This is a genomic window from Parafannyhessea umbonata, from assembly GCF_012844235.1.
Taxonomy (GTDB): domain Bacteria; phylum Actinomycetota; class Coriobacteriia; order Coriobacteriales; family Atopobiaceae; genus Parafannyhessea.
Genome location: NZ_JABAGR010000006.1, coordinates 55,324 through 112,994 on the forward strand (window position 1 = coordinate 55,324; position 57,671 = coordinate 112,994).

Annotated in this window: 48 protein-coding genes and 1 tRNA gene (1 of these 49 running past the window's edge); 31 read left to right on the forward strand and 18 right to left on the reverse strand. The window is 67.0% G+C overall.

Annotated features, from left to right (window positions below):
* Nucleotides 1-290, forward strand: partial view of a dihydroxyacetone kinase family protein gene (locus HF885_RS06980; RefSeq protein ID WP_170104227.1) — the end only. The gene continues 1,414 nt to the left of window position 1, outside the view; the window shows 290 of its 1,704 coding nt (coding positions 1,415-1,704); its start codon lies beyond the left edge, outside the window; it ends in the stop codon at nucleotides 288-290.
* A gap of 112 nt (nucleotides 291-402) precedes the next feature.
* Here the strand turns inward: HF885_RS06980 and HF885_RS06985 are convergent, their stop codons facing one another.
* Nucleotides 403-1,023: a histidine phosphatase family protein gene (locus tag HF885_RS06985; RefSeq protein WP_170104228.1), complete on the reverse strand. Its 621-nt coding sequence runs from the start codon at nucleotides 1,021-1,023 to the stop codon at nucleotides 403-405.
* Between the two features lie 276 nt (nucleotides 1,024-1,299).
* On the opposite strand from HF885_RS06985, the gene HF885_RS06990 reads away from it, so the two are divergent.
* The 3 genes from HF885_RS06990 (at nucleotide 1,300) to HF885_RS07000 (ending at nucleotide 4,619) form a co-directional block, all read left to right on the forward strand.
* The gene (locus HF885_RS06990) at nucleotides 1,300-2,280 is read left to right on the forward strand and encodes a magnesium transporter CorA family protein (RefSeq protein WP_170104229.1); all 981 of its coding nucleotides are present in this window, start codon (nucleotides 1,300-1,302) and stop codon (nucleotides 2,278-2,280) included.
* Nucleotides 2,281-2,432: 152 nt separating this feature from the next.
* Nucleotides 2,433-3,674, forward strand: coding sequence for a glycoside hydrolase family 3 protein (locus HF885_RS06995; protein ID WP_170104230.1), 1,242 nt, complete (start codon nucleotides 2,433-2,435; stop codon nucleotides 3,672-3,674).
* A 48-nt stretch (nucleotides 3,675-3,722) separates the two neighbouring features.
* A complete protein-coding gene (locus tag HF885_RS07000; protein WP_170104231.1) occupies nucleotides 3,723-4,619 on the forward strand; it encodes a lectin-like protein in 897 nt (298 codons plus the stop codon).
* A gap of 43 nt (nucleotides 4,620-4,662) precedes the next feature.
* On the opposite strand, the gene HF885_RS07005 is transcribed toward HF885_RS07000, so the two are convergent.
* The 4 genes from HF885_RS07005 to pth2 form a co-directional block, all read right to left on the reverse strand.
* The gene (locus HF885_RS07005; RefSeq protein WP_170104232.1) at nucleotides 4,663-7,239 is read right to left on the reverse strand and encodes a homocysteine S-methyltransferase family protein; all 2,577 of its coding nucleotides are present in this window, start codon (nucleotides 7,237-7,239) and stop codon (nucleotides 4,663-4,665) included.
* Nucleotides 7,232-7,957 carry a vitamin B12 dependent-methionine synthase activation domain-containing protein gene (locus HF885_RS07010; protein WP_170104233.1) on the reverse strand — a complete coding sequence of 242 codons (726 nt, stop codon included), beginning with the start codon at nucleotides 7,955-7,957 and terminating at the stop codon, nucleotides 7,232-7,234. The genes HF885_RS07005 and HF885_RS07010 overlap by 8 nt, the downstream gene beginning before the upstream one ends.
* 3 nt (nucleotides 7,958-7,960) lie before the next feature.
* Nucleotides 7,961-8,824, reverse strand: coding sequence for a methylenetetrahydrofolate reductase (locus HF885_RS07015; protein WP_170104234.1), 864 nt, complete (start codon nucleotides 8,822-8,824; stop codon nucleotides 7,961-7,963).
* A 225-nt stretch (nucleotides 8,825-9,049) separates the two neighbouring features.
* Nucleotides 9,050-9,502 (reverse strand): aminoacyl-tRNA hydrolase, encoded by a 453-nt coding sequence (pth2, locus tag HF885_RS07020; RefSeq protein ID WP_170104235.1) that lies wholly within the window; start codon nucleotides 9,500-9,502, stop codon nucleotides 9,050-9,052.
* Nucleotides 9,503-9,649: 147 nt separating this feature from the next.
* Between pth2 and HF885_RS07025 the strand changes: the two genes are divergently transcribed.
* Nucleotides 9,650-9,919, forward strand: coding sequence for a hypothetical protein (locus HF885_RS07025; RefSeq protein WP_170104236.1), 270 nt, complete (start codon nucleotides 9,650-9,652; stop codon nucleotides 9,917-9,919).
* A gap of 382 nt (nucleotides 9,920-10,301) precedes the next feature.
* Here HF885_RS07025 and HF885_RS07030 read toward each other — a convergent pair whose 3' ends face one another.
* Nucleotides 10,302-10,730, reverse strand: a complete 429-nt coding sequence (locus HF885_RS07030) for an FKBP-type peptidyl-prolyl cis-trans isomerase (RefSeq protein WP_090844851.1) — start codon at nucleotides 10,728-10,730, stop codon at nucleotides 10,302-10,304.
* A 255-nt stretch (nucleotides 10,731-10,985) separates the two neighbouring features.
* Between HF885_RS07030 and murI the strand changes: the two genes are divergently transcribed.
* Complete coding sequence (murI, locus tag HF885_RS07035; RefSeq protein ID WP_206109839.1) at nucleotides 10,986-11,756, forward strand: glutamate racemase; 771 nt, start codon at nucleotides 10,986-10,988, stop codon at nucleotides 11,754-11,756.
* A 26-nt stretch (nucleotides 11,757-11,782) separates the two neighbouring features.
* Here the strand turns inward: murI and HF885_RS07040 are convergent, their stop codons facing one another.
* Nucleotides 11,783-12,685, reverse strand: coding sequence for a DegV family protein (locus HF885_RS07040; RefSeq protein ID WP_170104237.1), 903 nt, complete (start codon nucleotides 12,683-12,685; stop codon nucleotides 11,783-11,785).
* A 318-nt stretch (nucleotides 12,686-13,003) separates the two neighbouring features.
* Here HF885_RS07040 and larD point away from each other — a divergent pair, with 318 nt between their 5' ends.
* The gene (gene larD, locus HF885_RS07045) at nucleotides 13,004-13,735 is read left to right on the forward strand and encodes a D/L-lactic acid transporter LarD (RefSeq protein WP_170104238.1); all 732 of its coding nucleotides are present in this window, start codon (nucleotides 13,004-13,006) and stop codon (nucleotides 13,733-13,735) included.
* 221 nt (nucleotides 13,736-13,956) lie between these two features.
* Entirely contained in the window at nucleotides 13,957-14,796 is an 840-nt protein-coding gene (locus tag HF885_RS07050; protein ID WP_170104239.1) for an alpha/beta hydrolase, read from the forward strand.
* Between the two features lie 159 nt (nucleotides 14,797-14,955).
* Here HF885_RS07050 and HF885_RS07055 read toward each other — a convergent pair whose 3' ends face one another.
* Together HF885_RS07055 and HF885_RS07060 are read right to left on the reverse strand one after the other, a co-directional pair.
* Nucleotides 14,956-15,960 (reverse strand): GGGtGRT protein, encoded by a 1,005-nt coding sequence (locus HF885_RS07055; RefSeq protein WP_170104240.1) that lies wholly within the window; start codon nucleotides 15,958-15,960, stop codon nucleotides 14,956-14,958.
* An 18-nt stretch (nucleotides 15,961-15,978) separates the two neighbouring features.
* Nucleotides 15,979-16,671 (reverse strand): iron-sulfur cluster assembly scaffold protein, encoded by a 693-nt coding sequence (locus HF885_RS07060; RefSeq protein ID WP_170104241.1) that lies wholly within the window; start codon nucleotides 16,669-16,671, stop codon nucleotides 15,979-15,981.
* A 322-nt stretch (nucleotides 16,672-16,993) separates the two neighbouring features.
* Here HF885_RS07060 and HF885_RS07065 point away from each other — a divergent pair, with 322 nt between their 5' ends.
* From HF885_RS07065 to HF885_RS07090, 6 genes are all read left to right on the forward strand, one after another.
* Entirely contained in the window at nucleotides 16,994-17,422 is a 429-nt protein-coding gene (locus tag HF885_RS07065) for a hypothetical protein (protein ID WP_206109840.1), read from the forward strand.
* 136 nt (nucleotides 17,423-17,558) lie between these two features.
* Nucleotides 17,559-18,488 (forward strand): DMT family transporter, encoded by a 930-nt coding sequence (locus HF885_RS07070; protein WP_170104243.1) that lies wholly within the window; start codon nucleotides 17,559-17,561, stop codon nucleotides 18,486-18,488.
* Entirely contained in the window at nucleotides 18,488-19,444 is a 957-nt protein-coding gene (locus tag HF885_RS07075) for a DMT family transporter (RefSeq protein ID WP_170104244.1), read from the forward strand. The genes HF885_RS07070 and HF885_RS07075 overlap by 1 nt, the downstream gene beginning before the upstream one ends.
* Nucleotides 19,445-19,646: 202 nt before the next feature.
* Complete coding sequence (locus HF885_RS07080) at nucleotides 19,647-22,898, forward strand: DEAD/DEAH box helicase (protein ID WP_170104245.1); 3,252 nt, start codon at nucleotides 19,647-19,649, stop codon at nucleotides 22,896-22,898.
* Between the two features lie 98 nt (nucleotides 22,899-22,996).
* A complete protein-coding gene (locus HF885_RS07085; RefSeq protein WP_170104246.1) occupies nucleotides 22,997-23,719 on the forward strand; it encodes a DUF554 domain-containing protein in 723 nt (240 codons plus the stop codon).
* 366 nt (nucleotides 23,720-24,085) lie between these two features.
* On the forward strand, nucleotides 24,086-24,472 hold the full coding sequence (locus tag HF885_RS07090) for a VOC family protein (protein ID WP_170104247.1): 387 nt from the start codon (nucleotides 24,086-24,088) through the stop codon (nucleotides 24,470-24,472).
* Nucleotides 24,473-24,781: 309 nt separating this feature from the next.
* Here HF885_RS07090 and HF885_RS07095 read toward each other — a convergent pair whose 3' ends face one another.
* A complete protein-coding gene (locus tag HF885_RS07095; RefSeq protein ID WP_235927354.1) occupies nucleotides 24,782-25,630 on the reverse strand; it encodes an ABC transporter substrate-binding protein in 849 nt (282 codons plus the stop codon).
* A gap of 86 nt (nucleotides 25,631-25,716) precedes the next feature.
* Complete coding sequence (locus HF885_RS07100; protein WP_235927355.1) at nucleotides 25,717-26,616, reverse strand: ABC transporter substrate-binding protein; 900 nt, start codon at nucleotides 26,614-26,616, stop codon at nucleotides 25,717-25,719.
* 391 nt (nucleotides 26,617-27,007) lie between these two features.
* Between HF885_RS07100 and HF885_RS07105 the strand changes: the two genes are divergently transcribed.
* Nucleotides 27,008-27,733, forward strand: a complete 726-nt coding sequence (locus HF885_RS07105) for a TetR/AcrR family transcriptional regulator (RefSeq protein WP_235927356.1) — start codon at nucleotides 27,008-27,010, stop codon at nucleotides 27,731-27,733.
* Complete coding sequence (locus tag HF885_RS07110) at nucleotides 27,726-32,519, forward strand: 2-hydroxyacyl-CoA dehydratase (protein WP_170104249.1); 4,794 nt, start codon at nucleotides 27,726-27,728, stop codon at nucleotides 32,517-32,519. The genes HF885_RS07105 and HF885_RS07110 overlap by 8 nt, the downstream gene beginning before the upstream one ends.
* Before the next feature lie 242 nt (nucleotides 32,520-32,761).
* Here HF885_RS07110 and HF885_RS07115 read toward each other — a convergent pair whose 3' ends face one another.
* Nucleotides 32,762-33,709, reverse strand: coding sequence for a hypothetical protein (locus HF885_RS07115; RefSeq protein ID WP_170104250.1), 948 nt, complete (start codon nucleotides 33,707-33,709; stop codon nucleotides 32,762-32,764).
* 256 nt (nucleotides 33,710-33,965) lie between these two features.
* Between HF885_RS07115 and pepT the strand changes: the two genes are divergently transcribed.
* Both pepT and HF885_RS07125 read left to right on the forward strand, forming a co-directional pair.
* Complete coding sequence (pepT, locus tag HF885_RS07120) at nucleotides 33,966-35,225, forward strand: peptidase T (protein WP_170104251.1); 1,260 nt, start codon at nucleotides 33,966-33,968, stop codon at nucleotides 35,223-35,225.
* A 213-nt stretch (nucleotides 35,226-35,438) separates the two neighbouring features.
* Nucleotides 35,439-36,002 carry a hypothetical protein gene (locus HF885_RS07125; protein ID WP_170104252.1) on the forward strand — a complete coding sequence of 188 codons (564 nt, stop codon included), beginning with the start codon at nucleotides 35,439-35,441 and terminating at the stop codon, nucleotides 36,000-36,002.
* On the opposite strand, the gene HF885_RS07130 is transcribed toward HF885_RS07125, so the two are convergent.
* The 3 genes from HF885_RS07130 to HF885_RS07140 form a co-directional block, all read right to left on the reverse strand.
* Nucleotides 35,999-36,631 carry a glycerol-3-phosphate acyltransferase gene (locus HF885_RS07130; protein ID WP_170104253.1) on the reverse strand — a complete coding sequence of 211 codons (633 nt, stop codon included), beginning with the start codon at nucleotides 36,629-36,631 and terminating at the stop codon, nucleotides 35,999-36,001. The two genes, HF885_RS07125 and HF885_RS07130, sit on opposite strands and share 4 nt — an antisense overlap.
* Nucleotides 36,632-36,731: 100 nt before the next feature.
* Nucleotides 36,732-38,879 carry a HelD family protein gene (locus HF885_RS07135; RefSeq protein ID WP_170104254.1) on the reverse strand — a complete coding sequence of 716 codons (2,148 nt, stop codon included), beginning with the start codon at nucleotides 38,877-38,879 and terminating at the stop codon, nucleotides 36,732-36,734.
* Between the two features lie 52 nt (nucleotides 38,880-38,931).
* Nucleotides 38,932-40,032, reverse strand: coding sequence for an ABC transporter substrate-binding protein (locus HF885_RS07140; RefSeq protein WP_235927357.1), 1,101 nt, complete (start codon nucleotides 40,030-40,032; stop codon nucleotides 38,932-38,934).
* A gap of 307 nt (nucleotides 40,033-40,339) precedes the next feature.
* Here HF885_RS07140 and HF885_RS07145 point away from each other — a divergent pair.
* The 12 genes from HF885_RS07145 (at nucleotide 40,340) to HF885_RS07200 (ending at nucleotide 53,414) form a co-directional block, all read left to right on the forward strand.
* Nucleotides 40,340-40,416 (forward strand) — tRNA-Met (locus HF885_RS07145).
* Nucleotides 40,417-40,845: 429 nt separating this feature from the next.
* Entirely contained in the window at nucleotides 40,846-41,685 is an 840-nt protein-coding gene (locus HF885_RS10650; protein WP_170104255.1) for a CPBP family intramembrane glutamic endopeptidase, read from the forward strand.
* A 125-nt stretch (nucleotides 41,686-41,810) separates the two neighbouring features.
* Nucleotides 41,811-42,269 (forward strand): YhcH/YjgK/YiaL family protein, encoded by a 459-nt coding sequence (locus HF885_RS07155; RefSeq protein ID WP_170104256.1) that lies wholly within the window; start codon nucleotides 41,811-41,813, stop codon nucleotides 42,267-42,269.
* Nucleotides 42,270-42,887: 618 nt separating this feature from the next.
* Entirely contained in the window at nucleotides 42,888-44,483 is a 1,596-nt protein-coding gene (locus HF885_RS07160) for an ABC transporter substrate-binding protein (protein ID WP_170104257.1), read from the forward strand.
* Between the two features lie 126 nt (nucleotides 44,484-44,609).
* Nucleotides 44,610-45,566 carry an ABC transporter permease gene (locus HF885_RS07165; protein WP_090861299.1) on the forward strand — a complete coding sequence of 319 codons (957 nt, stop codon included), beginning with the start codon at nucleotides 44,610-44,612 and terminating at the stop codon, nucleotides 45,564-45,566.
* 2 nt (nucleotides 45,567-45,568) lie between these two features.
* A complete protein-coding gene (locus HF885_RS07170) occupies nucleotides 45,569-47,623 on the forward strand; it encodes a dipeptide/oligopeptide/nickel ABC transporter permease/ATP-binding protein (RefSeq protein WP_170104258.1) in 2,055 nt (684 codons plus the stop codon).
* Entirely contained in the window at nucleotides 47,624-48,445 is an 822-nt protein-coding gene (locus HF885_RS07175) for an ABC transporter ATP-binding protein (protein ID WP_090861301.1), read from the forward strand. It abuts the gene before it with no gap.
* A 136-nt stretch (nucleotides 48,446-48,581) separates the two neighbouring features.
* Nucleotides 48,582-49,556: an acetylxylan esterase gene (locus tag HF885_RS07180; protein ID WP_170104259.1), complete on the forward strand. Its 975-nt coding sequence runs from the start codon at nucleotides 48,582-48,584 to the stop codon at nucleotides 49,554-49,556.
* A 1-nt stretch (nucleotide 49,557) separates the two neighbouring features.
* Nucleotides 49,558-50,601, forward strand: coding sequence for an acetylxylan esterase (locus HF885_RS07185; RefSeq protein ID WP_170104260.1), 1,044 nt, complete (start codon nucleotides 49,558-49,560; stop codon nucleotides 50,599-50,601).
* Between the two features lie 78 nt (nucleotides 50,602-50,679).
* Entirely contained in the window at nucleotides 50,680-51,606 is a 927-nt protein-coding gene (locus HF885_RS07190) for a dihydrodipicolinate synthase family protein (RefSeq protein WP_170104261.1), read from the forward strand.
* A gap of 100 nt (nucleotides 51,607-51,706) precedes the next feature.
* Nucleotides 51,707-52,675: an ROK family protein gene (locus HF885_RS07195; protein WP_170104262.1), complete on the forward strand. Its 969-nt coding sequence runs from the start codon at nucleotides 51,707-51,709 to the stop codon at nucleotides 52,673-52,675.
* 49 nt (nucleotides 52,676-52,724) lie between these two features.
* Entirely contained in the window at nucleotides 52,725-53,414 is a 690-nt protein-coding gene (locus HF885_RS07200; RefSeq protein ID WP_170104263.1) for an N-acetylmannosamine-6-phosphate 2-epimerase, read from the forward strand.
* A gap of 61 nt (nucleotides 53,415-53,475) precedes the next feature.
* Here HF885_RS07200 and HF885_RS07205 read toward each other — a convergent pair whose 3' ends face one another.
* Together HF885_RS07205 and nagB are read right to left on the reverse strand one after the other, a co-directional pair.
* Nucleotides 53,476-55,080 carry an FAD-binding protein gene (locus HF885_RS07205; RefSeq protein ID WP_170104264.1) on the reverse strand — a complete coding sequence of 535 codons (1,605 nt, stop codon included), beginning with the start codon at nucleotides 55,078-55,080 and terminating at the stop codon, nucleotides 53,476-53,478.
* Between the two features lie 12 nt (nucleotides 55,081-55,092).
* Nucleotides 55,093-55,824 (reverse strand): glucosamine-6-phosphate deaminase, encoded by a 732-nt coding sequence (nagB, locus tag HF885_RS07210; protein WP_170104265.1) that lies wholly within the window; start codon nucleotides 55,822-55,824, stop codon nucleotides 55,093-55,095.
* Between the two features lie 335 nt (nucleotides 55,825-56,159).
* Between nagB and HF885_RS07215 the strand changes: the two genes are divergently transcribed.
* On the forward strand, nucleotides 56,160-56,894 hold the full coding sequence (locus HF885_RS07215) for a GntR family transcriptional regulator (protein ID WP_170104266.1): 735 nt from the start codon (nucleotides 56,160-56,162) through the stop codon (nucleotides 56,892-56,894).
* A gap of 102 nt (nucleotides 56,895-56,996) precedes the next feature.
* Here HF885_RS07215 and HF885_RS07220 read toward each other — a convergent pair whose 3' ends face one another.
* Nucleotides 56,997-57,563, reverse strand: a complete 567-nt coding sequence (locus tag HF885_RS07220) for a PTS sugar transporter subunit IIA (RefSeq protein ID WP_170104267.1) — start codon at nucleotides 57,561-57,563, stop codon at nucleotides 56,997-56,999.
* Between the last annotated feature and the right edge of the window lie 108 nt (nucleotides 57,564-57,671).

The window sequence follows — 57,671 nt, forward strand, 5'->3', positions numbered from 1 at the left end:
CCTACGAGAAGATGCTCTCCCTTGGCGGAGCGCATCGTGGCGACAAGACCATGCTCGATGCACTGATTCCCTTTGGTGAGGCGCTGGAGGAGCAGGCATCGGCAGGCAAGTCTCTTCGGGAGGCATGGGCCAATGCTGCAGAGGTTGCCAGGAAGGCGGCAGAGGACACTGCAAACATGGTCCCGAAGGTCGGACGTGCTCGCCCCGCTGCGGAAAGGAGCCTCGGTACGCCTGATGCGGGTGCGATTTCGATGGCGCTCTGCATCCGCACTGTACTGCCAAAGGAGTAGTGCGAAGCCAGAGTGGCTGACAGGGCGACTATTTTTGAGTTGCCGCAGAGGTAGATGAGAAGAGCGGGGATGCCGGTGGGGCGTCCCCGCTCTCATGTACGCCGTCTTCCGACTAGAACTTAGTCTCGACGGGAGTGGCATAGGCGATTTCGAACGACCCGTCTTTCTCGTCCAAGACGGTGTATCCGCAGTTTGCCTGCTTGACGCTCCAGAAATCCTCGAGGGGAATATTGAGCAGACGTCCCATGATTGCGCAGTTTATGCCGCCATGACCTGCGATGAGGATGCCTTCGCGCTGCCTTGCCTCGGGAACGAGGACGTTGTCGATAAAGTCCTGGGCGCGCGCGTACACGTCGTCGAACGTCTCGGCGCCGATGGGGGCGTGAAAGCGCTCTGGGTGGCTCTCGTAGTTGTAGGCCTCGTTTGTCCAGCGGTACCAAGGCCAGTGCCTGTAGCTGTGGCTCTCGAGGAGGCCGTAACCATGCTCGACCAGCCTAAGGTCCTTGTGTATGGGAACGTCGCGATTGCCGAGCGCGAGCTTGGCAGTCATGTAGGCACGGTCGAGTGGGCTTGAGTAGCAGACGTCGAAGTGGTAGTTTCTGAGACTATCTGCCAGCCTCTTAGCTTGTTGTATGCCCGTCTGGTTGAGGGGGATGTTGACCTGGCCCTGCATCTTCTTCTTTACGTTCCAGTAGGTAAGACCATGGCGTATCAGCACTACTCTACAGCCCATCAGGCCTCCAAATGCAGTCGAGGTTGTCGGTTGTCGTAACGGTGGCATGGCATATTGCCCCGTCAATATGATGCACCTCAATAGTCGCACGACGTGCGTGAACGGGGATAGTCCAACATCTTTCGAGAGTTGTGAAAGCAGCCGTCTTGGGCTTCGGGCGTGTGTCCCCCGCCAGCTGGGCCGACGTTGCGCGGCGCGCCCGCGGGCGGATATGGTGTAGCCTGTCTGTAGCTCAGGTTGCCGCAAGTTGCCGGACTGCTGCGATTGCGAGGCCCCATGATCGAGTACTACAAGACGTCGTACGAGGTTGCCGCGGACGGCACGAGGGTGCCATTTACGGGCAGGGTAGACGCCCCCGTGCCCGGGTGTTGGATCAGCGTGGTGGCACCCACGCAGGAAGAGCGCCGCTGTATGCTGGAAGAGCTGCACGTCACCCCAGAGTTCGTGACGTCCGCGCTCGACGACGAGGAGACGTCCCGCGTGGATTTGGACGCAGACACGGGGCAGGCGCTGGTAATCGTGGACTGCCCGTTTGTGGAGGACGAGCGCGAGGCCGTGGACCAGTCCATCGTGCAGTACGACACGCACCCGCTGGCCGTGCTGTTTCTGCCAGAGCAGGACGCCATCATGACCGTGAGCCTCAAGCCCAACGCGACGGTAGACGCGGCGGCCGGCGGGCGCATCGCCGGCGTCAACACAGCGCAGCGCACGCGCCTGCTGCTGCAGATGCTGCTGTTCATATCGCGACGCTACCAGGCGGACCTGCGCTCCATCAACCGGCAGTTCCGCGAGAACGAGCGCAAGCTCCGCCGCTCCATGCGCAACGCGGACCTCATCAAGATGCTTGGCTTCGAGAAGTCGCTCGTGTACTTCTCCACCTCTCTTAAGGCGCTGGACGCAACGGTCAGGCGCATTGGCTACGGGCGCACCGTGCGGCTGTACGAGGACGACCGTGACCTGTTGGACGACGTCTCGATCGAGATCAGGCAGGCGATCGAGATGTGCGGCATCTACACGGAGGTCTTCAACGAGACGATGGACACGTTTGGCTCGATAATCAACAACAATTTGAACCTCACGATGCGCACGCTCGCCATCATCACGCTGGTGCTTTCGATGCCGACGATGGTGTTCTCGTTCTACGGCATGAACACCGCGCTGCCGCTGGACGAGGCGTGGGTGTTCCCGCTGGCACTATCCATCGTGCTTTCCGTGGCGGCTGCCGTCTGGATCTTGCGCAGCCGCCTGATAAAGTAGCGCCGACGCCGCGGACGTCGCACAAGGATTGGAGCCTCATGGCAAGCAACAGCAAAGACTCGCGGCCAAAGCCGACGCGCGCCGCGCATGCCCGTCATACGGGGACACGCTCTGACGTGCCGCGGAAGCGGACCTCCGCGCCAGGTTCTGGCGTGTCCCGTCGCGCGGTCGTGGCGCTTGGGGGCGCGGTCGTGGTGGCCGGCGGCGTCGCCGTGGCGCGCGGCGTGCTGGGTGCCTCTGGCGGCAAGGGGCGGGCACGCTCCGCGGGCGAGAAGGACGGCGGCTCCGGCGGAAGCTCTGCCTCGGGGGACGGCGGCTCCAAGGCAGCGGCCTCGGCCACCGGCAAGAAGGCCGTCGCGAAGAAGGTGGCCTCCCTCACGCTGGAGCAGAAGGTGGCGCAGATGTTCTTTCCGCGGCCAGAGGCTCTTACGGGCATGGGCCAGGTGACGGCGGCCGGCGACACCACCCGCAAGGCGTTTGCAAAGATTCCCGTGGGCGGCATGTGCTACTTTGCGCAGAACCTGCAAAGCGAGTCCCAGGCACGGCAGATGCTTTCCGACTCCAACCAGATATCCCTGGACGAGGTGGGCCTGCCGCTCCTCATGTCCGTGGACGAGGAGGGCGGCACGGTCAGCCGCGTGGGCGGCAACAAGGGCTTCTCGGTCGCAAACGTCGGCAACATGCGCGACGTGGGGGACATGGGCGATGCGCGGCACGCGTACGACGTGTGCAAGAAGATCGCGGACTACCTGGTGCCGCTGGGCTTCAACCTGGACTTTGCGCCAGACGCGGACATCGTGAACGGCAGGAGCCAGACCATGGCGAAGCGCTCGTTCGGGACGACGGCGGACGTGGTGGCGCCCATGGTGGAGTCCGCGGTGAAGGGCTTTCTGGACGGTAGCATCATGTGCTGCGCAAAGCACTTCCCGGGCATAGGCGGCGCGCAGGGCGACAGCGAGACTGAGGCCATCACCACGGACAAGACGCTCGACCAGCTGCGCCAGGAGGAGCTGGTGCCGTTCGAGCGCGCGATCGCGGCCGGCGTACCCATGGTGATGGTCGGCCACATCAGCTGTCCCAAGGTCACGGGCGACAGCGCGCCGGCGTCGCTTTCCCGCGCGATCGTGACGGACGTCCTCAGGAACGAGCTTGGGTTTGACGGGATCATCATTACGGACTCGCTTGGCATGGGCGCCGTCGCGGGGCTGCACTCGGCCAAGGACCTAGGCGTGGCGGCAATCCAGGCTGGCGCGGACATGCTACTGATGACGCCGGAGCTTGAGGCCAGCTACCAGGGCGTGCTCGATGCGGTAAAGGCCGGCACCATCACGGAGGAGCGCATAGACCAGTCCGTCACCCGGATCGTGCGGGCAAAGCTCGCCCTGCAGGGGTAGCGTACGTGACGCCTGGTGCGGCGCCAGAAACAGGAGGGGAGACAACATATGTATTGCAGACAGTGCGGTGCGAAGATACCGGAGGGCAGCAGCTTCTGCAGCCAGTGTGGGGCGCCGGTGAAGCATGCGGCGGACGAGAAGGGCGCGGCGCCGGAGCCCGTGCCGGCACCTGAGCCCGCACCAGCGCCGACCGACGATACGGCGAGCGCGCCTGGGGCAGCCGCGTGCGCCCCCGCTCCGGAGGAGGCGCCTGCCGCCGGACACGCAAAGGGCAGGGTTCCCGTGGTTGTGGGGACGGTGGCCGCGGTCCTTCTCGCCTGCGCGGGCGTGGCGCTTGGCTTGCACTACTCTGGCGCGCTTGGCACGAACGACCCGCTGGCATCCTTGGGCGGGGCAAAGGTGCAGCCCGTAAAGACGGCGACGAAGGAATCCGGCACCAAGGCGACGGAGGCTCCCGCGAAGAGCGACGCGGGCGAGAAGGACGCAGGCGACTCGGCCGAGGCCGCGGGCGATTCCGACGACTCATCCTCGTCGGGCGCCGCCGCGGCGGCCCAGCCTGCGAGGGCGAAGACGCTCACCGTGGTGAGGCAGGCCATGACCTGGAGCGACGCGCGCGACTACTGCGTGTCGCACGGAGGCGAGCTTGCGTGCATCACGTCCGAGGCGGAGTGGAGCCAGGCCAAGAGCCTGATGGACCAGTCCGGCTGTAGCGTGTTCTGGATCGGAGGCACCCGCAGCGCGTCCGGCGGCTTCGCGTGGCTGGATGGCAGCCCGTGGGACTACCAGCAGTGGGCGTCCAGCGAGCCAAACGACGACGGGGGCGACGAGAACTTCGTCGCGGTGCTGAAGTCGCACGGCAGCTACGCGTGGTACGACGTGCCAGACGACGTATCGTCGTACTACATGCCAGAGAAGATGGCCTTCATCATGCAGACGGAGTCGTAGCGGGTGGTCGTAGCGGGTGGTCGTGGCGGGTGGTCGTGGCGGGCTACTGGTCCAGGATCTCTCCCACGATGCGGGCGGACTCCGCGGCGTCCTTCGCGTAGTAGTCCGCGCCCACCATCTTGGCGTACTCCGGGTTCAGTACCGCGCCGCCCACGATGACCTTGCACCACGGAGCCTGCTCGCGCAACAGGGCGATGGTGTCTGCCATGGCGGGCACGGTCGCGGTCATCAGGGCGGAAAGCCCCACCACCTGCAGATGCTCGCGGACCACGGTGTCCACCACCACCTGCGGTTCCACGTCGCGGCCCAGGTCGATCACGTTGTAGCCGTAGTTCTCTAGCAGCATCTTCACGATGTTCTTGCCAATGTCGTGGATGTCGCCCTTCACGGTGCACACCGCGACCGCACCCTTGGACGCGACCTCGACGCCCGAGGCGTCGTTCACCTCCTTGATGGTGTTGAAGCCGGCCTTGGCCGCCTCGGCCGAGGCCATGAGCTGCGGCAGGAAGAACGTGCCCTTCTCGAAGCGCACGCCTACCTCGTCCAGCGCGGGAATGAGCACGTCGTTTATGGCAAACAGCACGTCGTGCGTGGCGAGAATATCGTGCATCAGGGCAGGCATGGGGCCCTTGCGCCCGGCAAGCACCATGGCCCTGGCCTGGGCGACGGGGTCGTCCGCCGCGGGTGCGGGCTCGCCCTGCCCCTGCGCGGACGCGCCGGCGGCGGGGGTCGCGGCGGCTGCGGCGCCGGCGGCTGCCGCGTCCGTGGCCGGCGCGGCGTCGCTCCTGCCGGCGTAGCCCGCAACGTAGGCCTGGGCGCTCTGGTCCTCGCCGGAGAGCACGCGCCAGCTGTTGACCACGTCCATCATGCGCTGCTGGCACGGGTTGATGATGCACAGGTCAAGCCCCGCCGCAAACGCCGCAGCCAAGAACGTGGCGTTCACCAGCGGTCGGAACGGCAGGCCAAAGCTGATGTTGGACACGCCGAGCACCGTGCGCACGCCCGGAAGCTCGCGCTTTACAAGGGTGATGCCGTCGAGTATGGCGCGCGGGGCGCTCTGGTCCGTGGAGGCCGCCATGCACAGGCAGTCCACCACCACGTCCTGCCGCGGGATCCCGGCGGCGTCCGTCGCGGCCACGATTCTTCGCGCCACCTCGAGGCGGCCCTCCGCCGTCTGGGGTATGCCCTTCTCGTCTATGGTCAGGGCCACCAGCGCGCAGCCGTAGTGCGCTGCGATGGGGATGACGGCGTCCATGGTCTCTTGCTTGCCGTTGGTGGAGTTGATGATGGGCTTGCCCGGGTAGCTGCGGACGGCCGCCTCGATGGTGGCCGGCACGGCGGAGTCCACCTGCAGCGGCAAGTTCGTGACGCCCTGGAGGTCTGCCATCAGGCGACGCAGCGTCGCGGACTCGTCTATCTCGGGCAGGCCGGCGTTCACGTCCAGCACCTGTGCGCCGGCGTCAGTCTGGCTGATGGCCTCCTGCATCACGTAGTCGTAGTTGCCGGAGCGCAGGGCCTCCTTCATGCGGCGCTTGCCCGTGGGGTTGATGCGCTCGCCGATGACGCCCACGTGGCCGGCCGGCAGGCTCACCAGGCGCTGCGAGCTCGTGACCGCAAAGTCGCGGCACACGTCGCGCGCGACGGGGGTGCGGCCGGCAAGGAGGTCCCTCTCGCCCGCGATGTAGGCCGGCGTGGTGCCGCAGCAGCCGCCTATGACCGTGACGCCGGCATCCAGCATGTCGCGCACGGCCTCGCAGTACTCCGCGGGCTTGATGTCGTACAGCGTGACGCCGTCCTCCACGTGGGGGAGTCCGGCGTTTGCCTGCGCCATGACCGGCACGCTGGACCACGGCAGCATGCGGCGTACGAGCGGCGCCACGTCCTTGGGGCCAAGCGAGCAGTTGATGCCCACGACGTTGGCGCCGAGCGAGCTGAGGGTCTTCGCCGCGACCTCCGGCGTGGTGCCCAGGAAGGTGCGGCCGTCCTCGTCAAAGGTCATGGTGCAGAATATGGGCAGGTCAGAGCACTCCTTTGCCGCGAGCACCGCCGCTTTGGCCTCTGCGAGGTCCGCCATGGTCTCGATGATGAACAGGTCTGCGCCCGCGGCGTCCGCCGCGCGCACCTGCTGTGCAAACAGCTCGTACGCGTCGTCGAACGGCAGCGTGCCCATGGGCTCCAGAAGAGAGCCCGTGGGGCCAATGTCCGCCGCGACGTAGTGCGCGCCGGACGCCTTTGCGCAGGCGACTGCCGCCGAGAAGACCTCCTCCACCGTGGCCGCGTCCCCCAGCTTAGGTGCGCTCGCGCCAAAGGTGTTGGTGGTGACGACCTCGGAGCCCGCCTGCACGTACGCCTGGTGGATCTGGGTTATCTGCTGCGGGTTGGTGAGGCACAAAAGCTCTGGCACCTCGCCGGCCGCAAGGCCGCGCGCCTGCAGTTGCGTGCCCATGGCGCCGTCGAACAGCAGGAGGTCCTGCCCCGCGAGCACGCGGCGCAGGTGGTCGTCCTTTACGCGCAGGGTGCGGTGGTCGTACGTGCCAAAGTACTTGCGGGTGTCGATCGCACCCACGTTCTTGCCGGCGGTCCTGCCGGCGGCGGGCGTCTTGGTGGTTGCGTCAGTCATGGCAGGTCCTTCCTGTGGTGGCGCGGAGGTTGCAGAACGCGCGGCAGAAGCAGTCCGCGCAGCTTGCGTGCGTGGAGGGCTGCGGCGCGTCGAACATGCCCACGACGGCCGTCACGCTCTTGGTGGGGGTCATGAGCAGGGTGGGGCTGAGGGTGATGCCCAGGCGGCGGCGCGCGTCGAGCGCGTCGAGCAGCACGGGCTGGGTCTGCATGGGCATGTCGCCGTAGCCCGGCGAGAAGCGGAAGTTGGTGTACAGCCCCTCGCGCGCGGCCATGCCCACAAGCGTGGCCTCCGCGGCGTCCGCCGCGCGCTCCACCATGGTGGTGGCCGCGGCGTCAAACAGCACCTGGCCTAGGTGGTCCGTGAGCGAGAGGCGCTTGAGCTCGCGCTCCACGCCCATGCCGATGGTGACGGCGAACACGCCCACCTTCCGGGCGCCCGCCATGTGGCGCTGCATGGACTTTCCCACGAGCGTGAGCGCGGTGTCTGCCAGGGTGACCTGCGGGGTCCCGTCGGGAAGCTCTTCTCGCCCGGCGACGTCGTACACGGCGATGCTTGCGCGTGCGTGCCCGATGGCAAGGCAGCTTGCGATGGCCGCGTCCAGGCGGGCGTCGAGCTCCGGCGTCACCTCCTGGTCGCGGTAGCCCAGGTAGCGCAGGACCTCGCCGCGGTCGACGTCTTCTATCTGGTAGCTTGTAAGCGTTGGCGCGACGGGCATGGCCTAGGCCTCCACGTATCCTGCCTGCAGCAGGCAATCGTGCGTGGCGTCAGCGACGGACGGGCGATTCATGGTATAGACGTGCAGGCCGTCCACACCGTTGCGGGCAAGGTCCACCAGCTGCTCGCACGCGTAGGCCACGCCGGCGTCCTGCTGGGCCTGCTTGCTATCGCCGGCCGCGACCAGGCGCTTGATGACGGCGGCCGGGATGGAGGCGCCGCAGGTGAACGCCATGCGCTGGATCTGCTGCACGCTGGTGAACGGCATGATGCCGCACACGATGGGCACCTTGATGTGCGCGCGGCTGCAGCGGTCGCGGAAGCGGTAGAAGTCCTCGTTGTCGAAGAAGAGCTGCGTCACCAGGAAGTCCGCGCCGGCGTCGACCTTGGCCTTGAGGTGCTCGATGTCCGCCTGGAGCGAGGGGGACTCGAGGTGGCCCTCGGGGTAGCACGCGGCGCCCACGCACAGGCCGGTCCGCTTGAGGTATGCCACCAGGTCAGACGCGTGCTCGAAGTCGATCACGTCGCGGCCGGGCGCGCGGTCGCCGCGCAGCGCCAGCACGTTCTGGACGCCTGCCGCCTGGATCTTCTGCACGTAGGCGTCCACGTCCGCGCGCGACGAGCCCAGGCACGTGAGGTGCGCCAGCGCCTGCGTCGTGCCGGACGCCTGGATCGCCTTGGCCACGCTGACGGTGTTCTGCGAGTTGCCGGAGCCGCCCGCGCTGAACGTGACCGATATCCAGTCCGGCGAGTTCTGCATGAGGCGCTCCGCGATACCGGTGGCCTGCACAACCGACATGTCCCCCTTGGGCGGGAAGATCTCGTACGAGAAGGTCTGCTTGCTCTTGAGGATGTCGGCTATGCGCATGGTTGTCCCTTCGTGTTGCATGGTGACGCGCCGAGCGCAGGTGCGCCCAGCTTGGTCTACCCATGGTAGCGTTGGGACGCGGGCGGCGCGAAAACGGTACCGTTCGGTAATAGTTGCGTATTCGATAACGCGCCATCGCGCCGCGCGATGGCCGCCACTGGGCGAGAAGGACGCGGGCACGCGTGTGCGCGGGGCCGCGGGACGGCCGCCCTGCGGAGCCCGCGGCTAGTACAGCGGCAGCTCGCCGGTGACGGGGTCGACGTCCTGCGCGCGGAGCGGCTCGAACGCGAGGCAGGTGTACGTGGCCTCGCCGTGGAACTCCGTCAGGCCGGCATCGCGTATGAGCGCGACGGCAAAGCCGCGCTCGCGCCCCTGGTCAGCTATGCGCAGCAGCTCCTCCTCCGAGCCCACGTACACGCACACCTTCGCGACGCCGGCGTCGAACCAGTCGGAAAGCGCCGTGCGCGGCGTGCCGTTGGAATCCAGGTACACCCACGTGGGGCTCCCGTCCTCGGCGGTGGCAAGGCGCACCTGGTCAAGGCGGTGCTCGCGCGCAAGCGCCATGAGCACGGCCTCCACGCACGCATGCCCTGCCTGCGCGGCGATCTTGCCCTTGCGCATCTTGAGGTCGCGCCTCATCACGATCATCTGCTTGGCGAGGTAGGAAGAGCTTGGCATGGGGTCTCCGCTTCGATGGTGGGGGATGTGTTTCTCGCCTCACCACTATAGCGGCGACGCAGGCAAGGGGGCGGCTCTTCTCGTATGATGGACGAACTCTGTTGGCTGCGTATGCACGCCGTGGCGGCGTGAGAGGTTGGGAGTGGCATGGCGGACTTTGGTGGCGTCGACGCGCACAAGCTGGCGATGGCCGTGATGATGGGCAGGTCGGACGAGGCGCTGGCCATGCTGAAGCAGCTGGACCTGGGCACGATCGCGGAGCTCGTGGAGAGGGCTGGGGTCTCTGCGAGCCCCGAGGAGCTGCACCGGGCGATTGCGGAATCTGCCAGCATGGGCGAGCTTCTGGACAAGGTCGAGAAGAGCACGGGGCTTGGCCTGAGCGACATCGCAGGCCTCGCGACCGGCCTCATGTGCTAGGCGGGGGAGCGACCGGAGCCCAGACGCCCGAACTTCTGCTGCCGGGCGGGTGAGGGGCCCTAACGCTACGCGAGCTCGCCAAGCTGCCCGATCGCCCAGAGCGGGACGTTGACGAGCCAACCCTCTGACCAGCGACGTTACAAAACATTCACGTTTTACCCTAGGAAAAACGTGCGAGTCTCCCACGTTTTCCAAGGGAAGTTGTGCCGTTTGCCTGCCTTGAGCTAGCCATCGGTCTGCCTCGAACCTGCCCTCGGCGCCGCTTGGGTGGGCCCGTGCGGTGCCCTGGGCACGCTGCATCCGCGCGGCAACAAAAAGCCGCCCGCGTCCGTGGGCGCAGGCGGCTGCAAGGGGCATGCGTTCTGATGGCGTGAGGGCCGGGCTAGTCCTCTACCTCGAGCAGGGTGATCTCGAAGTTCAGGGCCTTGCCCGCCATCTCGTGGTTGAGGTCGAACGTGATCGTGGACTCGTCCTTCTCGACCACCTGGGCGGGGAACGGACGGCCGTCCATGCCGGAGAGCATGACCTTGGCGCCGGGCTCAAGCTCCTCCGCGCCGGGCAGCTGCGCCAGGGGGATGGTCTGGACCAGGTCGTCGCGGTGCTCGCCGTACGCGTCCTTGGGCTCCAGGCGCACGTTGACCGTCTGGCCGGGCTCCATGTCCTTCACCGCGTTGTCGAAGCCGGCGATCATCTGTCCCGCCATGCAGGTAAATGCCAGCGGCTCGTTGCGGTCGTACGAAGAGTCGAACTTGGTGCCGTCGTCGAGGGTGCCCGTGTAGTGGACCTTGACCTTCTTGCCTTCGTTGCTCAAGGAATGCTCCTGTCTTTCGCCTTTGTGCGGATGGCACAAGGTTACCCAAAAGGCACGCGCGCCATGCGGGCAAGGCCGACGGCGCGCCCCCGCCCACCGAGCCGCCACAAATGACGGCGCCGCCCGCCGCCCAAAGGGGCCGGCGCGCCCGGCGGCACATACAAGTTCGACATCGGTGCGGTAGACTATCTACCTGCGCCCGCGCGGGCGCACGGGCAAAGCGCCGCACCCGCGGCGCCGGGATGGAGGCACGTTTTGGGCAAAGAGGGTTGTGTCGGCGTCTTCGACTCCGGCGTCGGCGGCATCAGCGTCCTGCGCAGCATGGTCGCCGCGCTGCCGCACGAGGACTTCGTGTTCTTTGGCGACTCGGCAAACGCGCCGTATGGCGAGAAGAGCACGGACGAGGTGCTGAGGCTCTCGCGCGCAAACGTGGAGCGCCTGCTGGACGGCGGCGCAAAGGCCATCGTGATCGCGTGCAACACCGCGACGAGCGTCGCGGCCACCCGCCTGCGCGGCGACTACCCGGACCTTCCCATCGTGGGCGTGGAACCCGCGCTCAAGCCGGCGACGCTTGCTCCAAGGCACGACCGCATCCTGGTCATGGCGACGCCCATCACCCTCAAGCTCGACAAGTTCCACAAGCTCGCGCAGGAGTGGGGGTCTGACTCCACCGTCATCCCCGCGCCGTGCCCCGGCCTTGCCGCCCGCATCGAGCAGGGCAACCTGGACGCGCCGGACCTCACGGAGCTGCTGGAGCGTCTGGTGGGGCAGTACCGCGGCACGGTGGACAGCGTCGTTCTGGGCTGCACGCACTACCCGTTCGTGCGGCGGCAGATTCGCTCCGTGGTGGGCGACGTCCCGTTCTTCGACGGCGCCGAGGGCACGGCCCGCCGCCTGAGGAGCCTGCTCGCGAAGGCGGACCTCCTGAAGCCGGAGGACGAGCCCGGCTCCGTCACGTTCGAGACCAGCCTGAGCAAGCCGGGCGAGCTCGACCTGTACCAGTGGTTCTTCAACCAGGACTGCTAGGCGCACCGGAACTTCCGGCCGCGACGCTACCTTGCGGCCGACTTCCTGCCGGCGGTATCGCCCCAGAAGAACAGCGCCACGGTGCCCGGTCCCGTGTGGCAGCCGATGGTGGCACCGATGTCGAACATCTGCACGCGGCCGTCCATCTGCGGAAACGCCTGCTCAACCATCGTGGCGACGTCACGTGCGTCGTCCGCGCACTCGGAGTTGCACAGAAAGGCGCGGCCCGTGTAGCCCTCGCCCCCAAAGGCGGTCGCGCGCATGATGTCGACCACGCGCCTCTCGGCCTTCGCCTTCGTGCGGATCTTCTCGATTACGGCAAGGCTCCCGTCCGGCGCCACGTCCATCACGGGGCAGATGCGCAGCAGCCCGCCCGCGACGCCCGCGACCTTGCTGATGCGCCCGCCGCGCACGAAGAACGTCAGGTCTGACGAGAAGAACCAGTGCTGAACCTCCTGGCGGTGCTGCCTGGCCCAGGCCGCAAGCTCCTCCAGGCCCATGCCCTCGCGCCTGAGGTCGGCGAGCCTGTCCATGAGCATGCCGTAGCCGGAGGAGGCGCACAACGAGTCCACCACCACGATCTTCTGGTTGGGGTACTCGTCCTTCAGCAGGTCTCGCGCGGTGCATGCGGAGTTGTACGTGCCGGATATGCCGGAGGACAGCGTTACGTGCAGCACGTCTTTGCCGGCCTCGAGGAACGGCCGCCAGAACTCCTGGTACTCGCCCACGGACACCTGGGACGTCACCACGTCCGCGCCGGCGAGCATGCGCGCGTACAGCGTGGCGGGGGAGTTGGTGCGGCCAAAGTCGTCGTGGCAGGCCTCGCCGTCGATGTTGTAGTTGAAGTACACGTACTCGATGTCGCGGCTGCGCAGAAAGTCCTCGGTCACGTCGACCGTGGAGCAGCAGCTTAGGATGTAGTCGTTCAAACGGGCTCCTTACCGCGCCGCCGTCACGGGGCGCACGTGCAGGCTGCGGCCCTTGGCGGCCGTCCTTCTCGCCTGTGTTTTTAGACAGAGTACCCAATAAGTGTTGGAATTTTATGGCACGCGAGCCATTTGGCGGCAACTTGACGCGATTCCGAGGGCATTCCCAATCGCGCTGTGTTTATTCGCGGGATTGGCTATCTTCATAACTCTTAAAGAGGTTGCGTATTTGGTGAGCGGTAAAATATTGTCCGTAGACGTCGCCTGCTCGCGGGGTGCAGCCGATCGCAGGTGGCAAAGCCCATGGCGTAAGGAGAAGCAATGCCGTACAACGTTCTGGCGGAGTTTGGGGCCACTGCCCTCATGATCGTGTTCGGTGTCGGGGTTCACTGTGACACCGTGCTCAAGGGCACCAAGTACCACGGCTCCGGCCACATGTTCGCAATCACCACGTGGTCGTTCGGCATCTCTGTCGCGCTCTTCATCTTTGGCGGCGCCGTCTGCATGAACCCGGCCATGGTGCTTGCGCAGTGCATGATCGGCCTGGTGCCGTGGTCCAGCTTCGTGCCGTACGTCGTGGCGGACATGCTGGGCGCGTTCTTTGGCGCGGTCGTGGCGTGGCTCATGTACGCGGACGACTTCAGGGCGTCCGAGGGCGACCCCGAGGTCACCGCCGTCGCAAAGCGCAACATCTTCAGCACCAACCCCATCGTCCAGAACCTCCCGCGTGACTTCTTCTGCGAGGCCACCTGCACCTTCGTCTTCATCTCCGCCATCCTCGCCACCGCCAGCCGCGCCGGCGACAACGTCCTGCTGCTTGCCATCTCCGTCGGAATCATCGTGTGGGCCGTGGGCATGGGCATGGGCGGCATCACCGGATTCGCCATGAACCAGGCGCGCGACCTTGGTCCCCGCCTTGCCTACCAGCTGCTTCCCATCAAGGGCAAGTGCGACAACAACTGGAAGTACGGCCTGATCGTGCCGGGCATCGCCCCGTTTGTGGGCGCGGCGCTCGCCGCGCTCTTCGTCCACGGCTTCCTGGGCATGTTCTAGGGCCTGGCGCGACACCGCCTTCGGGCAACACGAGGTCAACACGGGCAACATAGGACTTCCGCAAGGGCGCTCCCACGGGGCGCCCTTTTTTATGACGGGAACGTTAGCGGCGCTTCCCGCGACGCCTGCCACGGGGCATAAAAGTTTTTCTCGCCCGCGCGCTGCCGCGACGCGGCCGTGCTAGCCTGAGACAATCCGAGTGCGTTTTGAAGGGAGCTTGCATGGGAAGACGCGGGGAGCAGAACGCCCCTCTTGGCGGAGGAGGACAGGGCCATGGGAAGCGCCATCGCGTGCGCAGGGTGCTGCTGGGGATGGTCGTGGCGCTTGTGGCGGTCTTGCTCGTCCTTTACCTGGGAATCCACATCTACGCCGGAAGCTACAGCCATGCGACGGCGACTGCGCGGGAGGCGCTTGAGACCTCTTCCGACGTGCGGGTAAAGCGGCTCGACAGCGGTGACGTGCTGTTTGTGCCGAGCGATGCGGGCCGCGTAAGCGCCGCGCTCGTGTTCTATCCCGGCGGCAAGGTGGAGGTGACCGCGTACGCGCCCCTGTTGCGGCGCCTTGCGGAGCGCGGCATTGCGTGCGCGCTCACCCGGATGCCCGAGAACCTTGCGGTGCTTGCACCGAACGCGGCGGACCGCAGCCGGGGCGAGCTTGAGGATGCACTGAGGGTGGCGGGGTGCGACCCCCTGAACGTGCCGTGGATGATGGGCGGCCACTCCCTGGGAGGTGCGATGGCCGCAAGCTATGCCGGGAGCCACGCGAGCGAGTACCGGGGGCTTGTGCTGCTTGCGGCATACTCTTCCGGCGACATTTCCAAAAGCGGGCTTAGCGTCCTGCTTGTTACTGGAACGCGCGATGGCGTTCTCAACCGCGACAGATACAACAGCTGCCTTGCAAACCTGCCGAGCGACTACCGCGAGGTGCGGATCAGGGGCGGAAACCACGCGGGGTTTGGCAGCTACGGCAGGCAGGACGGTGACCGTAAGGCCACGATATCTGGCGGGGAGCAGGTGGAGGCGACCGTCCAGGCAATCGTGAGCCTTGCGGGGTCGTTGTAGGTCAGGCGCCCCCAGCGTCGGAAGCCCGTGCCGGCGTCACGCCGAGCGTGCCGGGGCGACGGGCGCCGTCCTTCTCGCCCGCGGCGCGCGTGCGTGCGCGCAAAAACGGGACCCGCCACCGAGGTGACGGGTCCCGTGCTGCCTTTGCGGGGAAAGGTCCTACTTGGTGAGGGCTTCCTCGACGGCGACGGCGCACGCGACGGTGCAGCCGACCATGGGGTTGTTGCCCATGCCGATGAGGCCCATCATGTCAACGTGCGCAGGCACGGAGCTGGAGCCGGCGAACTGGGCGCTGGAGTGCATGCGGCCCATGGTGTCGGTCATGCCGTAGGAGGCAGGGCCGGCGGCCATGTTGTCCGGGTGCAGCGTGCGGCCGGTGCCGCCACCAGAGGCGACGGAGAAGTACTTCTTGCCGGCCAGGACGCGCTCCTTGAAGTAGGTGCCCGCGACGGGGTGCTGGAAGCGCGTGGGGTTGGTGGAGTTGCCGGTGATCGAGATGTCGACGTTCTCGTGCCACATGATGGCAACGCCCTCGCGGACGTCGTCGGCGCCGTAGCACTTGACGGCGGCACGCGGGCCCTCGGAGTAGGGGACCTCGCGCACGATCTCAAGCTCGCTGGTGTAGTAGTCGAACTTGGTCTGGACGTAGGTGAAGCCGTTGATGCGGGCGATGATCTGGGCGGCGTCCTTGCCAAGGCCGTTCAGGATGACGCGCAGCGGCTTCTTGCGGGCCTTGTTGGCGTTGTTGGCGATGCCGATGGCGCCCTCGGCGGCCGCGAAGGACTCGTGGCCGGCCAGGAACGCGAAGCACTCGGTGTCCTCGCCAAGCAGCATGGCGCCCAGGTTGCCGTGGCCCAGGCCGACCTTGCGCTCCTCGGCGACGGAGCCGGGGACGCAGAACGCCTGCAGGCCGATGCCGATGGCGGCGGCGGCCTCGGACGCGGTCTTTACACCCTTCTTGACGGCGATGGCGCAGCCAAGGACGTATGCCCACTTTGCGTTCTCGAACGCGATGGACTGAATGCCCTCGGTGATCTGGTAGGGATCGAAGCCGAGGTCGGTGCAGATCTTGCGAGCTTCCTCAAGGTCAGCAATGCCGTACTCTGCGCAGGTCTTGTTGATCTTGTCGATGCGGCGCTCGTAGCCTTCGAACGTGATTGCCATGTGTATTCAGCTCCCTTCCTACTCTTCGCGAGGATCGATGACCTTGGCGGGGTTGTCCCACTGGCCGTAGCGGCCCATGGCGCCCTCGACGGCCTCCTTGGGATCGGTGCCGGCCTTGATGGCGTCGGTGAACTTGCCGAGGTTAAGGAACTCGAAGCCGATGATCTCGTCGTCCTTGTTGAGGGCCATCTTGGTGATGTAGCCCTGGGTCAGCTCGAGGTAGCGGGCACCCTTGGCCTTGGTGCCGTAGGTGGTGCCCACCATGGAGCGGAGGCCCTTGCCAAGGTCGTCGAGGCCGGTGCCGACGGGCAGGCCGTCCTCGGAGAACGCGGTCTGGGTGCGGCCGTAGACGATCTGCAGGAAGAGCTCGCGCATGGCGACGTTGATGGCGTCGCAGACGAGGTCGGTGTTCAGCGCCTCGAGGATGGTCTTGCCGGGAAGAATCTCGGCTGCCATTGCCGCGGAGTGCGTCATGCCGGAGCAGCCGATCGTCTCGATCAGGCACTCCTCAATGACACCCTGCTTGACGTTGAGGCTGAGCTTGCAGGCGCCCTGCTGGGGTGCGCACCAGCCTACACCGTGCGTGTAGCCAGAGATGTCAGAGATCTCCTTGGCCTGGACCCACTTGCCCTCCTCGGGAATGGGCGCAGGACCGTGGTATGCGCCCTTGGCGACAGTGCACATACGCTCCACTTCTGCGGAATACTGCATGGTTCTCCTCTCCACCACATCAAGCGCGTCGGGCCTTGTCCCGCGCGCCACTGTCCGGTGTGTGACTGGCCCATGCGGCCGGTCAGACCCATTTTATGCCACGGCGTGTGTTTGTCGCCACAATACATTCAAGTTCGGTAGAAATATCGTTAGGGGCGGGACTTGACGCGGAAGCGTGGTCATTTGGTGTCGCGATTGATGGCTGTCGTACCGGGCGGGGGAGGGCGCAAGCACGCGCGGCACCTATAATCATTCGCACGCACGAGAAGTGCGGCGCCCTTGGTTTGGGTGCTCATCGTGGGCATGGAGGCTGCGGATGACGATGGGCTACGAAATCGGGCTGGGTCGGCTTGTCAGGCTAAACGCATCCCTCGCGTTGGCGTATCAGAAGCCGGTCTTCGCCGACGACTACGTGCTCTGCGGGCTGCTGGACCAGTTCTCGCGCGCGTTCGACTCCGCGTGCGCGACCATGCGGTGCGTCTTGGCGGACGGTTGGGGCGTCGACGACTTCCCGGAGGGGACCACGCGCGAGCTCCTTTCCAAGGCGCTCTACAACGGGCTGATTACGGACGAGAAGAGCTGGCTTTCCATGCTGCGGCTCAGGAGCGAGCTTCCACAGATACATGTTGCCACTCTGGACAATCCGAGCGTGTCCGCGGTCGCCGCGCGCGACATCCTGGAGCGCTACATTCCCGCGCTCGCGGCGTTCGAGCGGGACATGCGCGAGGTCGTGGCCGGGCTTCCGAAGTAGGCCCCACGCCAGGCGGCGTCGGGCTGTATGCGGGATTGTGCGTGTCCGAGGGCCGTCGCGCGCCCGTGTGCCGCGACCCCGCGTGGCACGTCCTTCTCGCCCGGGGCGCCGCCGCCCATGCCATATAATCGGTGGGATGAACACTCCCCGGAACATACCAAGCTGGGCGTACGCCGTGGCCGTGGTGCTGACCACCGTGGCGTACGGCGCGTCGTACGTGGTCATCAAGGACGCGATGGAGGCCGTGGCCACGTCGTGGCTGCTTGCCATGCGCTTTGGGCTGGCGGCCCTTGTGCTGGGCGTGGCGTTCTGGCGGCGCATCGCGCGGACCATCGATTTGAGCCACGTGCTGGCCGGCGTGGTGGTGGGCCTGCCGGAGGCGCTGGGGTTTCTGCTGCAGAACCTGGGACTCACGCAGACCTCGCCCGGGCGCAACGCGTTCCTCACGGCCACGTACTGCGTGATGGTGCCGTTTCTGGCGTGGGCGGTCGAGCGCCGTCGGCCGGGCGCAAACAACGTGGTAGCGGCGCTCATGTGCCTGACCGGGGTGGGGCTGCTGTCGCTCACGGGGCGGCAGAGCCTGAGCCTGGGCGCGGGCGACTGGCTCACGCTCCTCTCCGCGCTGATGTACGCGAGCAACATGGTGGCCGTAGGGCGCCTGGGCCGCGCGCACGACGCCGTGTGCCTGACGTTCGTCATGCTTGCGACGTGCTCGCTCGTGTGCCTGGGGTGGGCGGTCGCGCTTGAGCCGGCGCCCGCGGCATCCGCGTTCACGGCGGAGTTCGCCGCAGAGCTGGCGTACATAACCATTGCGACCACCGTCGTGGGGCTGCTCGTGCAGAACGTCGCGCAGCGGCACCTGCCGTCGTCCCAGGTGGCGCTCCTGCTCTCGTTCGAGAGCGTGTTCGCGGCGGTGTTCTCCGTCGCGTTCTACGGCGAGAAGATCACGCCCTCCCTGCTTGCGGGGTTCGCCCTCATCTTCTGGGCGGTCCTGGTGAGCCAGTTTGCGCCCGACCGCCGGCAGGCGGACGAGCTGAGGGCCGAGGCCAGAAGGGGGAGGCTGTAGTGTCGAGGGAAGCGTTGCGCGCGGGCGCGGGCGCGGGAACGGGTGCCGCGGGCGCGCGCCGCGAGCCGCCGGCGTGGGCGTTCGAGCTGGGGCTGCTGCTTGCGGCCGTCATCTGGGGAGGCGCGTTCGTGGTCCTGAAGGACACGCTGGACGCCATGACCCCCATCTGGATCATCGCGGTGCGCTTCTGCCTGGCGACGCTGGTGATGGTTGCCATCTTCCACCGCCGCCTCGCGCGCTACCTGGACGCGAGCCACGTGCTGGCGGGCGTGGCGATCGGCCTTCCGGAGGCCGTCGCGTTCATCATCCAGAACGTGGGCCTTTCGGGCACCACGCCCGGCAGGAACGCGTTTCTTACGGCGACGTACTGCGTGATGGTGCCGTTTCTTAACTGGGCGTTCCTGCGCAGGCGGCCCGGCGCAAACAGCGTGGTCGCGGCGCTCTTGTGCCTTACGGGCGTGGGGTTTCTGGCGCTTTCCGGCGAGCGCGGCTTTGGCCTGGGGTTTGGTGACGTGGTCACGCTCGTTTCGTCCCTGTTCTTCGCGCTCAACATCGTGGCCGTGGGCCGCTTTGGGCGCGCGCACGACGCCATGGTCATCACGACGGTGATGTTTGCGCTTTCGGCCGTGCTGTGCACCGCCGTGGCGCTGGTGGCAGAGCCCGTGCCCAACTTCGCCGCGCTGACGCCGCGGTTCTGGGGGTGCATGGCCTACGTGGTGCTGGGCTCCACGGTGACGGCGCTGCTGCTGCAGAACGTTGGACAGCGCCACGTGCCGCCGGCGCAGGCCGCGCTCTTGCTCTCGCTCGAGAGCGTGTTCGCGGTGCTGTTCTCCATCGTGTTCTACGGCGAGAAGGTCACGCCCCCTCTGATGGCGGGCTTCGTCCTCATCTTCGTGGCGATCACCGTGAGCCAGTTTGGGCTGGGACCGCTCGTCCGCGCGAAGGCGCGCGGCTGACGGGGCCGTTGGAGAAACACGCCTCCGCCGCGCCCGAAACGCGCTACGCTAAAAAGATACGCGAGGCGCCAGTTTTCGCAATTGCGGGAACGAATGGCCTACGATATGGCACCAACAACGGGAACACGTTCTTCTCGCCCGCGGGGTCGCCATGTGGCGCAGGCGTGGCGTCGCGCAGGAAAGAGGGGCAGGAGGTCGTCGCTTGATATCCGAGAAGTCGCTGTCCAAGGTCTGCAGGCCGGCGGTGCTGGGGCGCGGGCGCATCATAGCGCAGCGCAGCGACCGCATATGGAACCGCTCCTGCAGCTACAGCGGCTCGCGCATCAGCATCGAGGCGTGCGTCGACAGCTCGAGCGGCTACGAGGACCACTACCGCTGTGGCATCACCATTGACGAGGCCGCGGACGAGGTGGTGGACTACCACTGCACCTGTCCGGCGGCGCGGCGCTATCCGGGGCCGTGCAAGCACAGCATCGCGCTGGCGCTGGACTTCAACCGCAACGCGGGCGCGTACAAGGGCCACAGCCCGCAGGGCCAGACGGGCACCTCGCGCGTGCTGGGCGACTACCTGGACCGCGCGTGCGCGCCGGCCCCGGTGCGCGTGGCCTCCGCGGCGGACGCGGCGCCCGGGACCGTGGGCCTCAAGGTGACGCTCGAGCACGAGTACGACTGGTACCTGCGCCTGAGGATAGCGGGGCCGCGCGGCTCGTATGTGGTGCGCGACGTGGGCGAGCTTGCGCAGGACATCATGGCGGGCGCGTTTCACGAGTATGGCAAGAAGCTCGCGTTCGTGCACTCGCTCGACATGTTCGACGCACAGTCGCGCCCCGTGGCGGAGCTTCTGGTGCGCGCCGTGCAGAACAGGCGCTCGTTCGCGTCTTCGCGCGTGTCGCCGCGCGTGTATGGCATGCCGGGGCTGCAGACGCCCATCGGCCGTGAGCTGCGGCTCTCGCCTCCGGAGCTGGACGAGCTCATAGCGCTGCACGTTGGCCGTACGATCGAGGTCGAGGTGGCGACGGAGGGCGTGCAGCAGCCGGCGCGCGACGTGACCGTCGCGGACGGCGACCCCCAGGTGGGCCTGCGGCTTAAGGAGGCGCGCTATGGCGCGTTCGACCTGGAGCGCGAGGGCGAGGCGGAGTTCTTCACGACGCCTGGCCACCTGTACGCGCTGACGCGCGACGCGCTCTTCCGCTGCTCCAAGCGGCTGCTGGACGTGGCGCCGTTCCTTACGAGCGTGTATTCGAGCCACGCGCCCCGGGTGCTTCTGGGCGAGCGCGACGTGCCGCGCTTTGCGGCCGCGGTGCTGCCCCGCGTGGGCGAGGCCATGCGCGTGGACGCGCCGCAGGAGGTGCTGGACCAGATGCCGCAGCCCCTCACGCTGGACTTCTACCTGGACCACGCGCGCGCGGGCGTGACGTGCCGCGCGGAGGCCAGCTACGGCGCCCGCCGGCTCTCCGTGCTCACGCGCGACCCCGACGCCGTGCCGGATTACGCGCGCGACGCCGCGGGGGAGGCCCGGGCGCGCCAGCTGGTGCAGCAGTACTTCAGGCTGCCGGCCGCGGGCGGCACGGTGGCGACCATAGGCGAGAAGGACACCCCTGCCATCGCGAGGCTGCTTTTGGACGGCATGGCCCGCCTTCGCGAGGCGGGCACCGTCCACGTGACGGACGCGTTCGACCGGATGCTGCGCCGCGAGGCGCCAAGGGTGCAGGTGGGGCTCTCCGTGCGGTCGAACCTCATCAACCTGAGGGTCTCCGCGGACGACCTGCCGCTGGACGAGCTGTTTGGCCTGCTTGCCAGCTACCGCCGCCACCAGCGCTTCCACCGGCTGCGCGACGGATCGTTCGTGGACCTTGCCGGAGCGGACCTTTCGCAGGCGGCCGCCCTCGCGGAGGAGCTTGGCCTGACCGCGCGCGACCTTGCGGCCGGCGAGGTGAGCATTCCCAGCTACAAGGCGTTCCTGCTCGACAACATCATGACGGACGAGCAGAAGGACGAGTCGTTCCGCGCGTACGTGGACGGATTTCGCTCCGTGGACCCCAAGCGCTTCGAGCCGCCCGCCGCGATCGCGGGCCAGCTGCGCCCGTACCAGCGCGCCGGCTTCCAGTGGCTCAGCGCGCTTGCGGCCATGGGCTTTGGCGGCATCCTCGCGGACGAGATGGGCCTGGGCAAGTCCGTGCAGATGATATCCTTCCTGCTGGCAAACCGCGGCAGGGGCACGAGCCTCGTGGTGTGCCCGTCCTCCCTGGTCTACAACTGGGTGGCGGAGTTCCAGAAGTTCGCGCCCCAGATGGACGTGGCGCCCGTGGTGGGCACGGCGCCGGAGCGCGCCCGCATCCGCCGCGAGCGCGGCCACGAGGTGCTCATAACCAGCTACGACCTGCTGCGCCGCGACATAGAGGGCTACGCCCCCACGGAGTTCTGGTGCGAGGTCCTGGACGAGGCGCAGTACATAAAGAACCACGAAACGCTCTCTGCCCGCGCGGTGAAGGCCGTCACGGCGCGGCACCGCTTCGCGCTCACGGGCACGCCCATCGAGAACCGCCTGTCCGAGCTCTGGAGCATATTCGACTACCTCATGCCGGGGCTCCTGGGCGGCTACGACCGCTTTCGCGAGAGGTACGAGGACCCCATCCTTGCGGGCGACGCGGACTGCGCCAACAGGCTGCGCGCGGCCATAGGCCCGTTCGTGCTGCGCCGCCTGAAGCGCGACGTGCTGAGCGACCTGCCCGACAAGCTGGAGCAGGTGGTGTACGCGCAGCTCGAGGGCGAGCAGCGTCAGCTGTACAACGCGCACGAGCAGGCGCTGCGCCTCTCGCTCACGTCCCAGACCGACCAGGAATTCACCCGCGGCAAGCTGCAGGTGCTCGCGGAGCTCATGCGCCTGCGCCAGCTGTGCTGCGACCCCCGCCTGGTGTACGAGGACTACGACGGCCCCTCGGCCAAGCTCGACACGATCTTCTCGCTCGTGGAGCGCGTGGTGGACGCCCAGGCCAAGGTCCTGGTGTTCTCGCAGTTCACGAGCTACCTGGACCTCATTGCGCAGCGGCTGGACGCGCACGGCGTCGCCCACTACATGCTCACGGGCGCCACGCCCAAGAAGCGCCGCCTGCAGCTGGTGGATTCGTTCAACCAGGACGACACGCCCGTGTTCCTGATTTCGCTCAAGGCTGGCGGCACCGGCCTCAACCTCACGGGCGCCTCCGTGGTGGTGCACGCGGACCCGTGGTGGAACGCCGCCGCGCAGAACCAGGCCACGGACCGCGCCCACCGCATTGGCCAGACGCGCGAGGTCACGGTGTACAAGGTCATCGCCCGCGACACCGTGGAGGACAGGATCCTGGCGCTGCAGGAGGCCAAGAGCGAGCTCGCCAACCAGGTGGTGGGCGAGGGCGGCGGCACGTCGCTCTCGAGCCTGCGCAAGGAGGACCTGGTGGACCTGCTGGGGAGGTAGCGCCGCAAAAGGCGCCTTGCGGCCGCGCTTGGTGTACCATTCACAGCTACATGTCGTTTTCGCAGGAAATCCGCCCTGCGCAACTGGGGGAGAAGAACGTGGTACTTTTTGGTGCGCTCATGAACGGCCTCGAGGCTTTCGTGGGCGGTGTGCTCGGCCTGCTGTTCAAGCGTCACGTTTCGGACGACCTGGGCGACTTCCTCCTTAAGGGCCAGGGCCTGTGCGTGGTGCTCGTGGCCGTGCAGGGCATGGTCGCAAAGGGCGGCTCAATCGCGGTGGTCACCATGGCCGTGGCCCTGGGCTCGGTCGTGGGCTACGCCATCGACCTGGACGGGTGGGTGCGCCGCCTGGGCGACTGGGCCCAGGCCAGGCTGGACAGGCTGTTTGGCGGCAGCGAGCGTCTGGGCAGCTTCAGCGAGGGCTTCGTCGCGTCCACCCTGTTCTGCTGCACCGGCGCCATGGCGATACTGGGGTCCATATCCGCCGGCATCCAGCTGGACCCATCCACCCTCATCGCGAAGGGCGTGATCGACCTTGTGGTGTGTCTGCCGCTCGCGGCCACCATGGGCATAGGCGTGCCGTTCTGCGGCGTGAGCCTCGTGGTGTACGAGGGCGTCCTGAGCGTGCTCGCAAGCCTCGTGGGCCCGCTCCTGAGCCATGCCGTCATCCTGCAGATGGGCGTCACCGGCTCCGTGCTGCTGCTTGCCGTCGGCACAAACCTCATGGGAGTCACCAACATCAAGGTCGCAAACATCCTGCCGGCGGCGTTCCTGCCCATCGCCCTCGTGCCGCTCGCGGGCGTGGTGGCCTCTGTCCTGTAGCCCCGCCGCGCAAGTCTCCGGCGCAGAGCGAACGCCGCCGCGCAGGAAGGACGACGTCCCTCGGGAGCGAACGTCCCCCCATGCGGGAACGAGCGTCCCTATGCGCCGTCCCAATGACACGAACCCAATAGCAATTGTCAAGAAGGCATGTTCTTTTCTTCCATACCCCATGTTGCGGGGGGTGCGACGAGCCTGCTGGCTCGTCGCACCCCTTGGCATATATCTTGTAGGTAACAAGAGACGGAGCCCAGGGTAAGGCCGCACTGTTTGCATACAATGGGCGAAGAGCCCTTCCATGCTCTGCAGACGAGAGTCTGACTGGTTGTAAGGGTTGGGAATGCGAGCGACTGAAAAGGGGAGCTGAAGATGGCAGACCAGAGCAAGAGCGAGGACCCGCGCGAGCTGTTTGGCATGTATCTTGCACACGTGGGCATCAACGCAGAGACCGACGAGGACGTCGAAAAGATCGTGGGCGACTTCGAACGCCTGATGGGGCTCGCGCGCATGGAGATCGCGCCGGCATCCCTTTTTGCGAGCGACTACATCGAGGTCATGAGGCCTGGACGCGGCCGTGGGGCGAAGGGCCACATCGGATTCCACGTGGATGACATCGCCGCGGCGGAGAAGTGGTTTGAGGCACGCGGCTTCAAGATCAACGAGTCCTCGCGCGTGCTGAAGGACGGCAAGACGTTCCTGGTGTACTTCCAGGAGGAGATCGCGGGGTTCGCCATCCACCTGACCGTCCAGAAGTAGCACGAGACGTATGGGGACGGCGACCAAGACAGCTTGCGTTGGCATGGCCGTCCGCATAGGATGTCGAAATGGCAATGGCGCGCGTGCGCGGGCTGCGAGACGCAACGAGAGGGGCGCCGCATCCAGTGGATGCGGCGCCCCTTCTTGCACGGAGTGCGTTGGAGTGGGAGGGTGCGTTCTTCTCGGCTGCGTTATGGTGCGTTGGTGTCACGGATTCAATAGCCTAACACATGGAACGAATCGCGGTCGAGCGAGTGACAGTGTTGCATCCGCGCAGGTAGATGGCTTGACAGGATGGTCGGGCTGGCTCTAGATCGTAGTGCCGAACCACTTCTTCTGGAGCGAGTCCATGGTGCCGTCGCTCTTGAGCTCCTTCAGAGCCTTGTTGATGGCCTTGGTGAGGCCGGGGTTCTTCTTGCTGACGACGATGCCGTACTGCTCGCCGGTCGGGATCTCGCCGCCCTCGGGAATCTGGAGGTCGCTGTAGGCCTGCTTGATCTCGTAGCTGGTGACGGGGAGGTCGGCGACGCACGCGTTGTAAAGGCCCGTCTGGACGCCGGTCATGGCCTGGATGATATCGTCCAGGGGTACGACGGTGGCCTTAGGCAGGTTCTCTTGCGCCCAGGACTCGCCGGTGGTGCCGGACTGGACCGCGATCTGCATGCCCTTGGCGTTGAGCTGGTCCTGCGTGGTGGCCGCGGAGCCCTTCTTCACGACGATGGACTGGTTGGAATCCAGGTACGGGGTGGAGAAGTCGATCTCCTTCTTGCGGTCGTCCGTGATGGTGATGGCGCCGATGGAGACGTCGGCCTTGCCGCCCTGCTTGATGGTGGGGACGATGGTGTCGAACTGGACGGAGGGAAGAATCCGCGGCTTGAGCTTGAGCTTCTTGCAAACCGCCTTGTAGACGTCCACGTCGAAGCCCTCGAAGTCGCCGGTCTTCTCGTTCATGGAGACGAAGGGCGGGAAGTAGAAGTTGGAGATCATGGTGAGCTTGCCGGACTTGACGAGGGTGTAGCCGGAGCCGGACTTCGCGGACGAGGCCGAGCCGGCCGAGCCGGAGCCGCAGGCTGCAAGCGAGCCGGAGAGGGCGATGCCCGCGGCGCCGAGGCCGCAGAGCTGGACGAAGTCGCGACGAGACATGGTGTTGAACTTCATGCTCATTTCCTTTCTGCAGGTAAGACGGTCCTTGGCGCGGCGTGCGCGCCTGGGAGCGGCTAAGAGCTCGATGCGTTGGGGGGTGGCTACAGCGTGGTGCCGAACCACTTCTTCTGGAGCGTGGACATGGTGCCGTCGTCCTTGAGCGCCTTGATGGCGGCGTCGAGGTCCTTGCGCAGCTTGACGTTCTGCTTGCTGACAACGATGCCATACTGCTCGCCCGTGGCGATCTGGAGATCGACCTGGAGGTCGGTGTAGGACTTGGTGCACAGGTACGACGCGACGGGAAGGTCGAGCACCGCGGCGTTGTACAGGCCGGACTGGACGCCGGTCATGGCCTGGATGGCATCGTCCAGGGGTACGCAGGTGGCCTTGGGGAGGTTCTCCTTCACCCACGACTCGCCGGTGGTGCCGGACTGGACCGCGACCTGCTTGTCCTTGGAGTTGAGCGCGTCCTCGCTCACCTTGCCGTCCGCCTTGCGGTTGACGATGCCCTGGTTGGAGTTGAGGTACGGCTTGGTGAAGTCGATCTCCTTCTTGCGCTCGTCCGTGATGGTGAACGCGGAGACGCCGACGTCGGCCTTTCCGCCCTGCTTGATGAGGGGGATGATGGTGTCGAACTTGGTGGCGGGCAGCCACTCCATGGTGAGGCCGAGCTTCTTGGCGATGGCGTCCATCATGTCGATCTCGAAGCCCTCCGGCTTGGTGCCACCGTCGGGGATGGACTCGAGCGGGGGATAGGACATGTCCGACACGCCGATGAGGGTGCCCTTCTTGACGAGGATGTACTCCTTCGTGCCCTTTGAGGACGCGCTCGATGCGGATCCGGAGGAATCAGATCCGGACTTGGAACCTCCGCCACAGCCCGCGAGCAGGCCGACGGCGCCCATGCCGGCGATCCCGAGTCCACAGAGGTTGACGAACTGGCGCCTGGACATGCCGTGGCTTGTGGCGGTTTCTGTGACGTTCTGGACCTTGTTCTGCATGATTGCTCCGTCCCTATTTGCTTACGCGGCGATCGTCTTTGTTGCCACGCTGGTAGCGCCCGGGGGTTGCTCCGTGCGTTGCACGAGAGTATCGACTCTTACGAATCAAAAGGCTTCTGAAACGGCGCATTAGTAACAGGACGGTTATATACGATGCCTTAAATTTCACAAAACAAGGTAACTATTGCACGTGGATTTCAAATAAATGCATGCATAGAAAACGAATCCGTTATTCGCCGTTTACGCAGGGGCGACGGATGGGCGCAGCGTCGCGGCGCGCGAACTGTGCCAGTTGCGTGATTGACGCGGGGCGTGAGGTGGTTCTTCTCAGATTGTGCAATAATACACAAGCTGTGAAATATTGCGCACGTTGAGCAAGAATGTGAGGCACATGGGCAAGACGATCATGCACGGTGCCGCGACGGGCAGGAGGACGCCCTCCGCCACGGTGGACCGCAGGTCGGCGCGGACGCGACGGGCGCTGCGCGACGCGCTTGCGGCGGAGATCCAGGCGACGGGCGACCTGTCGCAGGTGACCGTGACCGCCGTGACCGAGCGGGCGGACGTGACGAGGAGGACGTTCTACTCTCACTTTCGCGACATCCAGGACCTGGTGAACCAGACCGAGGAGGAGACGATCGCCGACCTGCGCGAGCTGGTGGCAGACATATCGCGCGTGGACCTGGAGCGCCTGGAGCACGCCATCGCGGACATGGAGCCGTGCCCCGGCTCCGTCGAGCTGCTGCAGTACTTCAAGGACCGCGGCCTGTACCTGGGGGCACTCTTGGGCAAGGGCGGCGACCCCGCGTTTGCGCAGCGCATCAAGGACATGGTGCGCAGCGTCGTGACGGACCGCGCGCTGGACGGTCTGGACGCCCGCGCCATGGGGTCGTTCTTCGACTACTACCTGACCTTCGCGGTCAGCGCAGAGGTGGGCGTCCTTGTGGATTGGCTCACCGGCGGCATGCGCGAGAGCGTGGGTGTGATGGCGCGCCTGATGACGGCGCTTATGTTCGTGCGTCCCGGCGACCTGTACGGCCGCCCCATCGACTTTGACGTTCCGAAGTTCGCGATAGGCCTTGGCCTGTTGAACCTTAAGGAGAGTAACGATGACTAACACCGCAGATTCGAACGTCCGCCAGGCGGAGTCCAGGCAGGCCGTTGAGCTGAAGCAGGTAGACGCCGAGCTGAGCCCGAAGAACCCCATCGACCTTTCGCATGCGCACCTGCGCCTGGGCATCGACGTGGGCTCGACCACGGTGAAGCTCGCTGTGATCGACGACAACGACAACCTGATCTACGCGAACTACGAGCGCCACCACACCGACGTGAAGGCGACTGCGAAGCAGGTGTTCCAGAAGGCGGAGCGCGCTCTGGGCAACGTGCCCATGCGCGTCTCCATCACCGGATCCGGCGGCATGCTGCTGGCGCAGTGGCTGGGCGTGGAGTTTGTGCAGGAGGTCATCGCCTCGAAGCACGCCGTGGAGGCGCTGATTCCGCAGACGGACTGCGCCATCGAGCTTGGCGGCGAGGATGCGAAGATCATCTACTTCGACAACGGCATCGAGCAGCGTATGAACGGCACGTGCGCCGGCGGCACCGGCGCGTTCATCGACCAGATGGCATCCCTCATGGAGACGGACGCCACGGGCCTGAACGAGCTGGCGAAGGGCGCGACGCACATCTACCCCATCGCGAGCCGCTGCGGCGTGTTCGCGAAGTCCGACGTGCAGCCGCTCCTGAACGAGGGCGCCGCGCGCGAGGACGTCGCGGCCTCCATCTTCCAGGCCGTCGCGAACCAGACCGTATCCGGCCTGGCGTGCGGACACCCCATACGTGGGTATGTGGCGTTTCTCGGCGGACCCCTGCAGTACCTTTCCGAGCTGCGCAAGCGCTTCTATAAGACGCTGAAGCTGGACGAGGAGCACCGCATCGTGCCGAAGAACGCCCACCTCTTTGTGGCGACGGGCGCGGCGCTGGCCGGCGAGAGCGACAAGTACGTGACGTTCGAGAAGGTCATCAGCGACCTTGAGAACCTGGGCGACACGCAGGGCACCGAGGTCGCGCGTCTGGACCCGCTGTTTGCGACCGAGGACGACTACCGCGAGTTCAAGGAGCGCCACGACAGGCAGGTGGTGCAGAAGGGCAGCCTGAAGGACTACCACGGCCGCGTGTTCATTGGCCTGGACGCCGGCTCCACCACGATGAAGGCCGCCGTGGTGGGCGAGGACGGCGAGCTGCTGTACACGTGGTACGACAACAACAACGGCGACGTGCTGGGCACCGCCCGCAAGATCATGGACGACATCTACGACCACCTGAACGACGACTGCGTGGTTGGCCACGTGACGACGACGGGCTACGGCGAGGGCATCCTGATCGAGGCGCTGGGCGCAGACTCCGGCGAGATCGAGACCGTGGCGCACCTGCGCGGCGCGAAGGCGTTTGTGCCCGACGTGAACTTCATCCTGGACATTGGCGGCCAGGACATGAAGTGCCTGCAGGTTCGTGGAGGCATCATCGAGCACATCAGCCTGAACGAGGCATGCTCCTCTGGCTGCGGCAGCTTCATCGCGAACTTCGCGGACTCCATGGGCATGACCGTGCAGGAGTTTGCCGCCGCGGCCGTGAGGGGCGAGCACCCCGTGGACCTGGGCAGCCGCTGCACCGTGTTCATGAACTCGCGCGTGAAGCAGGCGCAGAAGGAGGGTGCGACCATTGGCGACGTCGCGGCCGGGCTTTCCTACTCCGTCATCAAGAACGCGCTCTTCAAGGTCATCAAGCTGCGCGACTACGACGAGATCGGCAAGTACGTGGTGGTGCAGGGCGGCACGTTCATGAGCGACGCGACGCTGCGCGCGTTCGAGCTGCTCACGGGTCGCGAGGTGATCAGGCCGGACATCGCCGGTACGATGGGCGCGTACGGAGCGGCACTTCTCGCACGCGACCGCGCCGGCGCGGCGGGGACCTCCGGGCTGCTTTCGCGCGAGGAGATCGACAACCTGAAGGTGAAGCACACGAACGCGCACTGCGGGCGCTGCTCGAACAACTGCCTGCTGACCATCAACAGCTTTGGCAACGGCCGCCGCTTCATCACGGGCAACCGCTGCGAGAAGGGCTCCGGCAAGCCCAGGAGCGAGCAGTCCAAGGCGCCGAACCTCTTTGAGTCCAAGAACCGCCTGCTGTTTGACCGCGAGAGCCTGCCGGCCGACGAGGCGCCGCGCGGCACCGTTGGCATCCCGCGCGCGCTGAACATGTACGAGAACTACCCGTTCTGGCACACGTTCTTCACGAAGCTGGGCTTCAGCGTGGTGCTGAGTGACAAGACGACGCGCAAGACGTACGAGGCCGGCACGGAGTCCATGCCGTCCGAGTCCGTGTGCTACCCCGCGAAGCTTTCTCACGGGCACATCATGAACCTTCTGGAGAAGAGGCCGGACTTCATCTGGATGCCGTGCATCCGCTGGGAGCGCCAGGAGGACGACACCGCGACGAACCACTACAACTGCCCGATCGTGATGAGCTACCCGCAGGCGCTGGGACTGAACGTGGACGAGCTTTCCGCGCCCGACGTGGAGTACCTGGACCCGTTCATCCCGTACGACGACAAGAGCGAGCTGAAGCGCAGGCTGTACGAGATTCTGCAGGTGGAGCGCAAGGAGGACGCCGCGGCGGGCAAGGGCCGCTTCACGGGCCCGGACCTGACGCGCGCCGAGGTGGACGCCGCCGTGAACGCCGCCTGGGAGGAGGACCTCGCGTTCAAGGACGCGATGCACCGCAAGGGCGACGAGACCCTGAAGTGGATAGAGGACAACGACGCCCACGGCATCGTGCTGGCCGGCCGCCCGTACCACAACGACGGCGAGATCAACCACGCCATCCCCGAGATGCTGCACGGCTTTGGCTTCGCGGTGCTGACGGAGGACTCCGTGGCGCACAAGATGTCGCCGGAGCGCCCCATACGCGTGGTTGACCAGTGGATGTACCACAGCCGCCTGTACCGTGCCGCGCGCTTCGTGGCCACCCGCAACGACCTTGACATGATCCAGCTGCAGAGCTTTGGCTGCGGCCTGGACGCGCTCACGACCGACGAGGTGCAGGAGATCCTGGAGGCGTCCGGCAAGATCTACACCGTGCTGAAGATCGACGAGGTGTCCAACCTGGGCGCCGCGCGCATCCGCGTGCGCTCGCTCATGGCGGCGCTGAAGGAGGAGCGCGCCGAGCTGGAGCGCAAGACCGCGGCGGGCACGGCCATCGAGGAGGCGCCGGTGGGCGTCCACATGGCGGACGGCTCGCTTGAGCAGGCGCGCCAGACGGACCTGAGCCGCCGCACGCCCGTGTACCGCAAGGCCCAGAGCGCCGCGTTCAAGAAGGTGCGCTACACCAAGGACATGCAGGCCGAGGGCTACACCATCCTCGCCCCGCAGATGAGCCCCATCCACTTCGAGATCGTGGAGCAGCTGCTGCGCTCCGCCGGCTACAACCTGGTGCTGCTGCCGTCCGTCGACCACAAGGCCGTGGATACGGGCCTGAAGTACGTTAACAACGACATCTGCTACCCGTCCATCCTGGTTACGGGCCAGATCATGGAGGCCGTGCTGTCTGGCAAGTACGACCTGAGCCGCACGGCGGTGCTCATAAGCCAGACCGGCGGCGGCTGCCGCGCCACCAACTACATCGCGCTCATCCGCAAGGCGCTGAAGGACTCCGGCCACGCGGACATCCCCGTCATCTCGCTCTCGGTTGCGGGCGGCCTGGACGAGGACAACCCGGGATGGAACATCCTGAAGCCGGGCCTGCTGAAGCGCGCGGTGTACGCCCTTCTCTACGGCGACCTGCTGATGAAGTGCCTGTACCGCACCCGGCCGTACGAGGCCGAGAAGGGCGCGGCGGACCGCGAGTACGAGTTCTTCATGAGCCGCGTGAAGGCCGAGATCGGCGGCATGGGGCGTCGCGAGTTCTACCGCCTGTGCGAGGACACCATCCGCTCGTTCGACCGGCTGCCGCTGGTGAACGACCGCAGCAAGCCGCGCGTGGGCGTGGTGGGCGAGATCCTGGTGAAGTTCCACCCGACGGCGAACAACCAGGTGGTGAAGGTGATCGAGAACGAGGGCTGCGAGGCGGACGTGCCCGGCCTCGTGGACTTCTTCCTGTTTGGCGTCTCGAACCAGGTGAACATGAACCGCGAGCTTGGTACGAAGGCCGTGAGCCGCGTCACGCACAAGGGGGCTATCGACTTTCTGGAGGGCATGCGCAAGCCCATCAACAAGATGCTGGAGGCGTCCGAGCGCTTCGAGCCGTACGGCGGCATCTTCGACCTTGCGGCGAAGGCGTCCGAGGTCCTCTCGCTCTGCAACACGATGGGCGAGGGCTGGCTGCTGACTGCCGAGATGTGCGACCTCATCGAGAACGGCACGCCGAACATCATCGTGTGCTCGCCGTTTGCGTGCCTGCCGAACCACGTGGTGGGCAAGTCCGTAATCAAGCGCCTGCGCCAGATGCACCACGAGAGCAACATCGTGGCGGTTGACTACGACCCCGGCGCGTCCGAGGTGAACCAGCTGAACCGCATCAAGCTGATGATCAGCGTGGCGAAGGAGAACTTCAAGCAGGCCCAGGCTGCCGGTGACCCCGACGCGAGGTTCACGCTGAGAAACGACGACGACCCCACGAACCGCGTCATCCCGAACTTCGAGGAGTACGGCCACCTGCGCCGCAAGGGCGAGCTGGAGGACCACATCGTGAACGAGGGCGCGCCCGTGAGCGGTGGCTACGCGGCCTACGGCACCATGGTGGACGAGGACGGCGGCGTGACCGTGGGCAGGGGAGAAGGACGCATCCACCTGACCCGCGAGCAGCTGGACGCCATCGAGGACGCGAAGCGCCGCGCCGGCGTGAGGTAGCGACGCCGGGTAGCGCCGGGTGGCGCCGCGAGCTCCTCGCGAGTTCCTCAGACGGCGTCGCCCGCGCCTCAAGCGACGCCACCTGAGATTTTCCATTCTTTGCCATTTGGCTATATCTACCTGCGGGTACGCAAGAACGTGCGTAAAGTGAGCCCTCCTCAAGCGACGTCGCTTGAGGAGGGCTCTGTGGTGCGGGGGGGATGATGCACGCCGCGCGGGGCGCACACGCGGGGACCGGGCGCTCAGTCCTCCGCCGGGGCGCCGTCCCGTCCGGGGCGGATGCCGGGGAAGAGCCAGACGGCGCTGGCCACCCACACGGCCGCGCCGACCGCGGCCTCCACGAAGTACAGCCACGGTCCCGGCCACGGGGCCAGAAGCGCCAGCAGGACGAGCGCGCCCGCGGGCGGCATCCACACGCGCATGCGGTCCCACACAAGGACGAGCGCCGCGTACGCAAGGGCCGCCGCGACCCAGGCGGGGACGGCGAGCGCCTCGACGGCGTTTCTGGCGACGCAGCCGATGGCGGCCGCGAGCGCGAGCGTGCACCACGTGCGGCGCGGGCGAAGGCGCAGCGTCATGTCGGGGCGCGTGAGCTCCGTGTACGCCACCAGGAGCGGCGGCACGGCCAGAAACGCGTTGCCGGTGGCGAAGGCCGGGCACGCCAGGATGCAGAACACCAGGAAGCGGCGTCCCCAGCCAAGGAGGGTCTGGCGCATGGGGAGGCGGAAGGGACGGAAGTCGATCTTCTCGCGCAGGCCAAGGCGCTCGAGAGCCACCTGGCCCGCGCAGACCAGGCTCACGAGAACCGCGACCGCGACGGGGTACGCCCACTCCCTTGTGCCAAGGACCATGGGCAGGATCGCCGCGGAGAGCACGGGCGTCATGTCCGCGCCGACCACGTTCATGAGGGTCGCGCAGAACAGGAAGCCAAGGGGCGCGCGCAGCCACAGCGGCCACGGCAGGAGCAGGTTCACGGCCGTGCCGAACACGGCGCCGGCGCACATGAGCGCGAGCATGCGGGGGCGGTCGACGTTCCAGGCCTGGCGCGGCTGGATCCACGCGCCGCAGAGGATGGCGGCGGTCTCGGGGAAGAGGACCTCCGGGCATCGGAGCGCGCCCGCGGCGGCGACCATCGCCACCACGAATGCGCCTGCGAGCAGGATGGGCAGCCAGCGTCGGCGAAGTGACATGTGGGAGGTCTCCTTGCGGGTGTCGTGCGCCCGCGTGGCGGCGGGCACGTGCGTTTGCGGTGCGTGCGGCGGCCGACGGGGCCCGTGACCTGCGCACGGTCCCTAAGCGTAGCACTTTGGGGGTGCGTGGCCACGGATGGGCGGGAATGATGCGCGCCGCGTGGGGGTACCATACAAGGGTCAACACGCAACGCCGCCCGGCGCCCGCGCCCCCGCGACTCGCGGCCGCGCCGCCGGCACAACCAGAGGAGACCCCATGGCATACCAGCCCAAGCAGTCCGACGTGCTCGAGCGCTTCATGCGCTACGTGCAGGTGGACTCGCAGTCCAACCCCGACAACGAGGCCGAGACGCCCTCGACCCCCGCGCAGCACGACATGGCAAGGCTTTTGGGAGAAGAGCTTTCCGCCCTGGGCTGCGAGGACGTGCGCGTGGACGAGCACGCGTACGTGACCGCGAGCCTGCAGGCCTCCGCCGGCGCCGAGGACCTGCCCGCGCTGGGGCTGTGCGCCCACATCGACACCTCGTTCGACGCGCCCGCGTCAGGCGTGAGGCCGCACGTGGTGCACTACGAGGGAGGCGACCTGGTGCACGGCGTCGTGGACGGCAAGCCCGTCGTCACCACGACGGCCCAGGTCCCGGACCTGGCGGGCTTCGCGGGCCAGGACATCGTCGTGAGCGACGGAAGCACGCTCCTCTCGGCGGACGACAAGGCCGGCGTCGCGGAGATCTGCGCGCTGGTGGCGCGCCTTGCGGCCCACCCGGAGCTGCCGCACCCCACGCTGAAGGTCGCGTTCGTGCCGGACGAGGAGATCGGCCACGGCGCGCGCCTGCTTGACCTGGAGCGCTTTGGCGCGAAGTGGTGCTACACCGTGGACGGCGAGGCGCTGGGCGAGTTCAACTACGAGTGCTTCAGCGCGGCGGAGGCCACCGTGCGCGTGCGCGGCGTGATGGTGCACCCGGGCAGCGCGAAGGACATCATGGTGAACGCCATCACCGTGGCGAGCGAGTTTCAGCAGATGGTGCCCGCGGCGGAGCGCCCGGAGCACACGGAGGGGCGCGAGGGCTTCTATCACCCGATCGACGTGCGGGGCACCGCGAGCGAGGTGGAGCTGGGCTACATCATCCGCGACTTCGACGCGGACTCCTTCGCGCGCAGGCAGCAGGTGCTGCGTGACATCGCGTCGTTCTTGAACGGCCGCTACGGCGAGGGCACCGTCACCGTGGAGATTCGCCAGCAGTACCGCAACATGGCGGAGCGCTTTGGCGACTGCCCGTTCCTGATTGACCACGCGCTCGAGGCGAACCGCGAGGTGGGTCTCGACCCCAAGGTGGTCGCGGTGCGCGGCGGAACCGACGGTGCGGAGCTCAGCTTCCGCGGGCTGCCGTGCCCCAACATCGCGACGGGTGGCTACTCGTGCCACTCCGTGCGCGAGTTCGTGCCCGTGCGCAGCTTGGAGCTGACGGTGGACCTGCTGGAGCGCCTGGTGGCGAAGTTCGCCGTGCCCCAGGCGTAGCGCGCGATGCCGTCCGCGGCGCCGTTTGTGCCGCTGGGGCGGCGCCCGTGCCGCAGGCGATGCCATGCGGCCCGCATGCCAGAGCGTGGCGCGCGGGCCGACGTGGTGCGTCTATCCTTGTAGGGGGTCGATATACGGAACAAGAGGAAGCGCAATGGGAATGAAGGGCATACGATGGCGGGTGCGCCGCCGGGGTGCGGGGGGCGAGGCCGCATGAGCTGGCTGACCCTGTGCCTTGTGATGGTCGCGCTGCCCATAGTCGCCCTGGTGTACCAGCGCGTGGCCGATACCGGCATGGCGGAGCGGCACCACCGCCACCACGACACGTACGTGGTCCCCGTCATGCTGACGCGGACGCTGTCCGTCGTGATGCTGTTCATGGCGGTGCTGGGCGCGGCGCTCACGTGGCTGTGCTCGCTCGGCGCGTTCACGGCCAGCCCGCTGGTGGTGCTCTCGTTCTTCCTCTCGTTCGTGGCGACCACGTTCTGCCTGTGGTACGTGATGCGCCACTACAGCGTGGTCACGTATCGCGACTACATGGTGATCACGCCGTTCGTGGGTCGCAAGCGCACCATACGCTACCGCGACATCGAGCGCATGGAGTGGACGCGCTCCATCATAGGCAGCCGCCAGAACGTGCGCGTCTACGTGCGCGGCCAGAAGCGCGGCTCCACCATCTGGGGCACGCTCGACGCGCAGCAGATCCTCATGGGCGTCAACCGCTTCGACGTGCTGGCCGCCTCGCCCGGGACGGACCGGCCTGACGCCGGTCGCTAGCGGCGCCCGCGGCGCAGCTTCTTCCAGAACCTGACTGATATGCTCGCGCGCGGCTGGGTGCCGTGGGCGACGGCCGTAAGCGCGCTCCAGTGCGCCCACAGCATGAGAGCGGCCAGCACCAGCGCATACGCGGCGTACGCGCTGGCGGGGCCATACGCCACGCAGCACGCCAGCAGGAACGCGAGCGTGATGGCCTCGGCGCCCACGCACAGGTAGCCGCTGGCCAGCACCACCACGAGGCCCGCCACGGCCGAGGCGATCCCCAGCGCCGGTGCGGCCAGAATGATGCCTGCGCACGTGGTGGTCACGCCCTTTCCGCCGCGGAAGCGGTGCCACGCGGGAAAGTTGTGCCCGAGGGTGGCGCCGGTGGTGGCGGCAAGGCCGCACACGGCCGCGTCCGCGGGAAAGAGCGTCCGGGCCACCAGCCATGCGGCAAGCGTCTTGGCGATGTCCCCGGCCAGCACGAGCGCGGCTGCCTTCGTGCCCAGCTCGTGGCCCACGTTTGCCATGCCGGGGTTGCCAACGCCCACCTGGAACACGGATTTCCCCGCCAGGCGCCGGCACACCACGTCCGCCGTCAGAAAGCAGCCAAACGCATAGCCTATCAAGAGCGAGAAGAACTGGTCCATGGTGCCCTACTCCTTACGTTGGGTGACGGTGTTGCGCGGCCGTGTGGCAGGGCGTCCGCGTGGCCCGGTCGGTCCGGCGCGCCCGTGCGGCCCGGGAGGCCTAGCCCGCGTCCGCCTGGCGGGCGGCCTCTGCCAGAAGCGGCGACAGCGTGCCCTGCGACACCAGGTCCACCCGGTGCATCGCGCGCGAGACCGCCGTGTACAGGCGGCGGCGGGCAAGCGGCGTGTCGGGGTATACGTCCGCCTGGGCGTCCGGCACGATCACGTGGTCAAACTCCAGGCCCTTCGCAAGCGCCAGGTCCATCAGCACCACGCCGTCCTTCGGCAGCTCCTCCGTGCCCCTCATCGTCACCAGGGCTGGGCACTTCTCGCCCAAGCGCTTGGAAAGCCATGCCACGCGGCGCCGGTCCGCAGCCACCACGGCCGCAAGGCCCTCCTCCGCGGCGGCGGCGTTCACGATCTGCGCCAGGGCGTCCAGGTACGCGTCCGGGTCCTGCTGGCCGTCTGTCACCTGCGTGAAGCCGGGCGCCACGCCCTCGCGCTGCACGGAGGTGAGCTGCACGCGCTCGTCCGCGTCCATCAGGCTCGCAAACAGGCGCGTGATCTCTGGGCTGGAGCGGTAGCTCGTCAGCAGCTGGCACTCCTCCACGCTGCCGTGGGTTGACTCGAAGATCTGCCGAATCTGCTCAAACGTGGCCGTGCCCTCGTGGATGGCCTGGTTGCGATCGCCCAGCAGCAGGAAGTGCGCGCGGCCAAAGTAGCGCGCAAGCACCATGAGCTGCGTCTGCGTGTAGTCCTGCACCTCGTCGATCATCACGTAGCGCGCATCGTCCGCGCCGTGGCCGGTCACCAGCATCCGCAGGAACAGCCACTCCGCCGCGCTCATGTTGGTCTTGCCCAGCATGCGGCAGCCCAGGCGGTCCAGGCGCAGCCACGCAAGGTTCTCTATGTCGTCGTGCGCCGCGGCAAAGCGGCCCGCCAGTAGGCGCTTGGCGTACGCCAGGACCTCGTCGTCGTTTGCGGGCGCGATGACCTCGCCAAACACCTCCACCTGCTCGTCCACGTCCATGGCGAGCATCTGCTCCTGCAGCTCCTCGTCGTGGGCCATGCTCGCGATGCGGCGGTCAAGCCGGTCGTGCAGCTCGTCCTTCACCAGGGCCACCATACGCGGTCCCAGGCCAAAGCGCTCAAACTTGCGCACCGCGCTCGCCACCGACCCCGCGCGCAGCAGCACGGTGTCGCCCACGCGTATGTCGCGCAGGTCCGCCTCGTCAAGCGTCGCGCCCTCAAGTCCGCGCTCCAGACGCGCAAGTGACTCCGGGCTGTCGTCCGCGCCGGTCGCGCGGTCGGCCAGGCCCCGCCGCGCCAGGAAGTCGCGCCAGGTGAACGTCTGCGGATTGGACTCGCCCAGGGTGGGGAGCACGGTGTCTATGTACTTCTCGAACACGTTGTTTGGCGTGAAGAGGTACACCTGGTCCGGCCGCAGCGTCTGGCGCTCGCGATAGAACAGGAACGCGATGCGCTGCAGCAGCACGGACGTCTTGCCCGATCCGGCGATGCCGTCCACCAGGAGCACCGGCACGTCGTCGTGGCGCACCACGCGGTTCTGCTCGCGCTGGATGGTCGCCGTGATGGCCTGCAGCTTCTGCGAGTGGTGGCGCCTGAGCGCGCCCAGGAGCAGCGAGTCCTCGATCGCGACCGTCGTGTCGAAGTACGCGTTCAGGCGGTCGCGCGTGATGTCAAACTGCCGACGCAGCTCGAGGTTCACCGTGCGCACGCGGCCGTCCACCGTATACGAGGTGGGGCCCATCTCCTGGTTGTAGTACGTCTCGGCCACGGGGTTGCGCCAGTCCACGATGAGCGGCATGCGCCTCTTGTCCGTCATGCCGGCCGTGCCAATGTACACGTCGCGCGCGGGCCTGCCGGGGCGCATCTGCAGGCGCACCTTCGCAAAGTACGGCTGTCCCAGCAGCATGATGCAGCGGCCCAGCTTCTCGACCGTGAAGTCGTGCTGCTGGTTGTACGTGTCGATCACGGAGTTCAGCGTCTCGATCGCGGCGAGCGTCTCCATGGTCTCGTCCGCGCCGCCAAAGTCGATGCGCACCTCGTCCGAGAGGTCCTTCAGGTCCTTCGCGGCCTGCTTGTGCTTGACCTCGATCTCTTCCGTCAGGATGTCGCGCATCTCTTCCAGCTGCGCGTATATCTGTGTCAGGTGCTCCTGCTCTTGCGAGAAGATCTTGTCTTCCATCGTGCTCCCTGCTCTTGGGCGCGCCCCTGTGCGCGCCGTCAGTCTTGTGCGCCTACGCGCGCTCCAGCGACGCCGTGTCCAGCGCGGACGCGTCGATCCCCAGCGCGCGGGCCGTCTCCTGGTTCACCAGGACGCTTGGCGCGCCGTCCGGGCTCCATACCGCCATGTCTGCGGTGGGCTGGGACGTCGCGGCATCCCGCTTGCGGCGCCGCGCCTCGCGCTGCAGGCGCGCAAGCACGCGCGCCGCCATGTTGCCCGCGGCCTTGCCCAGCTCTAGGTAGTCGATGCCCACGGTCGCAAGGCCGCCGGCCTCCACCATGCCGGCCTCGCCGCACACAAGCGGCAGCCTGGCGGCCCTTGCCTGCGCGGCCACCCTGCCCATGGACGCGGCCACGGTGTTGTCCGTCGGGACGTAGCACGCGTCCACCTTGCCGGCCATGGAGCGCACGGCCGCCTCGAGTTCGCCTGCGCCCGCCACGCGGTATCGCGTGGTCGCAAGCCCGCGGACCGTGGCGGCGTCTTCCGCCATGGAAGTCTGCACCTCCGAGTTGCTCTCCTGCGAGCAGTACAGGATTCCCACGCGCCCGGCGCCGGGCACCAGCTGATGCAGCAGGTCAAACTGCCGCTCCACCGGCGTCAGGTCCGCGGCGCCCGTCACGTTGCCGCCGGGCCTCTTGGCATCGTCCAGAAGCCCGGCCGCGGCCAGGTCAGTCACGGCGGCCGCCACGATGGGCACGTTGGACGTTGCGCCCACGGCCGCCTGCGCTGCCGGCGTACCCAGAGCCAGAATCAGGTCGTGTTCGCCGCCAGCAAATCCCGCGGCCATGCCCTGGCATGCAAGGAAGTCGTTTTGCGCAACCTGCACGTCCAGGTGATACCTCACGCAGGCCGCGTCCAGCGCCTGGGCAAAGCCCCTGCGCGTGCGCCGGAGCGCCGCGTGGTCCGCGATCTCAAGTACGCCAATGCGAAAGTCGCCGCGCCGCCGGCGCGCGTCCGCCTTCGAGGCGTCCGTCGCCTTCGCGTCCGCGCCAGCGTCACTTCCACAGCCGCAGAGCCCCAGCGTTGCCGCGCCAAGCGCGACTCCGCCGAGAAGTGCCACGGCCTCGCGCCGCGTCACGCTCCCTGGTGCCATCCGCCTCGTGCCATCCGTCATGCAAGACCTCCATACCCGCGGCACCTGGTGTGCCCGGACGCCGAACCCATGTGCCTCCCGGCGGGGGAGGGCGCTGTTTTTCTCGCCCATTATCGCACGCGGCGGCACATGGCGCTCGCACCGATTGGACGCGGCCGCCCCGCCTGCGCCAAACGTCGCGGCGCCGCGTCTTCCGTGAGTCTCCCGGGCCATCACCCACGCTGTGCATCGCAATTGTGGAGGAGTCTTCACAATTGAAAGGTTTCCTTTGACAGAAGGGGTATGGGTCCCTATATTTATTTCTTGCGCACAGGTTGCGCCCAGACATTGCGGGGTGGAGCAGTCTGGTAGCTCGCCGGGCTCATAACCCGGAGGTCGTTGGTTCAAATCCAGCCCCCGCGACCAAAATTGATGTCCCGATCAGCAGAGTTGCTGGTCGGGGCTTTTCGTTTGTGGGTCCATCCTATGTTGGACAACATGACTATCCCATCTGCAAGTGGGAGGCTGCGGGGCTTGACAAGCCCTCCGTCGCCAGGCTCGATCGCATCGCCGAAATCCCGCGGATGCTTGGGTAACGCGGGTCTCATTGGGCGTCTTGCGGAAGTCGACGCCGAGGCCACCAAGGTAATCCTCTTATAAAATCGCTAGATGGCCATTGCGTCTTGAGACATGGAGACTGTTTTGCAAGAATCGAAGGCAAAGCCTAGTCATCTTTGATTCTGATGCCACCCTGGTGGGCGGCATGCGCAATCGGAGCCTGGGGGTGCGCTCATGTCTGATGGGAATGCGGCTAGGAATGCTTGGACCACAAGGGGGGCCGTAGCCCTCTTCCTTGTGATCGCCTTTGCACTGGACTGGGCGTGTTGGCTTGTTGCGGGCGCGCACTCGGGCTGGGTCATCGACGAGACCAGCGGCATCTGGGGCCCTCTGCTTGCCGCCTCGATGTATGGCCCCCTGGTTGCCGCCGCCGTAGTCAGAAGGGTGCGAGAAGTACGCGTCCCCACTGGCTGGCGGCCTTGCCTTAAGGGGGGCGTCCGGTGGTACCTCCTGGCGCTTCTCGTCCCGCCCGTACTCACTCTCGCGGGCGCTGCCGTCTACTTCCTCGTGGCCCCTGGGGACTTCGATCCCCTCGCCACGCGCTATGCCGCCGCTGCGGCAGCTCAGCTGGGCGTCGATGCCGCCCGAGTGCCCGAGGTGATGGCGGTCCAGGTGCTCTTCTCCGCTGTCCTCGTGCCGTTCTTCAACATGCTCCTTGCGATTGGCGAGGAGGCGGGTTGGCGCGGGTTTCTCTATCCCGCGCTGGGCGATCGGATGCCCAAGGTCCGCGCGGCCGTGCTCTCTGGGGTGGCCTGGGGTGCGTGGCATGCGCCCCTTATTGCCATGGGGTACAACTACGGTAGTGACTACCTGGGGTTTCCTGCACTGGGGATAGTCGCCATGACGGTGTTCTGCATGGCGTTCGGGGTGTTTCTGTGCTACCTGCGCGAACGGTCGGGGAGCGTGTGGCCTTGCGCGCTCGCGCACGGGTCACTCAACGCCGTTGCCGGCCTGGGCTTGTGGTTCAGCCGCAGCGGGTATGGCATCTGCGGGCCAACGCCCCTGGGGCTCCTTGGGTGCATACCAACCGTGTTGCTGGCGGTATGGCTGCTTGTAAAGAGCTCGACGTCGCGCTAGGGACCGCCCGTGCCGCCGGGCTTGCAAACCGCTTCCGCCCGCCTATGAGTCGGCGTCCCTCCCGCCTGACGCGTTTAGTATCGACGCCAATCGATGAAATGCGGAAGGAATGCGGAAGGGGAGCCATGATTGCAGCGACGCTTGACCATCTGGACACGAACGACCTTACCGGTGCGAGGTTTCGCGAGGCGTTCGACTGGATCGCGTCGCAGGACCTGGAGGCGCTCGCGCCCGGCCGCCACGACATCGACGGCGACGACGTGTTCGCGAACGTGTTCGAGTTCGATACCGTCCCCGCATCCCAGAAGCACTACGAGGCCCATCGCAGGTACTACGACATCCACTTCCTCATAAGCGGGGAGGAGAAGATCGGCGTGGCGCCCGTGGCGGAGCTTGAGCCGCTGCAGGAGTTTGACGACGAGAACGACTTCTGCCTGTATGGCGAGTCGGACCGCGCCTCATGGGTCGTCCTTCGCCCCGGCGAGTTCTGCGTCACGCCTCCCGAGGATGCGCACAAGCCCGGATGCTCGGTGGGAAAGCCGGCGCCGCTCAAGAAGATCTGCCTGAAGGTCGCGGTTGGGTAGCCGTAGCCAATCCGGACGAATAGACATAAATAACTAAATAAGAATGCCCTGGTGTACGTCAAGGGGAGCTGTGTGCCGCCATCGTTTGCAACGGGGTGGTGCAGACCCACCTTGCCCATCCGCCATGCTGGTGTGCGCAGTGTTTCTAATGTATATCAATTCGTGGTCATCCAATATTTAAAAACATTTTGCGCTGGTGCGTCCCTGCGTCGAGACAGCTGGTTTTTAACTGGTCACAAACTGGCTGCTGGTATTAAAGGTAAGTACCAGTAAATGCACGATTACGTGGGTGTTTAGAATTAGTTTACAAATCACAAATAAACCACTTGGCCATATTTTGGGGCAGAATAGCGTATTTGTGAAAATCTATTATCCTAGTGCGTTCTCTCATGAATTGCAAGTAACGAGAAAAACGAGACCGCCTATGCCCGCAAGCCATAGCACTGGCCGAAACAGAATTGAGGTCGGCTGTGCCCATGGTCTAGCGTGCGAGATAGACAAGACGAGTCGCGCCTTGGGCGCCGGGCATCCGTCGGTCACCAGAGTGGTTGTTCGAGTTAGTTTGCAATTGTGTGTCACAAGGTGAGGCAGCTGGAAAACGTAGGTGAGGAGAGAGTAATGGAGAAGTACCTTTCGCGTCGTTCGTTCCTTGGTGTGAGTGCAAGTGCCGCGATGATGGCAACGCTCGCGGGCTGCGGTGGGTCTGGCAGCGATGACTCCGGAAGCGCCTCCGGATCCGGCAAGGAGGGTGGAGCCACCCTGAGCGTCGGTTCCGCATACGCCCCCTCTTCCTACGACCCCGCCAACTGCTCCTCCGCCTTCTGCCTGAGCGCCAACAGCAACGTCATGGAGGGCCTGTACAACATCGACCTCCACGACTACAGCGCCACGTATGGCCTGGCTGACAAGGACCCCGTGAAGGTCGACGACAAGACCTACGAGGTGAAGCTCCGCAAGGGCGCCAAGTTCTCCGACGGCACCGACGTCACGGCCGACGACGTGGTCGAGTCCTTCAAGAAGTCCTCTGCCGAGGGCGGCATGTACGTCTCGTTCCTGTCCATGTTCGAGTCCATCGAGAAGAAGGACGACACGACCGTGACCGTCAAGGTGTCCATCCCGAACTTCTCGCTGCTCAAGGAGCGCCTGGCCATCATCAAGATCCAGCCGAAGGACATCACGACCGACGAGGCTTCCGCCAAGCCCGTGGGAACCGGCCCCTGGATGTACAAGGAGCTCTCCGACACGTCCGCCCACCTCGTTCCCAACAAGAAGTACAACGGGTCTCACCCCGCGAAGGACAAGAAGCTCCAGATCGACTCCCTCGTGGACGCCACCGCGCGCGTGACCGCGCAGGAGGAGGGCTCAACCCTCATCTCCGAGTCCGTCCCGCCCGAGTCCATCGACCAGCTCAAGTCCGACGGCTGCAAGATCGACAAGGTCGAGGGCTTCGGCACCCGCTTCATCATGTTCGACCTCGACAAGGACCCCTGGAAGGACGTCAAGGTACGCCAGGCCATCATGTATGCGCTCGACACCAAGAAGATGATCGAGAACGCGTTCTCCGGCCTTGCGAACATCCCCACCTCCTACCTGCCCAAGAGCTTCTCCTCCTATCACAAGGCCTCCGTCACCTACAAGTACGACCTCGACAAGGCGAAGCAGCTCATCAAGGAGTCCGGCATCACCCCTGGCAAGATCGTCCTGCGCACCACCGACAACGCGCAGGTCGTCGCAATGGGCACACAGGCCCAGCAGGACCTGAAGGAGCTTGGCTTCGACGTCGAGCTGAAGAGCGACCAGTCCCCCGCGACCTACGCGGCCATCGACCAGATGGACTCCTCGTGGGACATCCTCATCGCCCCTGGTGACCCCTCCTGCTTCGGCGGCGACACCGACCTGCTCCTCAACTGGTGGTTCGGTGACAACGTCTGGATGAAGACGCGCTGCCACTGGAACGAGAGCGCGGAGTGGAAGGAGCTCAACAAGCTCATGAACGAGGCCCTTGGCCAGTCTGGCTCCGAGCAGCAGAAGACCTGGAACAAGTGCTTCGACATCCTGGCCGAGAACGTCGTCCTCTACCCGGTGCTCCAGGTCATCACGCCGACGGCGTCCTGGTCCACCAACGCAACGAGCGATGGCTACGCCGTCAAGGGCTTCAAGGGCATCGGAACCACCGGCGTCGATCTCACCGATGTGCGCACCGTCTCCAAGTAGGGACGCAAATGCCGTGCCGATAGGGCGCGACTGAAGACGTAGGGACCTGAGATTGAGACCTTCGCTCAGGTCCCTACGTCTGATTTTTTGAACAGGACTCAAGTCGCATGAGAGGGGAGAGTACGAATGAATAATCTTTTGCGGCTCATCGGAAGACGACTCATCGCGTTGCCCATCATGGCAATCGGCGTCACCTTCCTGGTCTTCTTCCTGATGTCGTTCTCGACGATCGACCCCGCGTACAAGGCGCTGGGCGAAAGCGCGACGCCGGAGCAGGTCGCCGAGTACCACAAGGAGTACGGACTGGACGATCCGTGGCCCGTCCGCTACGTCCGCTACATGGGCAACCTCCTTCACGGGGACCTCGGCACCTACAGCGCCCGCCGCAGCTCCGTCGCGACGCGCATCTCCAAGGCGCTTCCCGTCACGATGCAGCTCACCTTCATAGGACTGCTCATCGGCGCGCTCGTCTCGTTCCTTCTCGGCGTCATCGCCGCGCTCTACAGGGACAAGTGGCCTGACCAGCTGATCAGGCTCCTCTCCATTGCCGGGCTGGCGACACCGTCGTTCTGGCTGGCGGTGCTCCTGATACTTCTGTTCTCCTCGAACCTGCACCTGCTGCCCGCGTCCGGCATGCTTCCCGATCCCGGCAAGAACTTCGGCGCGTACATGGCGCGCATGATCATGCCGGCGATCTCGCTTGCGGTGCCCCTCACGGGACAGATGACCCGCATCGTGCGCACCGCCATGGTCGAGGAGCTCGACCGCGACTACGTCACCACCGCACGCGGCGCAGGCATCCCCGAGAAGGTCGTCATCGCGAAGAACGTCCTTCGCAACGCCCTCATCACGCCGGTCACGACCCTCGGCATGAAGATCGGCTACCTCATGGGCGGCGCGGTCGTCATCGAGGTCATCTTCAACCTCCCCGGCATGGGCATGTGCATCCAGGACGGCGTCTCGGGCAACGAGCCGAACCTCATCATGGGCGTCGTCATTGTCGTCGCACTTGCCTTCATCGTCATCAACATCGTGGTTGACATGCTGTACCTGCTTATCAACCCGAGGATCAGGAGCGTGTAGCCATGCTGACAAGAAGAAAGGAAGGAGCCGAGGAGCTCGAGGCGCTGTCCGCCAAGAAGCCCAGCCTCAAGGGTCTTGGCAGCATGCGCACCAGCTCGAAAATTGCGCTCGGCATCCTCGCTGTCGTCGTGATCCTCTCGATCCTGGCGTCCGTCATCGCGCCGTTCGACCCCTATGCCATCGACATAGCGCGCAAGGCCCCGACGGCGGCGCATATCTTTGGAACCGACGACAAGGGCCGCGACATCCTGTCCCGTATGCTGTACGGCGGTCGCATCTCGCTCGTCATCGGCTTCGGCGCCACGCTGTTCGCGCTCGTGACCGGCTCCATCATCGGTGCCATCGCGGCCGTGTCCCGCAAGTGGGTGTCCGAGGTCATCATGCGCATCCTCGACATCATCATGTCCGTCCCCGGCATCGCCCTCGCGGCGGTCCTCGTCACCATCCTCGGCAAGTCCGTGCCGGCGATCATCTTCTCGATCGGCTTCATGTACATGCCGCAGATCGCGCGCCTCGTTCGTGCGAACATCATGAGCGAGTACGGCGAGGACTACGTTCGCGCGGTCATCGTCTCGGGCGCCCGCGCCCCGTGGATCCTCGTGAAGCACGTCCTTCGCAACTGTGCCGCGCCGATCCTCGTGTTCACCGTCACGCTCGTCGCCGACGCCATCATCTTCGAGGCGTCGCTCACCTTCCTGTCCGCGGGCATCGCGGAGCCGACGCCGACATGGGGCAACATCCTGGCCGACGCCCGCGCGGGCGTGCTGTCCGGACGCTGGTGGCAGGCGCTCTTCCCGGGCATCGCGATCATGGTCACGTGCCTTGCGCTGAACATCCTCTCCGAGGGCATCACGGACGCCATGGCGGCGGCCCCTGCCGCGCCGGTTGACGCCGAGAACAGCGAGAGCCGTCGTGCGGACGACATCCTCGCCTCCGACCCCGTCCGCGCCTACAAGGAGCAGGCGGCCTCCCTCGAGCGCAGGCTTGGCGCCCTTCGGAAGGTGGAGCTCGCGCGCACGGACCGTCACGTCCCGGACCTGTCCGTCAAGCCCATACTCTCCGTCAGGGACCTCTGCATCAGCTTCCCCTCGCATGGCGACGTGAACGTCGTGGACCACGTCTCGTTCGACGTCCGTCCCGGCCAGTGCATGGCGCTCGTGGGCGAGTCCGGATGCGGCAAGTCCATCACCACGAAGTCGATCATGAACCTCCTGCCCAAGACGGCCAGGATCTCCGGCGAGATCGACTACAAGGGCACGGACCTTCTAAAGATCAGCGACGAGGAGCACCGCAAGCTCCTTGGCACCGAGATGGCCATGGTCTATCAGGACGCCCTCTCGTCGCTTAACCCGTCCATGCTCATCTCCGCTCAGATGAAGCAGCTCACGAGCCGCGGCGGCACCCGCAGCGCGGAGGAGCTCCTCGAGCTCGTCGGCCTCGACCCCAAGCGCACGCTCGAGAGCTACCCGCACGAGCTTTCCGGCGGCCAGCGCCAGCGCGTGCTCATCGCCATGGCGCTCACCCGCGACCCGTCCCTCGTCATCTGCGACGAGCCGACGACCGCCCTCGACGTGACCGTCCAGAAGCAGGTCATCAAGCTCCTGAACGACCTCCAGGCAAAGCTCGGCTTCGCCATGATCTTCGTGTCCCACGACCTCGCGCTCGTGGCGGAGGTCGCATCCGAGATCACCGTCATGTACGCCGGTCAGATCATCGAGCAGGCCCCCACAAAGGAGCTGCTCACGAACCCGATTCACGAGTACACGCGCGGTCTTCTGGGCTCGGTCCTCTCCATCGAGGAGGGCGCGAAGGACGGCTCCCGCCTGCACCAGGTGCCCGGCTCCGTGCCGTCGCCCGAGGACTTCCCGAAGGGCGACCGCTTCGCGCCGCGCTCCAGCCACCCCACGCTCGGCCTCGACGTGCACCCCGTCATCAAGGCCCTGCCGGGAGGCTCACACCACAAGTACTCCGAGCTGCCCGACGAGTACCTCGAGAAGAACGGCCTTCTTCCGTACCTCCAGAGGGCCGGCATTGCGACGGCAAAGGAGGTGAGGTAGGTGAGCGACGCCACGAAAGAGGAGCCCATCATCTTCCTCGACGACATCTCTGTGACGTTCAGGACCCGCACGGGCTCCATCCTGCACCCGAACCTCGTTCACGCCGTCCAGGGCGTGACCATCAAGCTCATGCCGGGCGAGACCGTGGGCATCGTGGGCGAGTCCGGCTGCGGCAAGTCCACCACGGCAAACGTCATGTGCGGCCTGCAGTCGCCCACGTCCGGTCACGTGTACTTCAAGGGGACGGACGTCACGAAGCGCACGGCGGACCTGCGCAAGAAGATCGGTCGCGTCGTCTCGGTCGTGTTCCAGGACCCCGCGACCGCGCTCAACCCCCGCATGGTCGTCCACGACCAACTGCGCGACCCGCTCCTTGTGCACAAGGTCGGCACCGCGCAGGAGCAGGAGAGGCGCATCAACGAGCTCATCGAACTCGTCGGCCTTCCCAAGAGCGCCCTGCGCGCCCTGCCGGGGCAGCTGTCCGGCGGCCAGCGCCAGCGCGTCGCCATCGCGCGTGCCATGTCGCTGCAGCCTGACGCGATCATCGCGGACGAGCCCACCTCCGCGCTCGACGTGTCCGTCCGCGCGCAGATCCTGAACCTGCTGACGGACCTCAAGCGCGACCTCGGGCTGTCCATGATCTTCATCAGCCACGACATCCAGACCGTGCGCTACATATCCGACCGCATCATCGTGATGAACCACGGCCAGATCATGGAGCAGGGTCCGGCGAAGCAGGTGTTCGAGCACCCGCAGGACGCCTACACGAAGACGCTTCTGGGCGCCGCGCCGTCGCTTCTGCACCCGAAGCTCGGCCAGTAGGGTAGTGGTGCCCGGCGCGCTGGGCCGGACGCTCGGGTTCCGGCGCGCCGGCACGCCCCCGGAGGGCGGCATGGCAACGTGACGTCCTCCAGGAGCGTGCATGAGGCAAGGCCAACGTGAAGAAGGGGGTGGGACCATGGTGAGCGAGACGGAGCTGGCAAGGCTCGAGGCGTATCGCGGCGCGAGCGCGATCCCGGACGACTTCGACGAGTTCTGGGACGAGCGCATGGCGGAGGCCGATGCGGCGCCGCTGGACTTTGAGGTCGTGCCCGCTGACGCGCCCAGCACGCCCACGTGCCGCCTCAGCGACATCTGGTTTCGGGGCGTGCGGGGCGAGAAGGTCTACGCCCGCTACCTAAGGCCGCTCGGCCCTGCGGGCGACGGCCGCCCAGTGCCGTTGGTGCTGAGGTTCCACGGCTATCCCGGCCGCACGCGCAGCTGGTTCGAGAACTGCTCCTTCGCGGGCATGGGGTTCGCGGACATCACGATGGACAACCCCGGCCAGGGCGGCCGCAGCCAGGACGTGGGCGCGTATGCCGGCACGACGGTCGCGGGCCACGTGGTCCTGGGGCTGGACGGCGACCCCAGGGACCTGTACTACGTGCGGCTGCACCAGAACGTGCGCGTGCTGTGCCGCATCGTGCGCGAGCTGCCGGGGATCGACCTGTCGCGCGTGTGCGTGTACGGGGACTCGCAGGGCGGCGGCGTGGGCCTCGCGACCTGCGCGCTGAACCCAGACCTCGTGAGCAGGGCCGCCATCCTGTATCCGTTTCTGAGCGACTTCCGCTCCGTGTGGGAGGACGGCGCGGACGAGGTTGCGTACGAGGGCATCCGCTACTACTCGCGCTGGTTCGACGCAGACGGTTCGCGCGCGGACGAGTGGCTGGGGAGGCTCGGCTACATCGACACGCTGGGCTTCGCGCACCGGGTGCGCTGCGACGTGCTGTTTGGCACGGGCCTTGCGGACACCGTGTGTCCGCCGAAGACGCAGTTTGCGGTGTACAACGCGTTGACGTGCGAGAAGAGCCACATCCTGTACCCGGACTTTGGCCACGAGGAGATACCCGCCTTCGACGACGAGGTGCTCCGCTTCTTCTGGCAGGGGGCGTGACATGGGCGGCCTGACGCGGCAGATGCGCGTGTTCGAGGCATACGACGGCACGTCGACGGTGCCAGTGGACCTTGCGGGTTTCTGGCGCTGCCGCCTTGGTACGGCCGCGCCGCTTGCACCTGACGCCGTGCGCCGCGAGCCCGCCGGCTTCGACACGCCCGTCGCCACGTACGAGCGGCTGACGTTTGCGGCGGCGGACGGCGCGGAGCTGCACGCGCGCTACGTGTGCCCCCGCGGCGCGGGCGGCGCGGACCGCGGCGGCGTCGGCGCGCCGCGCGTGCCCACGGTGGTGATGACGCACGACGTGACGTGCGGTCCGCGCGGCTGGCACCACCTGACCCGCTTCGCGGCCATAGGGCACGCCGTGGTCGAGCTGGAGCGCAGGCCGTGGTCGGGAAACGTGTGCGCCGGGTGGGAGCAGGGCCCTGCAGCCCTGCAGATGACGCGCCTGATAGAGGACATGGCGCGCACGGCCCAGGCCGCGGCGTCGCTTCCGCGCACGGACGTGGCGCGCCTGTCCGCGTGGGGCGAGGGCCTTGCCGGCGCGCTCGCCATCGACGCGGCCGCCGCCCTGGACGCGTGCGATGGCACGGTTCGCCTGCGCCGCGTGGCCGCGCTCAACCCCATGCCGGCGGACGTGCGCGCCACGTGGGAGGCCGGCGGCTCCAGGCTCGTGTACGCAGCCGTCAGGAACCACTTCCGCGTGGAGGACCCCACCGCGGCGCGGGAGGCCGCGTTCTTCTCGGCGCTTGACTACGTGGACGCGGCGAACATGGCGACGCTGCTTCGCGGCTCGCTGCTGCTGGGCACGTCGCTGATGGACGACGCGGCGCTCCCGCAGAGCCAGTACGCGGTCTTCAACCGCGCGCCGGGCGAGAAGCGCCACATCACGTACCCCAAGTGGGGCCATGAGCGCGTGAACGACTTCGAGGACGCCCTCATGGCGTACCTGGTGGCGCCGTGGGGCGCGTCGCGGGCGGGGGCCTGCGACGGCGGGGCCCGCGGCGGCGGGACTTGCGGCGGCACCGCGGGAGGAATAGGTTAGATGTCCGCCGGGCCGAGCGGCCCGCGGATTGGAACAATTGCAGCTATGTGGCCGCGTGGCCACGGATGAGGAGGAGACATGGCAGACTTCAAGATCAGGGGCGTCGTTCCGCCCGTCACCGTCCCGGACACGGACGACCACCAGCTGGACGTGCCCTCGTTCGAGCGCGTCATCAACAGGATGATCGACGCGGGCGTGGACGGCCTGTTCTTCCTGGGGTCCACGGGCGAGGTCGTGTTCTCGACGGACGAGCGCCGCGACCAGATCGTGCGCGAGGCCGTGAGGATTGTGGACCATCGCGTGCCCGTGCTCGTGGGCATCATCGACACCGAGACGGAGCGCATGCTGGAGCACGGCCGCCGCGCGCTCGCGCTGGGCGCGGACGCCCTTGTCGCGACGTGCCCGTTCTACGCGCTGCAGGGCATGGCCGAGGTGGAGGAGCACTTCCGCATCCTGCACAAGGAGCTGGACGCGCCGATCTTTGCGTACGACATCCCCGTGTGCGTGCACACGAAGCTGCCGTGGAAGCTCCTGGCGAAGCTGGGCGCGGAGGGCGTGCTTGCCGGCGTGAAGGACTCCTCCGGCGACGACGTGTCGTTCCGCTACCTGGTGCAGGCAAACGAGAAGAACGGACACCCGCTCACGCTTCTGACCGGCCACGAGATCGTGGTGGACGGCGCGTACCTGGGCGGCGCGGACGGGTCTGTCCCGGGGCTCGCGAACGTGATCCCCGTGCCGTACGTGGAGCAGTGGAAGGCGGCGCAGGCCGGCGACTGGGCCCGCGTGAAGGAGCTGCAGGACCAGATCAACGAGGTGTCGCACATATTTGACGTGACGTCCGGCGTGCAGGGCTACGCAGGCGGCGTCGGAGCGTTCAAGTGCGCGCTGAACCTCATGGGCGTGTTCGACTCCAGCCAGATGCCGAGGCCCGTGAAGCCGCTCGAGGGCGCCAACCGCGAGGCCATCCGCAAGGTGCTGGTGGACACGGGCGTGCTGAAGGCGTAGGGCGCGGCTCGCACGGTGCGGCCGCGGGCGCATGCCGGCCGGTGGCCGGCGCGCCGCGGCGGCGCGGACGTACGGGGCATGCGATAGGTTGGGAGATGCGATGGATGAGGTCAAGAGGGTAGTTGCCGTGGACGTGGGCGGCACGAAGGTCGCGGCGGCGCTCGTGACGCTGACGGACGCGGGCGAGCCCGCGATCGAGCACTTTGGCAAGGCGCCCACGGAGGCGAAGCTCGGCGGGGCCCACGTGCTGGAGGTCATCGTGGGCCAGGTGGAGCGCGTGCTTGGCGAGGCCGGCGCGGATGGCGTGTGCGGCATAGGCGTATCTACCGGCGGCGTGGTGGACCCGCTCACGGGGGACATCACGTACGCGAACGACATGATGCCCGGCTGGGGCGGCACGCACCTGGGCGCAGAGCTGGAGGCGCGCTTTGGCCTGAAGGCGCGCGTGATGAACGACGTGCACGCCCACGCGCTGGGCGAGGCCCGCTGGGGTGCCGGCAGGGGGGCGGAGTCGGTGTTCGTGTGCGCGGTGGGCACGGGCATCGGCGGCGCGTTCGTGGAGCGCGGCCACCTGCTTCTGGGCGCGCACGGAGCCGCCACCAACATTGGCCACGTGACGTGCGCGGACGCGCGCGGGATCCCGTGCCAGTGCGGCGCGGTGGGCCACGTGGAGACCATCGCGGCGGGCCCCGGCATCCTGGAGCGCTACCTGGAGCTGGGCGGTGCCAAGACGGACGAGAAGGGCGCTCCCGTGGACGGCGCGTACGTCAGCCGCGCGGCGGAGGCCGGCGACGCGGCGGCCGTCGCGGCCGAGGAGCGCTCTGGGCGCGCGCTGGGCGAGGTGCTTGGCAACATGGTGAACCTGTTCGACCCGGAATGCGTGGTGCTTTCCGGCTCCGTGGCGAAGTGCGGTCCGGTGTGGCACCGGGCGCTCAGGGCCGGCTGGGACGGCGCCGTCATGCCGCCGCAGGCGCACACGCCCGTGCGCGACGGTCAGCTGGGCGACAACGCGCCGCTCGTGGGCGCGGCCGAGAACCTTGCCCGCTCCGCGTACGTCGGCCTCGAATAGCACGATCTTCAGCCGCGGCCGCACGGCCGCCTATGGGAAAGGTGAAGCAATGGAAGTAGCTCCTCTCGTCCAGTCACTCAAGGGCAGGCTCGTCGTGAGCGTGCAGGCGTATCCCGGCGAGCCGCTGCGCCACCCGGAGACCATGGCACAGATGGCCCAGGCGTGCGAGGAGGGCGGCGCCGCGGCCATACGCTGCCAGGGCCTGGCGGACATCGCCGCGATCAAGGGCCGCGTCGAGGTGCCCGTCATCGGCCTGTGGAAGGAGGGGCACGAGGGCGTGTACATCACCCCGACGCTGCGGCACGCCGTCGCGTGCGTGAACGCCGGCGCGGACGTGGTCGCCATCGACGCGACGGACCGCCCGCGGCCGGACGGGCGCACGTTTGCCCAGACCGTGCGCGACCTGCGCGCGCAGTGCGAGACCCTCGTGATGGCGGACTGCATGACGATCGAGGACATCAGGAACGCCGTCGCGTGCGGCTGCGACCTGGTCTCGACCACGCTCAGCCACAACAAGCCCGCCATCCAGACCACCATGGACGAGGGCCCGGACCTGGACCTGCTGCGCCAGGCCACCGGCGAGTTCCCGGGGCTGCCCATCATCTGCGAGGGGCACGTGCACACGCCGGCGGACGCCGCGGCGGCCATGGGCGCCGGCGCGTGGGCCGTGGTGGTGGGCACGGGCATCACGCACCCCACGAGCCTGACGAAGTGGTTCTGCGCGGCGGTCGAGGGATAGCGGCCGGCTCGGCCGTCACGACCGTAACGACCGGCTCGACAGGCGCGGCCGCCTGCCGAGGCTAGCCCCTGCGCACGAGGCGTGCGCAGGGGCTGCCGTTTCGCATGCTCACGACGATGGGCGCCGCGTACTCCCCGCGCTGGCGGGGGTGGTCGGCGCGATAGTGGGCGCCTCGGCTCTCGCGCCGCTCGAGCATGGCACGGGCGGCGGCGAGGGCCGACGTGACGAGAAGCGCGAGACGCCTTTCTCGCGTGGTGGCGCTCATGTCCAGCAGGGTGTCGACGGCACGGGCGAGGCCCTGCTCGTCCCGCCCGACCAGGCAGTGCTGGGACATGGTGCGGCGCAGCAGCGCCACCTCTGCGGCGACCCGGGCCGCGCCGGCATCGGATGCGCGCCAGGCGCGGTCGCGCGCCCAGCGGGGCAGCGCGGGCGCCGCCAGGGGTGCGGGGGCGTAAGACCCGGCGGCCTCGCTTCCGGCAATCTTCCCAAAGACAAGCGCGTTTGCGCTGGAAAGGCCGCCTATGCGGTCCGCACCGTGCATACCTCCCGTCAGCTCGCCGCACGCAAACAGGCCTAGTGGCGCGCCCAGGCACCGCGCGTGCGCATCGATCGCGACGCCGCCGTTCGAGGCGTGCGCGTAGTGGCAGATCCTAAGGTCGCGCGCCCAGCCGGGACCAAGCGCCCGCCGGGCCCACCGCACGTACGTCCCCACGAAGTCCGGAAGCGGGCTGGGCAGGTCGTACTCCACGGTGACGCCCTCGGCGCCCGTGGCGGCGACGGCCAGGTCAACGGCAAGGTCCGGAAGGCGCGCCGTCATGGGGCCGTGGGCCGACCTCATGCGCAGCAGCGCGTCGTCCACCGCAAGCCGCGTGCCGTCGGGCGCAAGCAGCCGCGCGTAGCGAAACGTGCGCTCGTTGAAGACGATGCCCCGCGCAGGGGCGAGAAGACCGCACATGATCTGCTGGAACTCCACGTTCACGAGGCGCCCACCGTGCTCGAGCACGATGGCGTGCGCGCACCCGCCGACGTCCGGCCCGGCGAGCGTGCGGTCGAACAGGCCGCCGAGGCCTCCCGTGGCCAGAACCATGCTGCCGCACGGCACGCACGTCAGGTCGCCCGTCGCGCGGTCCAGAAAGATGCCGCCGCACACCCGGCCCGACGCCTCGAGCACGTCCAGCAGCTCGAGGCCGGCCGTGTGCGCGACGCCCTTCCCGCGCAGCAGGCGCCCGACGGCGCGCGCGTAGCCCTCGCGACGGATGCCGTGCCAGTCGCGGGTGGCGTGGTCGAAGCAGGGCACGTAGTCGCGCTCGCCCTCGCTTCCCGCCGCGGGGCGCGCCAGCTCGCAGCCCTGGGCGGCGAGGTCCTCCACCGCCTGGGGGATGCCGCGCACGAGCGTGCGCACAAGGGCCTCGTCCGCCATGCCCGCCCCCACGCGGCAGACCGTGCGAACCAGGTCCTCGGCATCGTCCTCTCCGCACGGTCCCACAAGCCCAAGCCCCCACGTGCCGGGAAAGAAGCTCGAGCCGGAGAACAGGGGGCCCACGGACGCGATGCGCACGCGGGCCCCCTGGCGCGCCGCCGCAAGCGCCGCCTGCGTGCCGGCGAGCCCGGCGCCCACCACCAGCACGTCGCAGCGCCCGAACGTCCGCATGCCCCTAGGCCCCATGCGCTGCGTCCGCTACAGCGGGCACTTGCTCAGAGCGGCCTCGTCCGCGATCACGGTGCAGTTGGTGTGCAGCTGCAGGATCGAGGCGGGGCACCGCGGGTCCACGGGGCCAAAGCACATGGCGCGCACCGCGTCCGCCTTGTCCTCTCCGTTCGCGACGACGAGGATGCTGCGCGCATACATGATGGTTTGGACGCCCATGGTGTACGCCTGGCGCGGCACCTCGTCCGGGCTGTCAAACAGGCGGCTGTTCGCGTCGATGGTGCTCTGGGTCAGGTTCACCATGTGGGTTCCCTTGCTGAACACGCTGTCCGGTTCGTTGAACCCGATGTGGCCGTTGCGGCCGATGCCCAGAAGCTGCAGGTCGGGGAAGCCCGCGTCCGCCACGATCCTGTCGTACTCCGCGCACGCGGCGTCGGCGTCGGGGTTCGCCCCGTCCGGCACGTGCGTGTTCGCCAGGTCGATGTTGATGTGGTCGAAGAAGTTCTTGCGCATGAAGTAGTGGTAGCTCTGGACGTGGTCGTGCGACAGCCCGCGGTACTCGTCCAGGTTGTACGTGCTCACGTGCGAGAAGTCGCAGTCGCCCTTCGCGCACCACTCCGCAAGCTGGCGGTACGTGCCAATGGGCGTGCTGCCGGTTGCGAGCCCCAGCACGGAGTCCGGCTTCAGTATCACCTGCGCAGAGATGATGTTCGCGGCCTTACGGCTCATGTCCTTGTAGTCCGTCGTCCGAACGATCCTCAACTTAGGCCTCCAAGCTCTTCTCGGCACCTTGCCCTTGGCGGCGCCGTGCCTTATGCCCCTGTACCAAACGCTAATACCAGTTGCGCATGACGCGGGCGAGAGGAACGTGGGCCCTCCGCAGCGGCACGCCGCGGGGCGCGCCGGGCCCCGCGGCCCGCACCATGCGAACAGTTGCCTAACATTGTAGCCACTAACAGCCTTTTTTGTGACGGACGGACCGTTGGGCTCGGCAAGTGGGCCACTTGTCGCACGCGCGCGGCCCCTGCGGCGCGCCGCGGCCGACCACGTGTAGAATTGGTATGTGGTAGTTACCAGTCTTGCGCGACGCCTAGGAGATGAGCCTGGTGGATTTGACCCGAAAGCAGCCTCTGTACGACCAGCTGTTCGACATCCTGAGGGATAAGATCCAGAACGACATGGCCCCGGGCGACCTCCTGCCCTCGGAGCGCCAGCTCTCGCAGCAGTACGGGCTCTCGCGCACGACGGTCCGCCTCGCCCTGGACAGCCTCGAGAAGATGGGCCTCGTCACGCGGCGCCACGGCAAGGGCACGTACGTGTCGGACGCGCGCCACTCCGAGACCGACCTCGCGCTGTGCTACAGCTTCACCGAGGAGATGCGCCGCCTTGGCAAGACGCCCAAGACGCAGGTCCTGAGCTTCTCGCAGGAGGAGGCCAACAAGTCGGTGAGCTCCGCGCTCGGCCTGCACCTGGGCGCGACCGTGTGGCACCTGCACCGCCTGCGCCTTGCCGACGACGAGCCCATGCTCGTGGGCCACACCTACCTGCCGCTGGAGATGTTTGGGAGCCTCACGCACGAGAAGGTCAGCAGCCATTCGCTGTACGACCTCCTCGAAAGCGAGTTTGGCCAGACCATCAAGACGGCGGAGGAGGAGGTGCGCGTGATGACGGCGCGCGCGGCCGACGCCGACCTGCTGCTGATTCCGGAGGGGTCGCCCGTGCTCGAGATCTCGCGCCTCACGTACAACGCGGCCGGGCGCATCATCGAGTTCACGCGGAGCTCGGCGCGCGTGGACAAGTTCAAGTACCACGTCATCCACAGCAGGGACTAGCGCAAGGCCGGCGCGAGGTTCCCGCGGCAGAAAAATGCCGCAGGCGGCCACGGGCAACCGTCTGCGGCGGACTTTCCGCATGCAAGCGGAAGGTGGAGAGCGCTACTTCGTGGTGACCACCAAAAGCGGGTCCCCAACCTTCACCAGGGGGTGTCCCGCGATCATGGTGCTGCTGTCGCTCACGTTGTCGACGCTGCCATAGTCTGAGTAGTTCGTGACCACGACGGTCACCACGTCGTCGTGGCCGGCCTCGCGGATGGCGTCCATGTCGAAGGTCAGAAGCGGCGTGCCGGCCTTGACCTCCTGGTTCGACTCGACAAGGCGCGCGAAGCCCTCGCCGTTCATCTCCACGGTGTCGATGCCAACGTGGATGAGGATGTCGACCCCGCCCGCCATGGTCATGCCGATGGCGTGGTTCGTGACCGTCGTGGCGCCGATGCGTCCGCTCACCGGCGCGTACACCACGCCGACCTGGGGCACGATGCCAAGACCCTCGCCAAAGAATCCGCTGGATATCGCCTCGTCGTGAATCTCGTCGAGCGTGACGACGGTGCCCGTGACCGGCGCGTAGATCGTTCCGGGCGCGGTGGCGAAGCTGGCGGGCGCGGGAGTCTTGGAGTCGCCGTCGGGCTTGAACATGGCATTCTTGATCTTCTCGACCAGTCCCATCGAAGTGCCTCCTCTGTGTGGGCGGACGGTGCGTACGGACAATGTTCCTAACGTGATTCTAATGCCGCTTGCATGGCGCCTGACGTTACGACGCGCAAGGAAGTGGTT

Coding starts and splice junctions, on each gene's coding strand:
- HF885_RS07180 (WP_170104259.1), top strand. CDS start 48,582: ATGGTGAGCGAGACGGAGCTGGCAAGGCTCGAGGCGTATCGCGGCGCG.
- HF885_RS07110 (WP_170104249.1), top strand. CDS start 27,726: ATGACTAACACCGCAGATTCGAACGTCCGCCAGGCGGAGTCCAGGCAG.
- HF885_RS07220 (WP_170104267.1), bottom strand. CDS start 57,563: ATGGGACTGGTCGAGAAGATCAAGAATGCCATGTTCAAGCCCGACGGC.
- pepT (WP_170104251.1), top strand. CDS start 33,966: ATGGCATACCAGCCCAAGCAGTCCGACGTGCTCGAGCGCTTCATGCGC.
- HF885_RS07140 (WP_235927357.1), bottom strand. CDS start 40,032: ATGACGGATGGCACGAGGCGGATGGCACCAGGGAGCGTGACGCGGCGC.
- HF885_RS07055 (WP_170104240.1), bottom strand. CDS start 15,960: ATGGCAATCACGTTCGAAGGCTACGAGCGCCGCATCGACAAGATCAAC.
- HF885_RS07200 (WP_170104263.1), top strand. CDS start 52,725: ATGGAAGTAGCTCCTCTCGTCCAGTCACTCAAGGGCAGGCTCGTCGTG.
- HF885_RS07060 (WP_170104241.1), bottom strand. CDS start 16,671: ATGCAGTATTCCGCAGAAGTGGAGCGTATGTGCACTGTCGCCAAGGGC.
- HF885_RS07185 (WP_170104260.1), top strand. CDS start 49,558: ATGGGCGGCCTGACGCGGCAGATGCGCGTGTTCGAGGCATACGACGGC.
- HF885_RS07010 (WP_170104233.1), bottom strand. CDS start 7,957: ATGCCCGTCGCGCCAACGCTTACAAGCTACCAGATAGAAGACGTCGAC.
- HF885_RS07155 (WP_170104256.1), top strand. CDS start 41,811: ATGATTGCAGCGACGCTTGACCATCTGGACACGAACGACCTTACCGGT.
- HF885_RS07160 (WP_170104257.1), top strand. CDS start 42,888: ATGGAGAAGTACCTTTCGCGTCGTTCGTTCCTTGGTGTGAGTGCAAGT.
- HF885_RS07135 (WP_170104254.1), bottom strand. CDS start 38,879: ATGGAAGACAAGATCTTCTCGCAAGAGCAGGAGCACCTGACACAGATA.
- HF885_RS07090 (WP_170104247.1), top strand. CDS start 24,086: ATGGCAGACCAGAGCAAGAGCGAGGACCCGCGCGAGCTGTTTGGCATG.
- HF885_RS07205 (WP_170104264.1), bottom strand. CDS start 55,080: ATGGGGCCTAGGGGCATGCGGACGTTCGGGCGCTGCGACGTGCTGGTG.
- HF885_RS07015 (WP_170104234.1), bottom strand. CDS start 8,824: ATGCGCATAGCCGACATCCTCAAGAGCAAGCAGACCTTCTCGTACGAG.
- HF885_RS06990 (WP_170104229.1), top strand. CDS start 1,300: ATGATCGAGTACTACAAGACGTCGTACGAGGTTGCCGCGGACGGCACG.
- HF885_RS07165 (WP_090861299.1), top strand. CDS start 44,610: ATGAATAATCTTTTGCGGCTCATCGGAAGACGACTCATCGCGTTGCCC.
- HF885_RS07025 (WP_170104236.1), top strand. CDS start 9,650: ATGGCGGACTTTGGTGGCGTCGACGCGCACAAGCTGGCGATGGCCGTG.
- HF885_RS07115 (WP_170104250.1), bottom strand. CDS start 33,709: ATGTCACTTCGCCGACGCTGGCTGCCCATCCTGCTCGCAGGCGCATTC.
- HF885_RS07050 (WP_170104239.1), top strand. CDS start 13,957: ATGGGAAGACGCGGGGAGCAGAACGCCCCTCTTGGCGGAGGAGGACAG.
- HF885_RS07215 (WP_170104266.1), top strand. CDS start 56,160: ATGAGCCTGGTGGATTTGACCCGAAAGCAGCCTCTGTACGACCAGCTG.
- HF885_RS07100 (WP_235927355.1), bottom strand. CDS start 26,616: ATGCAGAACAAGGTCCAGAACGTCACAGAAACCGCCACAAGCCACGGC.
- HF885_RS07005 (WP_170104232.1), bottom strand. CDS start 7,239: ATGACTGACGCAACCACCAAGACGCCCGCCGCCGGCAGGACCGCCGGC.
- HF885_RS07105 (WP_235927356.1), top strand. CDS start 27,008: ATGGGCAAGACGATCATGCACGGTGCCGCGACGGGCAGGAGGACGCCC.
- HF885_RS07000 (WP_170104231.1), top strand. CDS start 3,723: ATGTATTGCAGACAGTGCGGTGCGAAGATACCGGAGGGCAGCAGCTTC.
- larD (WP_170104238.1), top strand. CDS start 13,004: ATGCCGTACAACGTTCTGGCGGAGTTTGGGGCCACTGCCCTCATGATC.
- HF885_RS07070 (WP_170104243.1), top strand. CDS start 17,559: ATGAACACTCCCCGGAACATACCAAGCTGGGCGTACGCCGTGGCCGTG.
- HF885_RS07125 (WP_170104252.1), top strand. CDS start 35,439: ATGAGCTGGCTGACCCTGTGCCTTGTGATGGTCGCGCTGCCCATAGTC.
- HF885_RS07130 (WP_170104253.1), bottom strand. CDS start 36,631: ATGGACCAGTTCTTCTCGCTCTTGATAGGCTATGCGTTTGGCTGCTTT.
- HF885_RS07195 (WP_170104262.1), top strand. CDS start 51,707: ATGGATGAGGTCAAGAGGGTAGTTGCCGTGGACGTGGGCGGCACGAAG.
- HF885_RS07190 (WP_170104261.1), top strand. CDS start 50,680: ATGGCAGACTTCAAGATCAGGGGCGTCGTTCCGCCCGTCACCGTCCCG.
- HF885_RS07065 (WP_206109840.1), top strand. CDS start 16,994: ATGGGCTACGAAATCGGGCTGGGTCGGCTTGTCAGGCTAAACGCATCC.
- HF885_RS06985 (WP_170104228.1), bottom strand. CDS start 1,023: ATGGGCTGTAGAGTAGTGCTGATACGCCATGGTCTTACCTACTGGAAC.
- HF885_RS07095 (WP_235927354.1), bottom strand. CDS start 25,630: ATGAAGTTCAACACCATGTCTCGTCGCGACTTCGTCCAGCTCTGCGGC.
- HF885_RS07170 (WP_170104258.1), top strand. CDS start 45,569: ATGCTGACAAGAAGAAAGGAAGGAGCCGAGGAGCTCGAGGCGCTGTCC.
- pth2 (WP_170104235.1), bottom strand. CDS start 9,502: ATGCCAAGCTCTTCCTACCTCGCCAAGCAGATGATCGTGATGAGGCGC.